Source organism: Halorubrum persicum (assembly GCF_002727125.1).
Taxonomy (GTDB): Archaea; Halobacteriota; Halobacteria; order Halobacteriales; family Haloferacaceae; genus Halorubrum; species Halorubrum persicum.
This window is the reverse complement of the sequence record NZ_NHOA01000147.1, coordinates 1-56,734: the sequence shown is the minus strand read 5'-3', so window position 1 is coordinate 56,734 and position 56,734 is coordinate 1. Positions and strand designations below refer to the sequence as shown.

Annotated in this window: 53 protein-coding genes, 2 tRNA genes and 1 pseudogene (1 of these 56 cut by a window edge); 20 read left to right on the top strand and 36 right to left on the bottom strand. The window is 62.6% G+C overall.

Features of this window, described 5'->3' with window-relative positions:
* The 4 genes from DJ69_RS15955 to DJ69_RS15940 form a co-directional block, all read right to left on the bottom strand.
* On the bottom strand, positions 1-1,533 hold the 5' portion of the coding sequence (locus DJ69_RS15955; protein ID WP_099256513.1) for an ABC1 kinase family protein. The gene continues 141 nt to the left of window position 1, outside the view; the window shows 1,533 of its 1,674 coding nt (coding positions 1-1,533); the start codon lies at positions 1,531-1,533; the stop codon falls past the left edge of the window.
* 3 nt (positions 1,534-1,536) lie between these two features.
* On the bottom strand, positions 1,537-1,917 hold the full coding sequence (locus tag DJ69_RS15950; protein WP_099256512.1) for an Hsp20/alpha crystallin family protein: 381 nt from the start codon (positions 1,915-1,917) through the stop codon (positions 1,537-1,539).
* A gap of 67 nt (positions 1,918-1,984) precedes the next feature.
* Positions 1,985-2,731 (bottom strand): DUF2391 domain-containing protein, encoded by a 747-nt coding sequence (locus DJ69_RS15945; RefSeq protein ID WP_099256511.1) that lies wholly within the window; start codon positions 2,729-2,731, stop codon positions 1,985-1,987.
* A gap of 281 nt (positions 2,732-3,012) precedes the next feature.
* Complete coding sequence (locus tag DJ69_RS15940; RefSeq protein WP_099256510.1) at positions 3,013-3,795, bottom strand: alpha/beta fold hydrolase; 783 nt, start codon at positions 3,793-3,795, stop codon at positions 3,013-3,015.
* A 151-nt stretch (positions 3,796-3,946) separates the two neighbouring features.
* On the opposite strand from DJ69_RS15940, the gene DJ69_RS15935 reads away from it, so the two are divergent.
* Positions 3,947-4,198, top strand: a complete 252-nt coding sequence (locus DJ69_RS15935; RefSeq protein WP_099256509.1) for a DUF7127 family protein — start codon at positions 3,947-3,949, stop codon at positions 4,196-4,198.
* The gene (locus DJ69_RS15930) at positions 4,195-6,462 is read left to right on the top strand and encodes a CDC48 family AAA ATPase (RefSeq protein WP_099256508.1); all 2,268 of its coding nucleotides are present in this window, start codon (positions 4,195-4,197) and stop codon (positions 6,460-6,462) included. The genes DJ69_RS15935 and DJ69_RS15930 overlap by 4 nt, the downstream gene beginning before the upstream one ends.
* Before the next feature lie 61 nt (positions 6,463-6,523).
* Here DJ69_RS15930 and DJ69_RS15925 read toward each other — a convergent pair whose 3' ends face one another.
* On the bottom strand, positions 6,524-6,763 hold the full coding sequence (locus DJ69_RS15925) for a hypothetical protein (RefSeq protein WP_099256507.1): 240 nt from the start codon (positions 6,761-6,763) through the stop codon (positions 6,524-6,526).
* Positions 6,764-7,190: 427 nt separating this feature from the next.
* Between DJ69_RS15925 and DJ69_RS15920 the strand changes: the two genes are divergently transcribed.
* The gene (locus tag DJ69_RS15920) at positions 7,191-10,337 is read left to right on the top strand and encodes an adenosylcobalamin-dependent ribonucleoside-diphosphate reductase (protein WP_099256506.1); all 3,147 of its coding nucleotides are present in this window, start codon (positions 7,191-7,193) and stop codon (positions 10,335-10,337) included.
* A gap of 226 nt (positions 10,338-10,563) precedes the next feature.
* On the opposite strand, the gene glnA is transcribed toward DJ69_RS15920, so the two are convergent.
* Entirely contained in the window at positions 10,564-11,934 is a 1,371-nt protein-coding gene (gene glnA / locus DJ69_RS15915; protein WP_099256505.1) for a type I glutamate--ammonia ligase, read from the bottom strand.
* 126 nt (positions 11,935-12,060) lie between these two features.
* On the opposite strand from glnA, the gene lrp reads away from it, so the two are divergent.
* The gene (lrp, locus tag DJ69_RS15910; protein WP_004047126.1) at positions 12,061-12,522 is read left to right on the top strand and encodes an HTH-type transcriptional regulator Lrp; all 462 of its coding nucleotides are present in this window, start codon (positions 12,061-12,063) and stop codon (positions 12,520-12,522) included.
* 82 nt (positions 12,523-12,604) lie between these two features.
* Here the strand turns inward: lrp and DJ69_RS15905 are convergent, their stop codons facing one another.
* Positions 12,605-13,828, bottom strand: a complete 1,224-nt coding sequence (locus DJ69_RS15905; RefSeq protein ID WP_099256504.1) for a phosphoglycerate kinase — start codon at positions 13,826-13,828, stop codon at positions 12,605-12,607.
* 100 nt (positions 13,829-13,928) lie between these two features.
* A complete protein-coding gene (gene gap, locus DJ69_RS15900; protein ID WP_099256503.1) occupies positions 13,929-14,981 on the bottom strand; it encodes a type I glyceraldehyde-3-phosphate dehydrogenase in 1,053 nt (350 codons plus the stop codon).
* A gap of 253 nt (positions 14,982-15,234) precedes the next feature.
* Between gap and DJ69_RS15895 the strand changes: the two genes are divergently transcribed.
* Positions 15,235-15,612, top strand: coding sequence for an Hsp20/alpha crystallin family protein (locus DJ69_RS15895; protein ID WP_099256502.1), 378 nt, complete (start codon positions 15,235-15,237; stop codon positions 15,610-15,612).
* Positions 15,613-15,666: 54 nt separating this feature from the next.
* Here DJ69_RS15895 and DJ69_RS15890 read toward each other — a convergent pair whose 3' ends face one another.
* A complete protein-coding gene (locus DJ69_RS15890; protein WP_099256501.1) occupies positions 15,667-16,569 on the bottom strand; it encodes an ATP-grasp domain-containing protein in 903 nt (300 codons plus the stop codon).
* 56 nt (positions 16,570-16,625) lie between these two features.
* A complete protein-coding gene (gene eif1A, locus DJ69_RS15885; RefSeq protein ID WP_008847545.1) occupies positions 16,626-16,916 on the bottom strand; it encodes a translation initiation factor eIF-1A in 291 nt (96 codons plus the stop codon).
* 91 nt (positions 16,917-17,007) lie between these two features.
* On the opposite strand from eif1A, the gene DJ69_RS15880 reads away from it, so the two are divergent.
* The gene (locus DJ69_RS15880) at positions 17,008-17,187 is read left to right on the top strand and encodes a DUF7470 family protein (RefSeq protein ID WP_099256500.1); all 180 of its coding nucleotides are present in this window, start codon (positions 17,008-17,010) and stop codon (positions 17,185-17,187) included.
* A 90-nt stretch (positions 17,188-17,277) separates the two neighbouring features.
* Positions 17,278-17,523 (top strand): hypothetical protein, encoded by a 246-nt coding sequence (locus DJ69_RS15875; RefSeq protein WP_099256499.1) that lies wholly within the window; start codon positions 17,278-17,280, stop codon positions 17,521-17,523.
* 30 nt (positions 17,524-17,553) lie between these two features.
* Here the strand turns inward: DJ69_RS15875 and DJ69_RS15870 are convergent, their stop codons facing one another.
* Complete coding sequence (locus DJ69_RS15870) at positions 17,554-19,242, bottom strand: cryptochrome/photolyase family protein (protein WP_099256498.1); 1,689 nt, start codon at positions 19,240-19,242, stop codon at positions 17,554-17,556.
* 196 nt (positions 19,243-19,438) lie between these two features.
* On the opposite strand from DJ69_RS15870, the gene DJ69_RS15865 reads away from it, so the two are divergent.
* The 4 genes from DJ69_RS15865 (at position 19,439) to DJ69_RS15855 (ending at position 21,507) form a co-directional block, all read left to right on the top strand.
* Positions 19,439-19,636, top strand: a complete 198-nt coding sequence (locus tag DJ69_RS15865; protein ID WP_099256497.1) for a hypothetical protein — start codon at positions 19,439-19,441, stop codon at positions 19,634-19,636.
* 65 nt (positions 19,637-19,701) lie between these two features.
* On the top strand, positions 19,702-20,676 hold the full coding sequence (locus tag DJ69_RS15860; RefSeq protein WP_099256496.1) for an aldo/keto reductase: 975 nt from the start codon (positions 19,702-19,704) through the stop codon (positions 20,674-20,676).
* A gap of 93 nt (positions 20,677-20,769) precedes the next feature.
* A complete protein-coding gene (locus DJ69_RS18560; RefSeq protein WP_180271846.1) occupies positions 20,770-20,925 on the top strand; it encodes a hypothetical protein in 156 nt (51 codons plus the stop codon).
* A gap of 129 nt (positions 20,926-21,054) precedes the next feature.
* Positions 21,055-21,507 (top strand): hypothetical protein, encoded by a 453-nt coding sequence (locus DJ69_RS15855; protein ID WP_099256495.1) that lies wholly within the window; start codon positions 21,055-21,057, stop codon positions 21,505-21,507.
* Positions 21,508-21,631: 124 nt separating this feature from the next.
* Here the strand turns inward: DJ69_RS15855 and DJ69_RS15850 are convergent, their stop codons facing one another.
* The 3 genes from DJ69_RS15850 to DJ69_RS15840 all read right to left on the bottom strand — a co-directional run bounded on the left by DJ69_RS15850 (position 21,632) and on the right by DJ69_RS15840 (position 25,120).
* On the bottom strand, positions 21,632-22,612 hold the full coding sequence (locus DJ69_RS15850) for a phosphatase PAP2 family protein (RefSeq protein ID WP_099256494.1): 981 nt from the start codon (positions 22,610-22,612) through the stop codon (positions 21,632-21,634).
* A 16-nt stretch (positions 22,613-22,628) separates the two neighbouring features.
* Positions 22,629-23,912 (bottom strand): YihY/virulence factor BrkB family protein, encoded by a 1,284-nt coding sequence (locus DJ69_RS15845; RefSeq protein ID WP_099256493.1) that lies wholly within the window; start codon positions 23,910-23,912, stop codon positions 22,629-22,631.
* 80 nt (positions 23,913-23,992) lie between these two features.
* Positions 23,993-25,120, bottom strand: a complete 1,128-nt coding sequence (locus DJ69_RS15840) for a tRNA (guanine(26)-N(2))-dimethyltransferase (protein WP_099256492.1) — start codon at positions 25,118-25,120, stop codon at positions 23,993-23,995.
* 206 nt (positions 25,121-25,326) lie between these two features.
* Here DJ69_RS15840 and DJ69_RS15835 point away from each other — a divergent pair.
* From DJ69_RS15835 to DJ69_RS19250, 5 genes and pseudogenes are all read left to right on the top strand, one after another.
* Positions 25,327-25,971: pseudogene (locus DJ69_RS15835) on the top strand (hypothetical protein); the annotation flags it as partial.
* Positions 25,972-26,357: 386 nt separating this feature from the next.
* Entirely contained in the window at positions 26,358-26,636 is a 279-nt protein-coding gene (locus tag DJ69_RS15830) for a hypothetical protein (protein ID WP_099256538.1), read from the top strand.
* The gene (locus DJ69_RS15825) at positions 26,633-26,911 is read left to right on the top strand and encodes a DUF7123 family protein (RefSeq protein ID WP_099256491.1); all 279 of its coding nucleotides are present in this window, start codon (positions 26,633-26,635) and stop codon (positions 26,909-26,911) included. The genes DJ69_RS15830 and DJ69_RS15825 overlap by 4 nt, the downstream gene beginning before the upstream one ends.
* 212 nt (positions 26,912-27,123) lie before the next feature.
* A complete protein-coding gene (locus tag DJ69_RS15820; RefSeq protein WP_099256490.1) occupies positions 27,124-27,975 on the top strand; it encodes an SDR family oxidoreductase in 852 nt (283 codons plus the stop codon).
* A gap of 591 nt (positions 27,976-28,566) precedes the next feature.
* Positions 28,567-29,523, top strand: a complete 957-nt coding sequence (locus DJ69_RS19250) for a tyrosine-type recombinase/integrase (RefSeq protein WP_099256489.1) — start codon at positions 28,567-28,569, stop codon at positions 29,521-29,523.
* A gap of 627 nt (positions 29,524-30,150) precedes the next feature.
* Here the strand turns inward: DJ69_RS19250 and DJ69_RS15810 are convergent.
* Both DJ69_RS15810 and DJ69_RS18045 read right to left on the bottom strand, forming a co-directional pair.
* The gene (locus tag DJ69_RS15810) at positions 30,151-30,867 is read right to left on the bottom strand and encodes a DUF6338 family protein (protein ID WP_099256488.1); all 717 of its coding nucleotides are present in this window, start codon (positions 30,865-30,867) and stop codon (positions 30,151-30,153) included.
* Between the two features lie 14 nt (positions 30,868-30,881).
* The gene (locus DJ69_RS18045; RefSeq protein WP_144050468.1) at positions 30,882-31,100 is read right to left on the bottom strand and encodes a hypothetical protein; all 219 of its coding nucleotides are present in this window, start codon (positions 31,098-31,100) and stop codon (positions 30,882-30,884) included.
* Between the two features lie 245 nt (positions 31,101-31,345).
* Between DJ69_RS18045 and DJ69_RS15805 the strand changes: the two genes are divergently transcribed.
* Entirely contained in the window at positions 31,346-31,675 is a 330-nt protein-coding gene (locus tag DJ69_RS15805; RefSeq protein WP_099256487.1) for a hypothetical protein, read from the top strand.
* 1,050 nt (positions 31,676-32,725) lie between these two features.
* On the opposite strand, the gene DJ69_RS15795 is transcribed toward DJ69_RS15805, so the two are convergent.
* From DJ69_RS15795 to phoU, 20 genes are all read right to left on the bottom strand, one after another.
* Positions 32,726-34,258, bottom strand: coding sequence for a hypothetical protein (locus DJ69_RS15795; RefSeq protein WP_099256485.1), 1,533 nt, complete (start codon positions 34,256-34,258; stop codon positions 32,726-32,728).
* 228 nt (positions 34,259-34,486) lie between these two features.
* Positions 34,487-36,319 (bottom strand): HNH endonuclease, encoded by a 1,833-nt coding sequence (locus DJ69_RS15790; protein WP_180271845.1) that lies wholly within the window; start codon positions 36,317-36,319, stop codon positions 34,487-34,489.
* A 152-nt stretch (positions 36,320-36,471) separates the two neighbouring features.
* Entirely contained in the window at positions 36,472-36,972 is a 501-nt protein-coding gene (locus tag DJ69_RS18040) for a hypothetical protein (RefSeq protein WP_144050467.1), read from the bottom strand.
* A 368-nt stretch (positions 36,973-37,340) separates the two neighbouring features.
* On the bottom strand, positions 37,341-38,078 hold the full coding sequence (locus DJ69_RS15785) for a recombinase family protein (RefSeq protein WP_099256483.1): 738 nt from the start codon (positions 38,076-38,078) through the stop codon (positions 37,341-37,343).
* 134 nt (positions 38,079-38,212) lie between these two features.
* Entirely contained in the window at positions 38,213-39,244 is a 1,032-nt protein-coding gene (locus DJ69_RS18035; protein WP_144050466.1) for a phospholipase D family protein, read from the bottom strand.
* Between the two features lie 337 nt (positions 39,245-39,581).
* The gene (locus tag DJ69_RS15780) at positions 39,582-42,623 is read right to left on the bottom strand and encodes an Eco57I restriction-modification methylase domain-containing protein (RefSeq protein ID WP_099256482.1); all 3,042 of its coding nucleotides are present in this window, start codon (positions 42,621-42,623) and stop codon (positions 39,582-39,584) included.
* Between the two features lie 325 nt (positions 42,624-42,948).
* On the bottom strand, positions 42,949-43,209 hold the full coding sequence (locus tag DJ69_RS15775; protein WP_099256481.1) for a hypothetical protein: 261 nt from the start codon (positions 43,207-43,209) through the stop codon (positions 42,949-42,951).
* Positions 43,210-43,339: 130 nt separating this feature from the next.
* Positions 43,340-43,879: a hypothetical protein gene (locus DJ69_RS18030; protein ID WP_144050465.1), complete on the bottom strand. Its 540-nt coding sequence runs from the start codon at positions 43,877-43,879 to the stop codon at positions 43,340-43,342.
* 212 nt (positions 43,880-44,091) lie between these two features.
* Complete coding sequence (locus tag DJ69_RS15765) at positions 44,092-44,388, bottom strand: hypothetical protein (protein ID WP_099256479.1); 297 nt, start codon at positions 44,386-44,388, stop codon at positions 44,092-44,094.
* Positions 44,389-44,494: 106 nt separating this feature from the next.
* Positions 44,495-45,091, bottom strand: a complete 597-nt coding sequence (locus DJ69_RS15760; RefSeq protein ID WP_099256478.1) for a hypothetical protein — start codon at positions 45,089-45,091, stop codon at positions 44,495-44,497.
* 17 nt (positions 45,092-45,108) lie between these two features.
* The gene (locus DJ69_RS15755) at positions 45,109-48,219 is read right to left on the bottom strand and encodes a DUF5906 domain-containing protein (protein WP_099256477.1); all 3,111 of its coding nucleotides are present in this window, start codon (positions 48,217-48,219) and stop codon (positions 45,109-45,111) included.
* A gap of 672 nt (positions 48,220-48,891) precedes the next feature.
* Positions 48,892-49,575, bottom strand: a complete 684-nt coding sequence (locus DJ69_RS15750) for a hypothetical protein (protein WP_099256476.1) — start codon at positions 49,573-49,575, stop codon at positions 48,892-48,894.
* A 246-nt stretch (positions 49,576-49,821) separates the two neighbouring features.
* The gene (locus DJ69_RS15745) at positions 49,822-50,148 is read right to left on the bottom strand and encodes a hypothetical protein (protein WP_099256475.1); all 327 of its coding nucleotides are present in this window, start codon (positions 50,146-50,148) and stop codon (positions 49,822-49,824) included.
* Between the two features lie 503 nt (positions 50,149-50,651).
* A tRNA-Val gene (locus DJ69_RS15740) sits at positions 50,652-50,726 on the bottom strand.
* 180 nt (positions 50,727-50,906) lie between these two features.
* Positions 50,907-51,028 (bottom strand) — tRNA-Val (locus tag DJ69_RS15735).
* A 169-nt stretch (positions 51,029-51,197) separates the two neighbouring features.
* Positions 51,198-51,479 (bottom strand): DUF7553 family protein, encoded by a 282-nt coding sequence (locus tag DJ69_RS15730; RefSeq protein WP_099256474.1) that lies wholly within the window; start codon positions 51,477-51,479, stop codon positions 51,198-51,200.
* A gap of 136 nt (positions 51,480-51,615) precedes the next feature.
* A complete protein-coding gene (locus DJ69_RS15725) occupies positions 51,616-52,149 on the bottom strand; it encodes a cob(I)yrinic acid a,c-diamide adenosyltransferase (protein WP_099256473.1) in 534 nt (177 codons plus the stop codon).
* A complete protein-coding gene (locus tag DJ69_RS15720) occupies positions 52,146-52,385 on the bottom strand; it encodes a glutaredoxin family protein (RefSeq protein WP_099256472.1) in 240 nt (79 codons plus the stop codon). The genes DJ69_RS15725 and DJ69_RS15720 overlap by 4 nt, the downstream gene beginning before the upstream one ends.
* Positions 52,386-52,510: 125 nt before the next feature.
* Complete coding sequence (locus DJ69_RS15715; RefSeq protein WP_099256471.1) at positions 52,511-52,909, bottom strand: acyl-CoA thioesterase; 399 nt, start codon at positions 52,907-52,909, stop codon at positions 52,511-52,513.
* Between the two features lie 5 nt (positions 52,910-52,914).
* Complete coding sequence (gene phoU, locus DJ69_RS15710; RefSeq protein ID WP_099256470.1) at positions 52,915-53,589, bottom strand: phosphate signaling complex protein PhoU; 675 nt, start codon at positions 53,587-53,589, stop codon at positions 52,915-52,917.
* Between the two features lie 104 nt (positions 53,590-53,693).
* Here phoU and DJ69_RS15705 point away from each other — a divergent pair, with 104 nt between their 5' ends.
* The 3 genes from DJ69_RS15705 to DJ69_RS15695 form a co-directional block, all read left to right on the top strand.
* Positions 53,694-54,797, top strand: a complete 1,104-nt coding sequence (locus DJ69_RS15705) for a sensor histidine kinase (protein WP_245851741.1) — start codon at positions 53,694-53,696, stop codon at positions 54,795-54,797.
* 248 nt (positions 54,798-55,045) lie between these two features.
* Positions 55,046-55,864, top strand: a complete 819-nt coding sequence (locus DJ69_RS15700) for a hypothetical protein (RefSeq protein ID WP_099256469.1) — start codon at positions 55,046-55,048, stop codon at positions 55,862-55,864.
* Positions 55,861-56,734, top strand: an 874-nt coding sequence (locus DJ69_RS15695) for a hypothetical protein (RefSeq protein WP_099256468.1), incomplete at its 3' end; no start/stop codon positions are given. The genes DJ69_RS15700 and DJ69_RS15695, both read left to right, overlap by 4 nt.

Genomic DNA, 56,734 nt, shown 5'->3' with positions numbered 1-56,734 from the left:
CTGGGCGAACGAGTAGAGGATCGTCGCCGAGAGCACGCCGACGGCGAGCAGCACCGAGTAGGCGATCCGCATCGCGAGCTTGTCGAGGACGTTCGAGCCGTCGTCGATCGTGACGTCGACGTGGAGGTCGCCGCGGTTCGCCCGGTCGAGGAAGTCGTCGGCCTTCGGGGGAACCGTGAACAGCGCTTCCGCCGTCTTCTGGGCCTGCTGTCCGGCGTCCTCCGCGAGGTTGCGGGCGGTCTGCTCGTAGTACCCCTCCTCCTTGAGGTACTCCGTCGCGGTCGAGATGAAGTCGAACTCGGGGTCGAGCGTGACGCAGACCCCTTCGACGACGGTCGCGACGCGCAACACGAGCGCGAGGTTCGGCGGGAGCCGCAGCGGGAACTCGTAGATCGTCGACTCCACCTGTTCGATGATCTGGTTCACCTGGTACTGTTCGATGTCCTCCCCGCTGGCGTCCGCGATGGCCAGCTCCATGACGTTCCCCATCACGTCCCGGTCGGCCTCCGGCGAGAGTGTCCCCATCGCGATCAGCGTATCGAGGATGCCGTCGATGTCCTGCCGGGCGACCGCGACGTAGAAGTCGACGATCTTCTCTTGGATGAACGGGTCCACGCGTCCGGCCATCCCGAAGTCGTAGAAGATCACGGCGCCGCGCTCGTCGACCGCGAGGTTCCCGGGGTGGGGGTCGGCGTGGAACACGCCGTCCTCGATGATCATCTGGAGGTACACCTCTTGAAGCGTCTCTGCGATGGCGTTCCGGTCGATCCCCGCGTCGTCGAGGGCGCCGGTGTCGCTGATCTTGGTCCCCGGAATGTACTCCATCGTGAGCACGCGCGGGCCGGAGACCGCCTCGAAGGCGGTGGGGATCCGGATCCGATCCTCGTCCGCGAAGTTGGCGCGGATCTCCTCGAGCATCTCCCGCTCGCGGTCGTAGTCCATCTCCTCGCGGATCGTCTTCGCGAACTCGTCCGCGAGGTTCTCCAAGGAGAAGGCCCGCCCGCTGCCGATGAACCGCCGGACCAGCGGGATCGACCACCGGATCGTCCGGAGGTCGGCCTCGACGAGCGACTCGATCCCCGGTCGCCGGACCTTGACGGCCACGTCGGTCCCCTCGTAGCGCGCGGTGTACACCTGCCCGAGGCTCGCGCCGCTTATCGGCTCCCGGTCGAAGTCGTCGAACGTCTCGTCGACCGGACCGAGCTCGTCTTCGAGGACGGTCTTCGACTCCGCCCACGGGGCCGGCGGCACGTCGTCTTGGAGCCCCTCCAACACCTCGATGTACGCCGGCGGGAGGATGTCCGGCCGCGTCGAGAGGATCTGTCCGAGCTTGATGAACGTGGGCCCGAGCGTGAGCAGGATGTCGAGGAGGATGGCGGCGCGTTCGCGCTGCGTCTCGGGGTCGACCTCGCGGCCGCCGCCGAACAGGAAGTACCGCTTCCGGTCTCGCCAGTAGGCGACGATCAGCGGCGAGAACTGCCGCATGACCACGAAGAACCGCCAGTATGCGCGGAGGTTAACCAGCGTAACCACCCATCAGGCGCCGTCGGCCTCGTCGTCCCCGGCTTCGTCGACCGGGATGGTGCGGGAGGTGCCGCCGGTCCGCTTGGGGATCGTCACTTCGAGCACCTCCCGGTCCATCTCGGCGTCGGCGCCGCTACCGTCCGCGTCGCCGGGGAGGGGGAGCTCCACGTCGAGGAACAGCGGTCGGTCTTCACGCACGTAGCGGAACCCCTCGGGGACCGACTTCTCGCGCCGTCCTTCGATGGCGATCCGGCCGTCCTCCGCGAGGACCTCGGTGGTCTCGGCGGCGGCGCCGGGGAGGTCGACGACGAGCACGTACCCCTCGTCGGATTCAAGCAGGTCCGCAAACACCGCGTCCGGGAGGTCCCGGAGCGCGTCGCGTAACGCTGACATGTACAGTAGTACGGTCGCCGCGGCGAAAAAGGTGTGGAAAGGGGGGGACGCTCCCGCCGGGGACCGGTTAGCCGCTGAAGTCGAGATCGAGCTCGCTGATGTCCTCTCCCTGCGACTCCCCCGGAAGAATGTCACCGAGTCCGGCGCCGAACGCCGCGGCGGCCCAGACGACGGCCACGCGTGAGATCCGTTCGAGCCCGGTGGGATCCCCCTCGTGAAGCCGGCCCCAGAGGGCCAGCATGAACGCCGAGGTAAACAGGGAGACGAGCAAGATGCCGGCGTAGCGCCGCGGGACGAAGCCGAGTATCGGGTGGCTGATCGCTATCTGTCGGAAGTCGGCGAAGTACAGCAGGCCGGCGGTCATGACCAGGACGAACCCCACGTGGGCGAGCAGGAGGACGGGCACGCCGACCGGCGTCACCGCGGCGAACCACGCCGCGATCTCGAAGACGCCCCCCTCAACGAGCAGGGGGAGCGCGAAGAGGACCGACCCCACGAACGCCTCGGCCATGTCGCGGGACGTGTACTTGGTGATGCGCGTGGTGAACGCGGCGCTCCCGGGCATCCGCTCGACGAGCGAGATGGTCTGGCGAACCTCCTCGCGCTCGTGCCCCTCGTCGACCGTGTCGCGCAGGGCGTCGAGCTTCGCGAGCAGGTCGTTAATGTCCGGGTCTGCGGGACCCTGTGTGGCGTCCCGCTCGCGTGCGGCGTCTGATCTGGGGCCGCTCTCGGGAGCGTCGCCGCTCCCCGGGGAGCCGGCCCCTCCGCGAGACTCGGAGTGATCGGCGTCACCCTCGGAGCGGGAGCCGTCCATTGGGGGTCGATCGAGACCGTGGTTTAAAAAGCGTGCCGGCGCCCTCGCGACCGGCGGCGGCGAACGAGTTAAGTAATGGGGTGTGCTATCGTGGCACACGAGGTGAGTACGGAAGATATCGAGGACCGGGCCCAACAGCGACCGACGATCAGGTGGTATCGAACAGAGGTCTGTCCAGACGGCTTCCGGACGCGGGTCGCGTCCCCGTTCCGGGGCGCGCCCCCGGCGACCGCTTCGCTCGCCGCGGCTTTTTGAGGACGTGCGCGGACGACGAGCCGACGCTACGCCGCCGGGTCAATCCGCGAGCAGAACGCCGTGAGCGCCGCGCTGAACGCTTCCGGCCGTTCGAGCATCGCGAGGTGCGCGGCGCCCTCGATCGTCGCGCGCTCGCAGTCCTCGATTCGCTCCGCGAGGTAGTCGTGGTAGTCGACGGGCGTGAGCGCGTCGTGTTCGCCGACGACCGCGAGCGACGGGACCGCGACCTCGTCGAGGCGGTCGCGGACGTCGAAGGCGTGGCAGGTGCGGAAGTCGCGTTCGGTGACAGTGCGCCCGCACGCCCGCATCCCGGCGCGCGACAGCTCCGCGTACTCCGGCGGCGCGTCGTGGAACAGCCGGTCGGGCTCGTGGAGCAGTTCGATCGCCCGATCGAAGTCGGTCGCGAGCGCGGTGCGGAGGGGTTCGGCGACGGTGAGCTTCGCGCCCGTGCCGGCGAGCACGAGCCCGTCGAGCGACAGGTCGCGCTCCATCGCCACCCGCAGCGCGACGGCTCCCCCCAGCGAGTTGCCACAGAGGACGGTCGCGCCCGTCGCCTCCGCGACGGCGACCACGTCGTTCGCGTACTCCGCGAGCGCGTCGCGCCCGGCCGGCGCGTCCACGTCGTCGCTGTCGCCGTGGCCCGAGAGGTCGAGCGCAACGACGGGGAATCGGTCGCTCACGCGCGCCTGCGCCTTCCAGATGTCTTTGCTCCCTCCGCTTCCATGGACGAAACAGACCGTCGGTCCGTCGCCGCCGCGGTCGGAGATTCGGTAGGCGGTGTCGCGCCCGTGGTGTGTGACCCGCTCCATGGAGATTGGTCCCGCGCGCCGCCTCATAAAGGTCGCCGCCGCGCCCGGATCGACCCCCGAACCGCAACACTACCGATACGCCGTCGATATCTCACGTCATGCGATTTTAGGCGATATATTTATATACTCTCGCGCCTAACTTGTAGTTAGCATGAATCACCAACAGACCCGATCGACCGGCGACGGCGCGTTGCTCCGCCGGTACGAGTACGAGGACGGGTGGGTCGTCGCCGCCGATCTGGGCGCCGACGCCGTGAACGTCTCCGTCGACACCGTCGGCGAGACAGCGATCGTCGTGATCGAGGGAGACGGCGAGCCCGTCGAGTCGGAGTTCGAGCTCCCGGGCGAGGCCGATTCGGTCGTCGTCGAGAACGGCGTGATCACCGTGGAGGGACAGCGATGAAGCTCACCGTCAGACCGCTGAAACAGAAGGACGCCGGACGCCGCCTCGCGGCGATCGACCGCGTCGCCGCCGAGGAGCTCGGGCTCTCCGGCGGAGACATCGTTCGCGTCGAGGGACCGGACGGGGCCGCGATCGCCCGCGTCTGGCCCGGCTACCCCGAAGACGACGGAACCGGCGTCGTGCGTATCGACGGCCGACTTCGCCAGGAGGCGAACGTCGGGATCGACGACCGCGTGACGGTCGAGGACGTCGACGTCTCGCGGGCGGAGTCGGTGACGATCGCGTTCCCGAGCCAGCTCCGCGTCCGCGGGCAGATCGCCCCGTTCATCCGCGACAAGCTCTCCGGGCAGCCGGTGACCGAGGGCCAGACGATCCGCACGTCGATGGGGTTCGGGCTGATGGGCGGCCAGTCGCAGGCGGTGCCGATGAAAGTCGCCTCGACGACCCCCTCCGGCACCGTCGTCATCACCGACGACACCGAGATCGAGATCTCCGAGGTCCCCGCCGAGGAGCTGGCCGAGCCGAGCGGCGACGGCGACGCCGCGAGCGAGGGTCCCGACGTGACCTACGAGGACATCGGCGGGCTCGACAGCGAGCTCGAACAGGTCCGGGAGATGATCGAGCTGCCGATGCGGCACCCGGAGCTATTCAAGCGGCTCGGGATCGACCCGCCGAAGGGCGTGCTCCTGCACGGCCCGCCGGGCACCGGGAAGACGCTGATCGCGAAGGCCGTCGCCAACGAGATCGACGCGAACTTCCACACGATCTCCGGCCCGGAGATCATGTCGAAGTACTACGGCGAGTCGGAGGAGAAGCTCCGCGAGGTGTTCGAGGAGGCGTCCGAGGAGTCGCCCGCGATCATCTTCATGGACGAGCTCGACTCCATCGCGCCGAAGCGCGAGGAGGCCGGCGGCGACGTGGAGCGCCGCGTCGTGGCCCAGCTGCTCTCGCTGATGGACGGGCTCGAAGAGCGCGGTGAGGTCGTCGTCATCGGGGCGACGAACCGCGTCGACGCCATCGACCCCGCGCTCCGGCGCGGGGGCCGGTTCGACCGCGAGATCGAGGTCGGGGTCCCGGACCGCGACGGACGGAAGGAGATCCTGCAGGTCCACACGCGGAACATGCCGCTGGTCGACGAGATCGACTTGGACGAGTACGCCGAGAACACGCACGGCTTCGTCGGGGCCGACCTCGAATCGCTGGCGAAGGAGTCGGCGATGCACGCGCTGCGGCGCATCCGCCCCGAGATCGACCTCGAAAGCGACGAGATCGACGCCGACGTGCTGAACTCCATCCAGGTCACGGAGTCCGACTTCAAGGAGGCGATGAAGGGGATCGAACCCTCCGCGCTCCGCGAGGTGTTCGTCGAAGTCCCGGACGTGAGCTGGGAGCAGGTCGGCGGGTTGGAGGGCACCAAAGAGCGGCTCCGCGAGACGATCCAGTGGCCGCTCGAGTACCCCGAAGTGTTCGAGGAGCTCGACATGCAGGCCGCCAAGGGCGTGCTGATGTACGGGCCGCCGGGCACGGGGAAGACCCTGCTCGCGAAGGCCGTCGCCAACGAGAGCGAGTCGAACTTCATCTCGATCAAGGGGCCCGAGCTGCTGAACAAGTACGTGGGCGAGTCCGAGAAGGGCGTCCGCGAGGTGTTCAGCAAGGCCCGCGAGAACGCGCCGACGATCGTGTTCTTCGACGAGATCGACTCGATCGCGACCGAGCGCGGCAAGAACTCCGGTGACTCCGGCGTCGGCGAACGCGTCGTCTCCCAGCTGCTGACGGAGCTCGACGGGCTCGAGTCGCTGGAGGACGTGGTCGTCATCGCGACGACGAACCGCCCGGACCTCATCGACTCGGCGCTGCTCCGCCCCGGCCGGCTGGACCGCCACGTGCACGTCCCCGTGCCGGACGAGGACGCGCGCCGGAAGATTCTGGAGGTCCACACCCGGAACAAGCCGCTGGCCGACGACGTCGACCTCGACGCGATCGCTCGGAAGACCGAGGGGTACGTCGGCGCCGACATCGAGGCGGTGGCCCGCGAGGCGTCGATGAACGCCTCCCGGGAGTTCATCGGCAGCGTCACGCGCGAGGAAGTCGGCGAGTCCGTCGGCAACGTCCGCGTCACGATGCAGCACTTCGAGGACGCCCTGGACGAGGTGAACCCGAGCGTCACCCCCGAGACGCGCGAGCGTTACGAGGAGATCGAACAGCAGTTCCGCCGGTCGGAGGTCGAATCTGCGGAGACCGAGCCCGGCACGGCGTTCCAGTAGTCGGCCCGGCTTCGGTCAGCGTCGGTCCGCGGCGGCGATTTTTCCAACGGTACCCGACGGCTCACACGACGCCCAGCGTCGACAGCAGGTAGAGCACGGCGACGACGACGATCCCGATCGTGACGAGCCGCCACGCGAGCTTCAACACGAACTTCCCGAGGATGATCACGACTGCCACGGCGACGAGCGCGACGAGTAGCTGTCCGGTCTGGCTGCCGAGGATGCCGGCCTGAAGCGGTATCGAGGCCGCGAGCGCGGCGAGCGAAGTGGTCATGTCCGCGTCCACGGCGAGGTCCGGCATAAGTTTGTGGGAGGGCGCTCGAGCGGCCAGTTGTCGAACTCTGACAGGTTTGCGGCAAGAACTTCGTCAAACGACGACAAATGATCACCGGTCCGTCGGCCGTGAGCGCGGGACCGCGCCGCACCCTTCGGCGCATCGCCGTCTCGAAACCCCCCTTTTGTTCCGGTGGGGAGACGGCTCATTACCCCGGTTTTCTCGGTGGCCGATCAGTTTCACCCCGGTCTGGCTACGCTTATGTGTCCGGAGTCCGTTCGTTGCCGACGTACCGAAATCCAACGTCAGACGCGCGGAACGGACGTTGCATAACGAATCGTACATATCGCGACTGTCGGGTCCGAACATCCGAACGTACAAGGGCCCGCCTCGCCAGTACATCAACACTACAGATGATCCATATCCCACGCCAACCGAGCGGGGTGGCCGTCGAATGAGCAGCGACGGCGTCGCCGCCGACGAACTCGAACTGCCGATCAAACGCACCACGGGCGAGACGATGGAGGAGCGTCTCACGGCCAACGCCTATCACAACATCCTGCCCGCGCGCTACCTCCGGAAGAACGCGGACGGGGAGGCGATCGAAGACCCCGAGGAGCTGTTCGACCGCGTCGCGCGCAACGTCGCGCTTGCGGAGGCCGTCTTCGAGGCCGAGAAACAGGGCGTCGAGGTCACGGTCACGCCCGACCAGCTGAAGCCCGACCACCCGCGGCGCGACGAGCTTGCCGCCGAGGTCTTCGGCACGGGCACGACCGCGAACGACGAGGTCGAGACGGCGCTCACCGCGCACAACGTCAACAAGTTCGCGTACGACACGGTCGTCCCCGAGCTGCCCGAGAGCGTGCGCGACCACGTCGAAGCGACCGCGGACCGGTTCCGCGACGGGATGGAACAGCTCTCCTTCATGCCGAACTCGCCGACGCTGATGAACGCGGGCGACGAGCTCCAGCAGCTCTCCGCCTGCTTCGTCGACTCCCCCGACGACGACATCACCGACATTCACCAGACCGCCAAGGAGGCGGCCGAGGTGTTCCAGTCCGGCGGCGGCATGGGGTACGCGTTCTGGAAGCTCCGCCCCTACGGCGACTCCGTCGGCTCGACGGGCGGCATCGCCTCCGGGCCGATCACGTTCATGCGGACGTTCGACCAGATGTGCGAGACGATCGCGCAGGGCGGCGCGCGACGCGGCGCGCAGATGGGCGTCATGCGCGTCTCCCATCCCGACGTCATCCAGTTCATCCACTCGAAGAACAAGGACGTCTCGCTGGCGCACTCGCTCCGGCTGAACGACCCCGACGACTTCACCCACAACTCCTTCGCGGACGCCTTGGAAGAGGCCCGCGACCTCATCGACGACGACGGGAAGGTCCCCGAACACCTCCGCAACGCGGTCGAGGGCCACCTGTCGAACTTCAACATCAGCGTCGGCGTCACGGACGACTTCATGGAGGCGCTGTACAACGACGAGGAGTTCACCTTCACGAACCCGCGCACCGAGGAGCCGCACATCGCGACGCCGGAGACGAAGGAGATCTACGACATGTTCGGCCTCGGCGAGCACGTCGAGGTCGGCGAGGAGCTCTCGATCCCCGCCCAAGAGCTGTGGGACGACATGATCGAGGGCGCTCACGAGAACGGGGAGCCGGGCGTCATCTACCTCGAACGCGTGAACAAGGAGCACTCGTTCGACGTCGAGGAGCACCCCGATCACCGGATCCTCGCGACAAACCCCTGCGGCGAGCAGCCGCTCGAGGAGTACGAGGCGTGTAACCTCGGCCACATCAACCTCTCGACGCTCGCGGCGCAGGACGCGCCGGACTGGCGCGTCTGGTCCGAGGCGCACGCCGACGAGTACGACTCGCAGGCGGCGGCGATCGACGCCTTCCTCGAGGAGGCGATCGACTTCGAGGAGTTCGACGAGCGGATCGACTACGGGACCCGCTTCCTGGAAAACGTGGTCACGATGTCGGACTTCCCGGTCGAGAAGATCGAACAGAAGGTCCGCGACATGCGGAAGATCGGGCTCGGCATCATGGGGCTCGCACAGCTGTACATCCAGCTCGGGATCCAGTACGGCACCGAGCCGGGCAACGAGGTCGCCCGCCAGCTGATGACCCACATCAACCACGCGTCGAAGCAGACCTCCCACAAGCTCGCCGAGGAGCGCGGAACGTTCAACGACTGGGAGGAGTCGAAGTACGCGAACCCCACCGAGTACCGCGAGTGGTTCGAGCACTACACCGGCCTCGACGCCGACGAGTGGGAAGATGGCTTCCCGGTGCGCAACCACAACACGACGACGATCGCGCCCACGGGTACGACGTCGATGATCGGCAACACCACCGGCGGCTGTGAGCCCATCTACAACGTCGCCTACTACAAGAACGTCTCCGACGACGTGCAGGGCGACGAGATGCTCGTCGAGTTCGACGACTACTTCCTCCGCACCTTAGAGGAGAACGACGTCGACGTCGACGCCGTCAAACAGGAGGCCCAAGAGCAGATGGCGACGAACGAGTTCGACGGCGTTGACGGCCTGGAGACGGTGCCGGACGCCATCGGCGAACTGTTCGTCGTCACCGGCGACCTCTCCGGCAAGCAGCACGCGGCGGTCCAGTGCGCGTGTCAGGAGGGCGTCGACTCCGCCATCTCGAAGACGTGTAACTTCCCGAACGACGCCACCGCCGAGGAGATGGAAGAGGTGTACCGCTACATCTACGACCACGGCGGCAAGGGCGTCACCGTCTACCGCGACGGCACCCGCTCGAAGCAGGTGCTCACGACGCGCGCGAAGAACACGGAGTTCGCCGACGAGAGCGAGGCGGCCGAGGCGATCGTCGAGCAGATCGGCGAGGTGTTCGGCGGCATCGAGTCGTTCCTCGACAACGAGGATGTCCAGCGGGCAATCGACGCGGAGATCTCGGACCTGCTCGAGGCCAGCGAGCAGCCCCGGATCGACTACAGCGAACGCAGTCCGCGCCCGGACTCCCTGAACGGCGTCACGCAGCGGGTCGAGACGGGGTACGGAAAGCTGTACGTCACCATCAACGAGGACGAGAAGGGGCTGCCGTTCGAGCTGTTCGCGAACATCGGCCACTCCGGCGGCTACACCAACTCCTTCACCGAGGCGCTCGCGAAGGTCATCTCGACGGCGCTCCGCTCGGGCGTCGACCCCGAGGAGATCGTCGACGAGCTGCAGGGCACCCGGAGCCCGAAGGTCGCGTGGGACAAAGGCGAGCAGATCCAGTCTATCCCGGACGCGATCGGCACCGCGCTCCGCCGCTACCTCGACGACGAGATCGACAAGGGGATCCCCCAACAGCAGAGCCTCGACGACGTGGAGGGCGTCGCCGAACCCCCGAGCCAGACCGACGGCGGCGCGGTCAGCGCGTCGTCCGCGACCGACGTTTCGGGCGCCGACGCTCCCGAGACCGCGGACGACGCGGCCGGCGCCGACGACGCGATGCAGGAACTGATCGCGGCGGGCGAGTCGCCCGAGTGTCCCGAGTGCGGCGGGATGAATCTCTACTACTCCGAGGGCTGCAAGACGTGCGAGTCGTGCGGCTGGTCGGAGTGCTAGGCGGGAGCGGCCGTCGGTAACGGACGCTCGACGACGCGATTTTCGCTTCTTGCCGTGGTGTACTGCGCACCGCTATCGACCGCGTTCGGGCTACGCGCACGTCACGGAACGCAGGTCGGTACCGACACAGCGGCGGAACGAAACGGACGGCAGGAGAGAGCCGCAAGAGACCGAGAGAGTTGAAAGACACCGGGAGAGACCGCCGGCGTCGAACCGCGTCGTCGCCTCAGAACGTCTCCAGGTAGCGGTCCTCCTCCCACTCGGACACCTGGGTGAGATACTCGCTGAACTCCTGGGACTTCGCCTCGGCGAACTTCTCGGAGGTGTGCGGACCGAGCGCCTCCTGCATCACTTCGTCCGCCTCCAACTCCTCGACCGCGGCGCCGAGGTTCGGCGGCAGCGTCTCGATGCCGTACTCCTGACGCTTCTCGTCGTCGAACTCGTAGATGTCCTCGCGGACCGGGTCGCCGGGGTCGGCCTCCGTCTTGATCCCGTCGAGGCCGGCGGCGATGAGCGACGCCATCCCGAGGTAGGGGTTACAGGACGGGTCGGGGCTGCGGACCTCGAACCGCGCGGAGACGCCGGCCGCGTCGGGGACGCGGACGAGCGCCGAGCGGTTCGTGTCGGACCACGCGACGTAGATGGGCGCCTCGTAGCCGGGCACGAGGCGCTTGTAGGAGTTCACGGTCGGGTTGGTGACGGCCGTGAACGCGGGCGCGTGGTTCAGGATACCGCCCATGAACTGGTAGGCGGTCTCGCTCAGGTTGAACTCGTCCGAGTCGTCGGCGAACGCGTTGCCGTCCTCGTCGAACAGCGAGATGTGGCTGTGCATCCCCGAGCCGTTGATGTCGGCGATCGGCTTGGGCATGAACGTCGCGTGCAGGTCGTGCTGCTCGGCGACCGCGCGGACGACGGCGCGGAACGTCGCGATGTTGTCCGCGGTGGTGAGCGCGTCGTCGTACTTGAAGTTGATCTCGTGTTGCCCCTCGGCGACCTCGTGGTGCGAGGCCTCGATCTCGAAGCCCATCTTCTCCAAGGTGAAGATGATCTCCTTGCGCACGTCGGACGCGAGGTCCTTCGGCGCCAGATCGAAGTACCCGCCGTTGTCGTGGGGGATCGTCGTCGCGTTGCCGTCGTCGTCCTTCTCGAACAGGAAGAACTCCGGCTCCGGCCCGATCGAGACGGAGTAACCCATCTCCTCGGCCTCCTCGAGGACGCGCTTGAGCACCTGACGCGGACCGCCGACGAACGGTTCGCCCTCCGTGGTCACGATGTCACAGATGAGCCGCGCGGCCCCGCTGTCGCCGTTGCCGTCGCTCCGCCACGGGAGCACCGCGAACGTCTCGGGGTCGGGGACGAGACGCATGTCCGACTCCTGAATCCGTACGAACCCCTCGATGGAGGAGCCGTCGAAGTAGATCCCCTCGGTGAACGCCTTCTCCGCCTGGTGGGCGGGGACGGAGACGTTCTTCACGACGCCGAGAATGTCGGTGAACTGGAGCCGCAGGAAATCGACGTTTTTCTCTTCGATCTCGTCGAGTACTGCCTGTTCTTCGGCCGTGAGGCCGCCGTCCGGTTTCGCGTGTTCGTCCGTCATGTTCTGGACGTTTCATTCGTTATCTGCCAGTATAAAGGCCTTATCGCTTGGCGCATGAACCGCCAGTCGCGCAAAAATGCTGGACGTTCGTAAAATTATAAACCCCTGACGACGTGGATAGGTGTGATGACGTACGAAAACCTCGATGCGAAACTCGTCAACTCCCTTCTCAGCAACGGGCGGGCGAGTCTCAGAAGCCTCGGCGACGAGCTCGACGTATCGGTGACGACGGTGTCGAACCACCTCCGCGATCTCGAGGACGAGGGGGTGATTCGGGGGTACACCCCGATCGTCGACTACGACAAGCTCGGCTACGACGTGACGGCGGTGCTCCAGCTCAAAGTCGAGGGGAGCGCGCTCCCCGACGTGACCGAGAAGCTCCGGCAGGAGAAGCAGATGGTGAGCGTCTACGAGGTCACGGGAGATTACGACGTGATCGCCATCGGGAAGTTCACCGACACGGACGGGATGAACGAGCAGATCAAGTCGATCCTCACCGACGCGGACATCCGCGAATCGAACACCAGCGTCGTGCTCAACCCCGTCACCGAAAACGAACAGTTCGACCTCGACCTCAACGAGGAGTAGTCGCCGCCGAGCGCACGAGGACGAGTCGTCAGTCCTCCGCTCTCCCCTTTCCGTATCCGACTCCCGGTCGCGCTGGTCCCGCCTACTGCTCCGCGGCCGCCGCCTCCAGGACCTCCACGGCCGGCAGCGGCTCGCCCGTCAGCGCCCGGATGTACGCCCCGCCGGCGATCGAGACGTGCGAGAACGCCGACTCGTCGAGCCCGTACATCTCGATCGCCCGCGAGGTGTCGCCGCCGCCGACCACCGAGAAGCAGTCGGTCTCGGCGATCGCTTCGAGCACGCCCACGGTGCCGTCCGCGAAGCGCTCGTCCTCGAAGACGCCGAGCGCGCCCTTCACGAACACCGCGTCGGACTCGCGGATCGGCGGCTCGTAGGCCGCCACCGTCTCCGACCCGACGTCGAGGTACCCCTCCGTCTTCTCGTCGATGTCGTCGACGGCGACCTCCGCGCGGTCGCCGTCGGGCCCCTCGTACGCGAGGTCGGTCGCGAGCCGGATCTCGTCGCCGCGCTCGTCGAGCACCGACTCGATCAGCTCGCGGTTCTCGTCCCACTGCTCGTCGAACAGGTCCATCTCTCCTACATCGTGGCCGACCGGGTGCCCCGCGGCGCGCAAGAAGAGCTCGCCGGCGACGCCCCCGAGCAGGAAGCGGTCGACCCGGTCGTCTAAGGCGTCCATCACGCCGATCACGTCGGTCGCCTTCGTCCCGCCGACGACCATCGTCACCGGGCCGTCGAACTCGCGGGTCGCGATGGCGGTGTTGGCCTCGTACTCCGTCTCCATCACGCGGCCCGCGTACGAGGGGAGCGCGAGCGGGAAGCCGACAAGCGAGGCGTGCTTCCGGTGGGCTGCCGAGTAGGCGTCGTTGACGTACGCGTCGAACCGCGGGGCGAGCGTCGTCACGAACTCCGTCTCGGCCTTCGCCTCGGGCGACTCCTCTGGGAGCTCGTCGTCGCACATCCGGGCGTTCTCCAACAGGAGCACCTCGCCCGCGCCGAGCGCGTCGATCGCCGCCAGCGCCTCGTCGCCGTAGGTGTCCGCGACGAAGGCGACCTCGCGGCCGACGTGGTCCGCGAGGATGTCGGCGTGCCCGGCGAGCGACGTGAAGTCGTCCCGGCCCGGGCGGCCCTGATGGGCCAGCAGGACGACGCGGTGGCCGGCGTCGGCGAGCTCGCGGACCGTCTCGGCGTGGCGCTCGAACCGGCGGTTGTCCTGCGGTTCTCCGTCCTCGATGGGGGAGTTGAGGTCGAGTCGAACGAGGACGCGCGAGTCTGCCGGGAGGCTGTCGATGGTGTCGAACGTGGACATGAGTGAACAGTCGTCGATGAAATATTTAAGCGGTGGTTCTCCGGGGGAACGTTGCCGCCGGGGTGCCGGGGCGTTCGCTCGTCCGGCCGCGATCAGCCGCTCACGCCTCGTCGTGGACGTACGCGGCCATGTCGAGCATCCGGTTCGAGAAGCCGTACTCGTTGTCGTACCAGGTGAGGATCTTCAGGAGCTTCCCGCCAGCGATGACGTTCGTCGACTGCAGGTCGACGTAGCTGGAGAAGGGGAGCCCGACGATGTCGCTGGAGACGACCTCGTCGTCGGTGTAGCCGAGCACGCCCGCGAGCGGGCCGGAGTCGGCGGCCTCGCGGAAGGCGGCGTTCACGTCCTCCTCGGTGACGGTCTCGTCGAGGCTGACGACGAACTCGGTGAGCGAGCCGGACGGGACCGGCACGCGCATCGCCATCCCGTCGATCTTCCCCTCCAGCTGCGGGAGGACCTGCTGTGCGGCGCCCGCGGCGCCCGTCGAGGTCGGCACGATGTTCTCGGCGGCCGCGCGGCCGCGGCGGGTCTTCGCCTTCGGCCCGTCGATCAGGCTCTGGGAGCCGGTGTACGCGTGGACGGTGGTGAGCGTGCCGGCGTCGATACCGAACTCGTTGTCGAGCACCTTCGCGACCGGCGTGATGGAGTTGGTCGTACAGGAGGCGTTCGAGATCACGTCGTCGCCGTCGTACTCGTCGTGGTTGACACCGTAGACGAGCTGTTTGACCTCCTTCTCTCCCTTCGGGGGCGCCGAGATGATCACGGTGTCGGCGCCGCCGTCGATGTGCGCGCTCGCGTCCTCGCGGGTGCGGAAGACGCCCGTACACTCCAACGCGACCTCCACGTCGAGCTCGTCCCACGGGAGGTCGGCGGGGTCCTGCACGTTGTACAGGTCGACCGAGGTGCCGCCGATCGTCAGCGCGTCGCCGTCGCGCTCGACGCCGTCGAGCCGGCCCATGACGGTGTCGTACTTCGCGAGGTACGCCATGTCGTCGAAGTCCATCACGTCGTTAATCCCGACGAGCTCGATCCGCGGCGATTCGAGCACCGCCCGGAACACGTTCCGCCCGATCCGACCGAAGCCGTTGAGGCCCACCCGGACGACTTCGTCGTCGCTCACGTCGTCGGCCGCGGCGAGATATGATTTACTCATGTTCGAAAAAGGTAAGCCCAGATACTTAAAACCGACCGAGTCGGCGCGTGACGGTCACTATCGTTCGATTTTGTTACGGACGGTCGGTTCTCTTCCGGGGCTCGCCGCTCGCGGGGTTCGACGGGCCGACCGGGAGACCGAGCCGGCGAGAAGTGAGCGCTGAACACACCGCGTACCGCCCGCACGACCCCGAGCGCCGGCGAAGACGGTCGTGGACAGAAGGCTTATCGGGATCACCGCCGTCACGTGAGACATGGACAGAGACGACCGTGACGATCCGTTCGGCGACTTCTTCGAGGAGATCGAACGGATGATGAACGAGATGGCCAACGGGAACCCCGGAGACGAGGACGCCGGCTTCGGCTCGGCGACGCACGTGGACGCGTACACGACCGAAGACGGCGTGCGACTCGTCGCCGACCTCCCGGCCGTCTCGAAAGAGGAGCTCTCCCTGCAGTGCGACGGGGAGGCGCTCACCATCTCCGCGGCGTCCGACCGGCGGGAGTACGACGAGACCGTCGACCTCCCCGCCCCGGTCGACGAGCACTCGGCGGACGCGACGTTCAACAACGGCGTGTTGGAGGTCGTGTTCGACCGCGACGACGACTCCGCCTCGATCGACCTAGAGTAGCCGGCAGTCGGCTTCCGACTTCGCGTTCGGTCCCCGGTTCACGCCCGGATTTTCTCACTCTCCTGCCGCCGCGGTCCGCTCGATCAACCCCGCGAGCCGGTCGTAGAACCCCGGCTCGTACTTCGTGGCCGCGTCGACGGTCGGCCGCGCGTTCGTCTCGTTGACGACCAGTCGCCCGTCGGTCTCCAAGAGGTCGACGCCGAGGTAGTCGATATCGAGCGTCTCGGCCGTCCGCTCGGCCAGATCGCGTGCGCGGTCGGAGAGCCCGACGCCGGTGGCCGCGGCGCCGCGGTGGACGTTGTGTTTCCACCGCCCCTCCTCGACCGCGTCGGCGGGGAGTCGCCGCTCGACCGCGCCGACGTACGCGCCGTCGACGACCATGGCTCGGTAGTCGCGCGCGTCCGGGAGGAACTCTTGGATCAGGTACGACTTGTCGCCGGTCGCGCGGTAGTCGTGGACGAGGTTCAGGTAGTCGACGACGCCCAGAAGCGAGTCGAGGTCGCTCGCGGTCGCGACGCCGACCCCGCGGGTCGCGGAGTTCGGCTTGACGACGACGGGGTAGGAGAACGGCTCGACCGCCTCGGTGACGACCGCCTCGTCGACGGGGTTCGACACCAGCGTCGTTCGCGGAGTCGGGAGCCCGGCGTCGTCGAGCGCGGCGAGCACGCCCGCCTTGTTCCGGGAGGTGAGGACCGCTTCGCGGCCGTTCACCCACGGGACCGACAGTCGCGTGTCGACCACGGCGCCCTCCATGAGCCGCGAGGGATAGACGAAGCCGGCGTCGAAGTCGGCGAACTCGCCGTCGCCGCCCGCCGCCTCCTCGCGATCGGCTCCCGCGGAGACGCGGAGCGACCGCTCTTTGGCCTGCACGTGGTCGACCGCGACGCCGCGGTCGGCGAGCGGCCCGCGCACGCGCTCGAACGTCTCGGCATCCGTCGTCATCGCGAGCCGGAGCATACGTTCGCTCGGGACCGTTCGGACTTAAAAATCGCGCGGGGCGAACCCCGCCCGGCTCACTGCAGGTGGCCTTCCTCGCGGAGCTGTTCGGCCTCGCTCTTCTCGTAGCGCCACGAGATGTCGCCCTTCTCGTCTTGCCAGTCCCACGGCTCGACGAGGACGATGTCGTCCTCCCGGATCCAGACGCGCTTTTGCATCCGACCGGGAATCCGCGCGGTCCGCTCTTTCCCGTCCGCACAGCGCACCCTGACCCGGTTCGCGCCGAGCATCTCGACGACCTCCGCGAACACCTCGTCGTCGTCGGGCATCCGGAGGTCGTTTCGACCGCCGCCGTCTCCGTTGCTCATGCGTACGCGGTGATACGCGCTCCCGGAAATAAAAGGGCCGCTCTCCGCGCGGAAGCGCCCTTTTTAATTCTCGACGCGGCGACCGGAGCGTATGCGCGACACACTCGGATCCGAAGGCATCGCCGGCGTCGTGATCGTCCTCGTCGCGGTCGGCGTCTTGACCGTCCACGATCCGGTCGTCGGGGCGGGCGTCACGATCCTGCTGGCCGGACTCGCGCTGATCGCGAAGGGGATCGCCGACTCGACGATGCGGGCCTTCGGGCTCAAGTAGCCGCTCGGGGCCTCACGGCGGCGGATTCTCGCGGACTCACGCGCGGCACGCGCCCGAAAGAGTGATATTTCGTCACCGTCGCATACCGGTATGGTCGACGTACCCGCGTTCGCCGTCGAACTGATCGAACTCCTCGCCGTCGTCATCGGCGCCGGCGCCGCCTCGGTGATCGGGGTCCTCTTGGAGCGCTTCGGGCTCAGCGCCGTCACCGCCGGCGACCTCGCGCTCGGCGCGTGGGCGGTGGGGATGGGGCTGCTGGCGCTGTACGTCGGCGTCGTCGCGCTCGGCTACGAGCAGGCGATCCCCCGGCTGCGGCGGCTCGCCGCCGGCGCCTGAGTTCGGCACGGACGCCGAAGGCGGAGGGGATCACAGCTTCCCGTCTGCCGCCAGTTCTCTGACCGCGCTCGCCCGCTCACGGATCGCGTCCAGTTCGGCTCCCGCCTTCTCGTCGAGATGTGAGTACATGAGTCCCATCCGACCGGTTCCCCGCAGCGTCTCCTCGTTTTCCGCCAGAAAGTCCCAGTAGAGCGCGTTGAGCGGGCACGCGCCCTCGCCCGTGGTCCGCGAGACGGCGTACGGGCAGGACGCGCAGTAGTCGCTCATGCGGTTCACGTAGCTCCCGGAGGCGGCGTACGGCTTCGAGGAGAGCACGTCCGTGCCGAACGACCCCATCGCGACGACGTTCGGCGTGGTGACCCAGTGGTAGGCGTCGACGAAGCCGAGATGGAACCACTCGTTCAGCGCCGCCGGGTCGGTCCCGTAGAGGAGCGCGACGTTCGAGAGCACCATCAGGCGCTCGATGTGGTGGGCGTAGCCGTACTCACGGACGTGGCCGACCGCCTCGGAGAGACACCGCATGTCCGTGTCGCCGTCCCAGTAGGCGGGCGGGAGCCCTCGGGACTGCCCCAGCCGGTCGGCCGTCGCCAGCTCCGGCATCGCCTCGCGGTAGACGTGGCGGGTGAACTCCCGCCACCCGATCACCTGTCTGACGAACCCCTCCGCCGCGTTGAGGGGGACCGGCGGGAGATCGGCGTCTCCGGCGTCGGCGGGCTCGTCTTCTCGATCTCCCCCGCCGAACGCGTCCAGCGTCGTCGCCGACCCGCCGGCGGCGGAGCCCTCGTCGGAGTCGTACGCGCCCGGCTCGACGCCGCGCTCCTCGTAGGCGGCCTCGACCGCCCGGACGGGCTCTCGCGGGTTCAGGAGCCCGAGGTTGATCGCGGGCGAGAGCAGCGAGTGCGAGAGGAACGGCTCCCCCTCGACCATCGCGTCCTCGTACCGCCCGAACGACGGGAGCCGGTCGCGGACGAACGCGTCGAGCGCCTCCCGCGCCTCCTCGCGGGTGACCGGCCACGCGAACGCGTCGAGCGACTCCGCCCCCCACGTATCGAACCGCTCGCGGACCCACTCGTGGGTCTCGCGGGTGAGCTCGTCGGGGTCGAACCGCGGTCGTTCGGGGGGCTCCCAGTCGTCCGGCGGCGTCTCCTGATTCAGGTCGTCGTAGTTCCACTCGCCGCCGACCGGCTCGTCGCCGTCCATCAGCACTCCCGTCTCGCGGCGGACGTGGCGGTACCACCCCTCCTGTCGGTAGCGGCTGTCGGCGCTCCCGTCCTCTCCGACGACCGGTCGGGTCGCCTCCTCGCCCGGCTCGCCGGTCCACTCGCGCCAGTCGGCCGGCGTCGTCCAGAACAGCTCGTTGTCCACCAGCTCCAGCGACCCGCCGCGCTCGGCGACGAGCTCGCGCAGGCGGTCGCCCGCGCCGTGGCTCGCGGGGCGCATGAGCCGGAGGTGAGCGTCGGGTCGGTCGGCGAGGAAGCCGTCTACCCCCTCGCCGAACGACTCGGCATTCACGTAGCTCACGTCGTGACCGCGGTCGCGGAGCGCGTCGCGGAAGTGCCGCATGGCCGAGAACACGAGCGTCAGCTTGTGGGCGTGGTACGGCTTCCGGTCGGCGAAGCCGTGCGCCTCGATCAGCAGCACCTCGTCGGCGTCGGCGAGCGCGTCGAGGTCGGGGTTGAGCTGATCGCCCAGCAGCCAGAGGACGGCGTCGTCGCTCATGCGACTCCGTATGGGCGCTGACAACGTAGGTGTACGGGCGCAGGTGACGGAGGAGCGCTAGTGACGGAGACGAACGAGCGCTGGCGACGGGGTAGACGGTCGCTGGCGACGTGTGTACGAGCCGGGCGGCGGCCGCGATTCCCTCTCGGTCGTGACATCCCCCGCCTTTTTACTCAGCCTCGGTGAGGGGAGAGGTATGGACGAGATCCTCACGAACTGGCTCCTCGGTCTGATCGCCGCCCTCCTCGCCGTGCTCGTGCTCGACTCGACCGGGCAGTCGTTCCTCGAACCGCTCGCCCCGGTCGCGAACGTGCTCGCGCTCGTGACGTTCCTCGCGTTCGTGCTCCTGACGGGGGCGTTCTTCGTGTACACCGCGTCGTTCCGAGACAGATAGGCGCGTCTCGCGGCGATCTCTCCCGGCGCGGGTAGCTTTTTACCTCCGCTCCGTCTGCTCGCGGTATGGAGTACACGACGCTCGGGAACACCGGGACGACGGTCTCGAAGATCTGTCTCGGCTGCATGAGCTTCGGCGACCCGGACTGGCGCGAGTGGGTCCTCGACGAGGAGGAGGGGAAGGCGATCATCGAGCGCGCGCTCGAGCTCGGGGTGAACTTCTTCGACACCGCCAACATGTACTCGAACGGCGAGTCGGAGCGCGTCCTCGGCGAGGCGCTGGCGGGCCACCGCGAGGAGAGCGTCGTCGCCACGAAGGCGTATTTCCAGATGGACGAGTCGAACCCGAACTCGGGCGGGCTCTCGCGGAAGGCGATCGAACAGGAGCTATCGCACAGCCTCGACCGGCTCGGGATGGAGACGATCGACCTGTATCAGATCCACCGGTGGGATTACGACACGCCGATCGAGGAGACGCTGGCCGCGCTCGACGACGCCGTGCGGCGCGGCCAGGTGCGTCATATCGGCGCCTCGTCGATGTGGGCCCACCAGTTCGCCGAGGCGCTCCACACGAGCGACCGCGAGGGGTACGAGCGGTTCGCCACCATGCAGAACCACTACAACCTCGCGTACCGCGAGGAGGAGCGCGAGATGCTCCCGTTCTGCGAGACGGAGGGGATCGGCGTGATGCCGTGGAGTCCCCTCGCGCGCGGCTACCTCGCGCGCCCGGACGAGGACGTGGACGCAACGCTCCGCGGCGAGACCGAAGAGCACCTCTACGAACACCCGTACCGCGAGGGCGGCGGGCCGGCGGTCAACGAGCGCGTCGCCGAACTCGCCGACGAGAAGGGCGTGAAGATGGCCCAGATCGCGCTGGCGTGGCTGTTCCACAAGGAGTGGGTCGACACGCCCATCGTCGGCACCTCCAGCGTCGAACACCTCGAAGACGCCGTCGAAGCGCTCGACATCGACCTCTCCGAATCCGACATCGACTGGCTCGAAGCGCCGTACGAGCCGGTCCGCGTCTCCGGCCACGAGTAGTCGCGGGAGCCCGATCCGACCCTACTACCCCCTAAATCGTGTTTTAGGAATATGTCGAGAAGCTATTTGTGTGACATTAGTTACCAATAGTGTATGTCCGACGACACCGATCGATCCGCCGTCCGATCGCGCACCGAATACGCGCTCACTCGGCTGCGGTGCCCCAACTGCGGCGACCGCGTTCCGGTGGCCGGGCGAGACGGGAAGACGGCGGAGTGTCCGAACTGCCACCGGCTGGTTCGCGCGTGACGCCGGTTCGGGGCCGCTCGCGCGGCGACGCCGGACGCGGCGACGCTCCCCGCCTCGTCACCTGCATATAAACGCACCGTCGCGGGCAGCACGACAACCCTTTTCGGCGGGGATACCGAACCGGGGCCCATGGCAGACGACGACGCCACCGACGCCGATACCGGCGAGGAACAGGCCGACAGCGCCGCCGAGGGAGAGGACGGCGAGGAGAAATCCTTCCGCGAGCGCGTCGAGGAGATCCGCGAGCGACGCGAGCAGGAGCGCGAGGAGGGCGACCGCCCCGATCCCGAGGAGATGATGGGCGGCGGCGGCCCGCCGGGGATGGGCGGTGGCGGCGGCGGCAACCCCTTCGCACAGATGATGTCCGGCATGATGGGCGGCGGCGGTCCGGGCGGCGCGGGCGGCCCGCCGGGGATGGGCGGCGGTCCGGGCGGTCCGGGCGGCGCCGGCGGTCGCGGCGAGGAACGCGGCGATCAGGCCGGTAACGAGGAGCTCGTCCGCGAGGTGCGCCAGCTCCGCGACGAGGTCCGCGACGCCACCCGCCAGCTCCAGCGCATCGCGCAGGCCATCGAAGACGACTGACTCGGCGCGGCCCTCTGCGACCGCGGTTTTTCTCGGTGCTCCGTCGATCGGAAGCGTCCCGCTCGTCGGGTGAGCTCACAAGAGGCTATGGGCGGAGCGGAGCCGGTCGCACCGGGCGACCCCGTCAGCTTCGGCTCGCCGACAGCCGATCGATCCGCTCCGGCAGCGCCGGGAGCGCGACGACGGCGACGACGGCGGCGGTCGTCGCGGCCAGCGTGACCCCGAGCGTCCCGGCGAGCGCGTACGCGCCCACCCAGAGTCCGCCGGTGACGGCGAGCGCGGGGATCGCGATCCGGACCGGGACTGCGGGCTCGTCGCCGTCGACGAACCGCCAGCCGATCGCGCCGCCGACGCCGGTAGCGATCCCGATCCCCGCCTCGACCACCTCGCCGGTGTGCCCGTCAGCGACGGCGACGGTCAGTGCGCCGAGGGAGACGACCGCCGCCAGCAGGAATGGCACCGTGGGATCGAGCGCGGGACTGGCGCCGCGGCCGGCGGCATCGTCCCGTCGCACTCGCGAGTCGCCCGCGAGCCACAACGCGGCGAGCACGACGCCCACGCCGACGGCCAACCCCGCGAGCACGTCGACGAGGTAGTGCACCTCGAGGACGACCCGCGAGGCCGCGACGGCGACGGCGACGGCGGCGGCCGCGAAGAGGCGCTTCCGCGCGGTCCACGCCCGGTCGTACGCGAGCGCCAGCGCGAGGTACGCCGCCGCGCCGCCGGTGGCGTGTCCGCTCGGGAAGCCGAAGCCGTCGGAGAGCACCTGCGCCTCGTACCACGCCGACAGCAGCCCCGGGAGCCACGTCGGCACGTCCGCGGGGCCGACGGCGCCGGGCGGACGGGCGACCGCGAACCACGCCTTGCCGAGCGCCGTGGCGGCGTACGCGCAGGTGACGGCCGCGATCGCGGTCGCACCGGCGCGGCGCGGTGCGGCCGCGAACCGGTCGCTCGCGAACCAGTAGCCGACCGCCAACAGTCCGAAGAGGAACCACGGGTCCGCGAGGTGGGTGACGGCCGCGAAGACGACGACGACGAACTCCGGGAGCGCGTCGACCAGGACGATTTCGCCGATGCCGCGCTCCGCGCTGACGAGTCCGGTCATGCGCCGACCACCCGAATTAGTCGCCGCCCCGATCGCGGGCGTAATCGAGCGCTTTCCCCGGCGTTTCGAGCAGGTTGAGGCCGATCCCCACGATGATGAAGAGGGTGTACAGCCCGAGCGTCGACAGCCCGAGAATGAGCATCGCGGCGATGGCGTACGCCCCGTCGAGGAACGAGAACGCGCCGAGTATCAGCACCGTACCGTACAACAGCACGAGGTACGGCCCCCAGCCGCGGGCGTGGCCGCGGCGCATCCGCGAGCGGACGTACCGCTTCAGCTCCGACTCGACGGCCGGCTTGTCGACGGTGCGTCGCTCGACGTCGTCCTCGAACGCGTCGAACTCCGCCCGCAGTCGGCTCACCTCCTCCTGTAGCGCCGCCACGTCTGGCGCCCCCGCCGGGCGTTCCTCGTCGCCGGCGTCGCCCGCGCCGTCCGACTCACCGTTCATACCCGTGGGTCGGTCGCGGTCGTGTTGTAACTGCCGGTCCGCGCCGTCGTCGCGCGCGGCGATCCTGTCGCCCCGCCCCGCGAGGACGACGTTGACGACGCCGCCGATCACGACGACGACGGCGGCGAGGTACAGCCACGTGACCAAAAGCAGGATCCCGCCGATCACGCCGTACACCTGGTACTGCCCGGCGCTCGCGGCGTACACCTGAAAGCCGGCCTGCAGCAGCGTCCAGCCGACGGCGGCGAAGACGGCTCCCGGGAGCGCCTCTCGGATCCCGATCGCGGGTTGGGGGAGGAGGTAGTACATCGGGAGGAAGACGACGGCGAGGAAGGCGGGCAGCGCGAGGACGCTCGCGGTCTCGACGATCGGGACCGTGTCGGCGGCCGCGACGAACGCGCCGACGGCGACCATCACGGCGATCCCGACGCCGACGCCGAAGACGACGGAGGCGGCGTCGGTGACCTGCTTGAGGAAGTCCGGAGAGCCCTCGACGCCGTACAGCGTCACGAAGGCCGTGTCGAGCCCGCGGAACACCTTCAGCGTCGACCAGAGCAACACCGCCACCCCGAGAACGCTCGCGCCCGTCCGGCCCCCGGCGGAGGAGACAGCGGCGCCGACCGCCTCCTCGCCGGCCGGCGTGAGGAACTCGCCGGTTACGGCGACGAGCTCGGCGGCGATCGCCTCCCCGAACACCGCGCTGGCGACGACGACGAGCAGGAGCAGCGCGGGGATCAGCGAGACGAACGCGTAGTAGGCGATGGCGGCGGCGAGGAACGTTACCTGGCGGTCGAGCGCGGTGTCGACGACGCTGCGGGCAGTTCCGAGCGCGGTGGTCGAGTGACGGGACACGCTCTCGGATTCGGTCGACGGCGACAAAAGCGGGGCGGATACGAGCGGATCCGGTTCAGCGAGTGGCCGAAGCCGGGGTGTCAGGCCCCGTCGTCGCCGAGGACCGCCTCCCGCATCTCGGGGATCGAGGCCGTGCTCTTGACCGCCGTGCCGCGGTAGTGCGCGCGGCTCGCCTCGTGGCCGGCCCCGCGCAGGCGCTCGACGAACTCGTCCATCCCGATGGCGGCCTCGCCCCACTCCTTGTACAGGCGGTGCTGGTCGTAGTGCGTGGGCGTGTCGATCTCGCGCGCGACGGTCCCGAGCAGCTTCCGGGCGCGCTTCGCCTCGCCCATGTCGTCGGTGACGCGCTCGCGCACCGCGCGGGCGAAGTCGGCGTCCGCGACGGGCCCGAGCCAGAGCGGTCCGGCGGTGAGCACGCGGTCGCTCCCGCAGACGGGGCAGGCGTCGACGGGGTCCGCGATCAGCCCGCGGGTCGGCTCGCGCCAGAGGCAGTCCTCGCAGTGGTCAACGAACCCGAGTTCGTCGATGCAGGCGTCGGCCGCCTGCGCGCCCGACTCGAGTTCGAGGTAGGTCCGCGCGTAGTGGCGTGAGACGTGTGAAACGATCGGACGGGCCGCCTTGTCGTATCGCGCGGCGGTCCGGACCAGCGCGGAGATCAGCGTTCGGAGCCCCATCTCGGGGTGGTAGTCGGTGTTCCGCGGGACCGCGCCGTACTTGCGGATCCCGCTGTTGAGGTGGGCGCCGCAGAGGGGGGCCGTGTCGGTCGCGGTGACGCAGACGAGATTGCGCGCGTTCGCCAGCGCGGCGTCGGCGAAGGGGATCGGCGTCCCGTAGGGGTCCAGATCCACCACGTCGAAGACGTTCTCGTACAGGAGGGCGTTGACGTCGCGGTGAACGGTCTCCCCGTCCAGACCGTTCGCGGCGAGGTTGTCGCCCGCCAGCTCGACCGCGTCCGGGTCGACGTCGGCGCAGGTGACATCGTACCCCTCGGCGGCGGCGCGGACGCCTCGAACCCCGGAGGCCGCCATCGCGTCGAGGTACGACGCCGCGCGCGGCTCTCGATCGCGATACGCGCGCAACACCGCGACGGTGATGTCGCGGTTCAGCTCCTGCGTGGGGTTGAAGAAGACCCCGCCGCCGGTGCCCTCGCTGGCCCCGTCGCGGGCCTCCGGAACGGAGACGGTGAGACCGCCCTCCTCGATGTCCATACCCGCCGTTCGGCCATCCGCCACAAAAGGGGCCCGCTCCGCGCGCAGCGCGACCCGCTCACGCGCCCACCGCCGTCGAGAAGCGGGAGTTTTAGCCCGCCAGCGAGGATAGAGGAGGTACGAATGATTCCCACGTGGAGCCGACGAGCGGACATCGGTGGCGGAGCGACTCGCGGACGCGTCGCGGTCCCGGAGGCGGATCGGCGATGGTGAGCCCCGCCCGCGTCGACGCGATCACCGACATCGCCTACGGCGCGCTGATCGCGTTGGCGATCGTCCTCATCGCGACGCTCAACGTGAACGACATCGGGGTGGCGTTCGGGATCGGTGTGTTCGCCTCCTACGTCGTCCACGTCGTCTGGAAGATGGCCCGCTTCGACCCCGACTGGATGACCCGCGAGGTCGCCGATCAGGTGGGCAAAGAGGTCGAGAAGAGCGTGGGCGAGACCGTCAACAAGGAAGTGGAGAAGAGCGTGGGCGAGACCGTCAACAAAGAGGTGGAGAAGACGGTCGGCGACACGGTCAGCAAGGAGGTCGAGAAGAGCGTGGGCGAGACCGTCAGCAAAGAGGTGGAGAAGACGGTCGGCGAGACCGTCAACAAGGAGGTCAGCCAAGTCGCCGACGAGGTCACCGACACCGTCAGCGAGGAAGTGACCGGCAAAGTCGAGGAGACGGTTGGCGAGAAGGTCGAGGAGACGGTCGAGGAGACAGTGGAGAAGACCGTCGAGGAGACGGTTGGCGAGAAGGTCGAAGAGACGGTCGAGGAGACGGTGGGCGAAACGGTCGAGGAGACCGTCGACAAGAAGGTCGAAGAGACGGTGGACGAGAAGGTCGAAGAGAAGACCTCGGACGACTCGTAGTCGAGCAGCGCGTCCGACCCGCCTTCGAGACGATCGCGGCGTCCGACCGATCCCGCCCGACAGACGGGAACCTGATCCGAACGCGCGCCGTGACGCCCGCGACGAACGAGGCCCGTACCGCGACGAACGAGCCTCCAAAAGCCGCTAGTGACAGCCCATCCCTCGGCAGGTGGCGCTTTTTGCCTCGATTAGAGAAACGTCCTCAGAAGACGTTATAAATATTCTAACGCTCTTTGAACTGTTTTTAAACAGTCAGAGAAACCGATGAACGGTCCGAAAATCACCGCAGCGATCCTTAATCCGGCTGAAGACGCGACAACGCTCTGGCGCTTATATCCCCCCGGCGCTCCATGCGTCGAGCGAAGACGGTGTTCCCCATGTCAAGCCAAACGTCCCCCTCATCGATTCGGGCGCCGATTCGGATCGGGTCCAGCCTGTCGACCGCCTGCCGGACCAAAGCGATCGCGGGCGTTCGCGCCGCGGCGTTCTGGGCGGCGATCATCCTCCCCCTCGCGTACGTCCCCGCGGCGTACGGCGTGATGGGCTTCGAGGGCGCGTGGAGCGCGCTCGCACTCATCGCCGTCCACATGGCCTGCGTCGTGGTCGGCCACGAGCACAACACCCCCTCCGACGACGCTTCCTCCACCCACCCATGAGCACTATTCAATCTTCCGCGCAGACGACCGAGCAGTCCGCCGATCGAGCCGCCGAATCGACCGCCTCGAAGGCCGATCGCCTCGCGTCCTTCCTACGCGAGGAGGCGGCCGACGGCGAGACGTACTTCAAGGCGAAGTTCATCAGCGACGATGTCGGGCTCTCCCCCAAGGAGATCGGCGCGCTGATCGTCCAGCTGCAGGACTCGGTGCAGGACCTCGAGATCGAGAAGTGGTCGTACACCGGCGCGACGACGTGGCGCGTCTCGACGGCGTAGCGCTCGCACACGCATCCGACAGCGATCCGAGGAGCGCACCGACATGGGTCGCGCCCGCGGGCGGGCTGTTTCTCCGGGTTTCGACGCGGCGCAAACACGGTCCGATCGACCGCCACGACACGGGGCGCCTGTGGTAGTTGCTGACGACCTCGACGACGCCGACCCGCGCGCCAGACACCGAGAGTTATGCCGCGGTCGGCCGAACGAGGGGTATGACACTCGCGGATCCCGACCTCACGGGGTCGACGGCATTCATCACCGGAACGACCCGCGGCATCGGCAAACAGCTCGCGCTCGCGCTCGCCGACCGCGGCTGTAACATCGTTTCCACCGGGAAGACGACCGACGACGACGACGCCGAGCTCGCCGGCTCGATCGAGCAGACGGCTCGAGAGGTGCGCGACCGCGGGGTCGAGGCGCTCGCGCTCGAGCTCGACCTCCGCGACGAGGACCGCGTCGAGGCGGCCGTCGAGGAGGCGATCGATCGGTTCGGCGCGGTCGACATCGTCATCAACAACGCGAGCGCCATCCAGCTCGCGAACGTCGCCGATCTGCCGGCCGATCGGTTCGACCTCCTGACCGAGGTGAACGTCCGCGGGACCCATCTCGTCGCGCACGCGTTCGCCGAGCATCTCTCGGGGCTCGACGAGGCGTGGCTGCTGTCGAACTCGCCGCCGGTCGTGACCGACCGCTCGCCGGGGAAGGCGCCGTACGCGTGGTCGAAGCTCGGCATGTCGTTCATCACCCTCTCGCTCGCCGAGGAGCTGGCCGGCGACGGCGTCGGCTGTAACACGTTCTGGCCGGTGACGACGATCGACACCCGCGCGACTCGCTACTTCGGGCTCGGGACCGAAGACGACTGGCGCACCCCGGAGGTCGTCTCCGACGCGGTGCTCGAGATCCTGGCGCGCGATCCGGCGGCGTGTACGGGCAACAGCTTCTACGACGAGGACCTCCTCCGCGAGGCGGGCGTCACCGACTTCTCGGCGTACAACCTCACCGAGGGCGACCCGGCGCCGATGTCGGCGCGGCTGTTCGATCCCGAGTTCGAACGCGACGCGTGATCGGTCCGGGCACGTCGCGGTTGCAGCCCCACCGTCTACCACCTACTCAGCGGTCTGGGAGGGAACACGAGAGCGCAGGCCGACCGCGACCCCTCATTCCCCAACGTTTGGGAGGTGGATGCCACGGAGAAAACGGCGAGACGGACCCCGTCGGTCACTTGATGCCGCCACCGGCCCGCGGGAGCGGAAACGTCGGTGCGTTAAACGTCGAGCCGACCCACCACGGCGGTTACCAGATCGAGTCCTGAGACAGCGGACGGCTGTCACTCAGGACCAGTAAGGAACTGAGTGGGTTGGGGCGGATTCGAACCGCGTGCGAGACGGTCCCGCTCGGGCCCATCGGGCCCGTCGCGGGCTTTCGTCTCGCTGCGTTCGACTCGCTCACTGACGTTCGCTCGTCGAACCGCCGACATACTCCGTGTGAAGGCCAACGCTCCGGTCGGTTTCGCGGTTCGGTGCTCGCCGGCTACGCCGGCTGCGCTCCGCTTCCACCCCCGGTTCCTGCCGGGCGGCCACTGGCCGCCGGGCGGGCGTTCCGGCGATGAGACCACCGACGAGTTATCCAGCATTCCCCAGGCCGGAGAGTCACTTATGCCAACGATTGATGATGCCGTTGAGGCGTACTTTGCGGAACGTAGTATAGAGCTGTCAGATAGTTCGCTGCGCAATCACCACTATCAGTTGAAACAGTTTAGACAATGGGCTGGGGGTGCGGGCGGTCTTGACGATCTCGACGACATCGCCCCAATCGACTTATCGCGCTTCCGCCGGTATCGCTCCGAAGATCTCAACTCGAATACGATGTACAACCAGTTGTGCGTGCTGCGGTTATTCCTTCGGTTCTGTCACCGAATGGGGTGGTGTGATGAGGCTTTGCCTGAGTCAATCGTGCTCCCGACTCGCGCCGGTCGGTCACGGGACACATCAATCGACCCGGACCGTGTGGGTGCTATTCTCGACGACTTAGAACGATATGAGTATGCCTCGCTGGACCATGTGCTCCTGTCGTTGCTGTGGACGTGTTCGCTTCGCATCGGTGGGGTGCGGGCAATCGACATCAAGGACTTGCACTTGGATGACCGGTGGGTCAAATTGGTGCACCGTCCGTCTGAAGGGACTCCGTTGAAGAACAAAGACGGATCTGAGCGGGAAGTGAACCTACACGGGTGGGTGTGTGACGTGCTTCGTGCGTGGATCGACGACCGGCGTCCGGACTGTACCGACGACTACAGTCGTACACCGTTGCTGACCGCCGGTGAAGGTCGTCTCTCCCGTACATCCGTTCGTCGCCACGTGTATAGTCTGACCGCGTGTGGCGGTCTCTCAGAGCCGTGTGAGTGTTCTGCGGACCGGTACTCTCAGTGTAGCGACTCGGTCGCACCACACGACATCCGCCGGTCGTCAATCTCGGCATGGTTAGATCGGGGGACTGAGCCGGCCTTACTGTCTGGTCGAGTTGACACTTCCACAGATACGATGGAGAAGCACTACGACGTACGGTCAGAGACGCAAAAGCGCGAATTAAGGCGCGACGCGTTCGATATGTAGGGTTGACAATCAAGACCGCGTCGATCACTTGTCCGTGAATATCTCAACTGCGGTCTCGAAGGCACACGTGCTGCATAGACCGCTGCCGCAACCGCTATCGGACGGGGGGCCGGGCGGCGCGTCGAAGGATGGTCATCCAGAGAAACCTGCCGAATTCACAGCCTGCAACGAATAGATGCTATTCGCTCTTGTGGATCGGATCGTTGATAAAACGCAATGAACCTGAATTAGATTGCTAACCCCGGCGCTCCGTTCGAATCGCATTTCGAAGAACGTTCTCAACTTGGAACGAAGCAGGGCACCGATTTTCGTGATGGAAACCGCGAGTTCCCAGTCAAGCAAGTCATTAAGCAGATGATCATCGAGGACTTCCATTTTCCTGCACTACATCGCCAGTGCAGGTTCCCACCCCGATCCTCGTCTCCCCACGGAACCGATCCGTGCGCGTGCCCGTTCGGATCACCGCTTACCTGGCAGGAATGGTGCGACGGGCTTCTAACGCTACACAACGACGCTATCGGCATCATCCGGAGTGTCATATCCCTCAGTGGGGGGTCTTTGTTTCCGGTGACGCTTACCTCATCGTAGGTGAGATACCGGGTTAGTACAGGGCCGTCGGTTCCGATCTTACTCCTCGTCCCTACACTCAACAGCCTCTGAACCGCCGTTATCGTCTCCTTCTCCCTGATCCGATTCTGCTGCCATTTTTTCAGCCCCGTCTTCAGTCATTAGTATCGAAACCTGCTTGATCTCACCATCAAAAAACATCTCTTTCACCGCTTTAGACTCTGGATTCTGGGGATTATCCTGATTATCCTTGAACCAAGCAACATCTCGAAGTACAAGTTGCCGATCTCTACCAGCTCGACTATACTCAGCTAATTCCCCCGCTACAAGCTCATCGTCCCGTGTAATGACTTGCACCAAGTGAGCATCCTGCATTGCCCCTTCCCACGGCTGCCACGGATTCCTTTTCCTGTCCGTTCCCGTCCAAATCAATCCCCGCACCCACACGTGGAAGTTCCGAGATAGCACTACTGCGTAAATGAGTCCCAGCGTAACCGAGAGTGCTAGGAGAATTAGAATTCGTGTGATTTGGAACTCTGGTGTGAAAAACACGTAAACGACTGCTTCTGGTGATGTGACTGAGTCACCAAAGGATTGAGCGATTCCAAGAAACCCGGAGAGGACAATTAAGCTGGAGACGAGGCTTACGATCACCCATTTCGCATTCGAGATTCGTTGCTCGACGACTCCGAGAGTCACTCCGATGAATGCTGCGATGAACCCGGGAACGATAAGTATGAGCGCAAGCAGAAGGTATTCCGGGTCGAAAACCACCATTTAGAAGCCCCGTGTTAGTCTTCGTTGGCGTCACTTGTTTTCGAAGCTTGTTCTTGAACTTTCGTTGGAATGTGTCCGAAACCTACCTCTTCGATTGATGGTTTATCTCCGCCGTCGCGGGATTCAGATTTTTTGATTCGTTCTGCGTTCCCTGTTATTTCTCCGCTAAGCGCTTCCCGTGATTCGGAGAGTTCCCGCCCGTCACCGTTGGAGTCGTTCGAATCATCACTCATAGAGGACATATCTCATTCACGGTTTTTAATGGTTCCGCGAGCTGGGTGAAAGTGAATTATTTGATGTTGAGGATCGAAGACCGGCAATACCGTACTTATCGGTTTTATCACTGATACCACGAACCAAGCACGGTAGCACGGTAGCAAATACGATCTTGGTGTCAGTGCTGGTCAAGTGCCTCTGTTATCCTTCCGTGTTCTCATTCTCACCAAGCGTTAACTACTCTCCATAGCAACTATGACATATGGATTACGTCAACGGTGATGACGTTACGAACAATGAGCATCTGGCAGAGGCGATCGACATGACGCGAGAGGGGAGTGCTCAACCCGGATCTGCTGGCTATGATGAACCGGACAGTGCGGGACCCGGAATGACGCTTCGTGATTCGTGCTTCCTCGTAGCGATTGAGGAACTTGAAGAGATCCAGTCAGCGCCCCAGGAGAGTCAAGACGAGATCGACCAGGTGTTGCGGATGCTTCGAGAGGAGCGAAACGCGAACAACGAACGCCGTGCTCGTGTTATGGCGGAAGCTCACGAGATTTTACAGGATGTCTGGGTGCCGCCGACGTAGAATTAGTTGAGCCTCTTCGCACGCACCCTGTACCTGCACGTCTCCACCGTTTTAGAGCATCAACGCGTAGCCTGTGATAGTGAACAATACAAAGAATAACAGCATCCACGGTACGGAATGACGTGCCCACGTTGTGAATACTTCCTGTGGGGCGGTATTCGGTGACTGCATATATGCAAAAACCCGATGAGTGTTATTAAATAACCAGGGTGGGGGTGGTTGCCGGGTTAGCCTATCCATTTTTCGCAATTCATATGAAAAATGATTTCTCCTGGCGACGGGAAGGACGCGAAGTAACAAGGATCAGTATGAGTGGTTTGGTTGATGAGTTCGGATTCCAATTATTGCAATTCATCGGGTTGAGTCTCCCCGCTGTAGCTCTCTATATGACCGTATTGACTGAAGTGTTTATGCGACCGTTTGTTAAGCAAATCCCGAATCTGGAGAGAGAAGGATCCGGAGTGAAGATGACGCCGGAAAACACGGAGCACCAAACGGTTACCATTACAAATGCGCAATCGACGTACGAATTCATCGCTGCGGAACTCGCGCTTGGACTCTTGACATTTTCCGGGATTCTGGTAATTGGATCTGTCGTCCTCACTTCGAACTTAGTCTTCCAGGCCGGTCTAGTTATTGCTGCTATTGGATACATCATATTCGGGGTTTCACCCTTACTCCTTGCTTTCAAAACAATTCGAGAAGTCTCACAGAAGACGAACAGAGATACATAGATCGGCTCTTTGTCTCAAGACTGAGCGTTCCAGCATCGGCGTCTTGACAAACAAGTAATGACGGTCTCTACACGTCACACGTGCCTTTCTCCTCTCAATCTACTTCACCAGCTACGTATTGTTCACATAGGGTTCCGGTGTTCCGTGTGATTATACGTTCACCGTGAATCTGAGTACGTATGCCGGGCCGCCGAAGTACTCGGATGAGGAATTACTGGAAGCGCTGATGTGATTGATGAGATGCTTCACCCGTAACACGGCCTGTATTGGCCTATCCAATTCGGTGAACACCTGCAACCCGGTGTATGCGTGGAGATTACTTGTGATCGGATTCGAAACAGTGTACCGGGTAAAACACATCTCGATCATTATCTATCCACTGACGGAGTTCTAAGTCTGTAATGAACCGCACATCCCGTTTTTCGATGTAGGATGGCGTGAAGTTTGAGATAACCAGCATTTGCGTCTCGTATTCACTCCACTCGCTTGGGATCTCCGTGTATGGTTCTTGTCCGGTGTGATAGAATCTATCCCCCGGTTCTAACGACCGCCAATCACTGACTTTCTCAGGGTACGGTATCCCATCGTCTGATCCCACGTTGAAAATTTTCTCATCGTATTCCTCGTCGACATTTTGAATCCCATCCTGTGACCGGAGTTCGAGTTCAGGAAGTAGGAATTTCACTTCACCGTAGTATACTATTTCATCTCGGACAAACAGCACATCAATTTCCCGATCATTCGGACCGGGGAGCGTACAACTATGATATGATTCGATGTCATTGTCATCTAGATATTCGTGGACTTGCCGTTCGAATTCCGGAGCCCTTTCCTCACCGTTAATCCGATCAATTAACCGTTTCCCACGGTCTGGTGACTGGTTGTGTAGTAGTGGGAATAACTGGAATTGCAGGATGAATACGAGCTGGTCAGGGTAGAGAATCCGAGTGACAGTTTGTTCGCGTTTTGGGCGGCCGGGCTGGAACTGCATTTCCTGTGTTCCAGTAATTTTGAAGAATAAGGGGTGTGCATCCGTGTTTTCTGAGCTCATCAGGATTTTGTCCTTGACGATCGCCCACTCATCACCGAACACATCTTCGCCGCACTCGTCGAACGTGTGTTCTCGTATCGCTGCAGGTCGTAGATCGTGTTGTCCGCCGGCTCGTAGTTGTCGCTGGACGCGTGGCTCCTCTTCGATACGGTCGAAAAGTGCACGCATATCGAAGATTGTGACAGTCCCGGGAAAGTTCGTCGAGAAGATGCTCTGTGCATCCGGGTCAAGTGAGGTTGCGAAGCCGAGACTCGTGATCAAGTCGAACCAAACGTTCCCGAAGTCGTACGGAGTTTCGATGTCATCTCGGTCAGGGCGGTCGAATTTCCGCATTGATTCCCTAGTTTCGAGGAAGTCCTCACGGATGTTTTCCCATCCGCCGATTGTGCTCTGCATACACCTCTGCATACAGAACCAGTACTCGGATTTGAGGAACGCGTGGTTACCGAAGAAAGAACTCCAATCACCGTGTCCAGGTGTGATCTCAATCGGGATGCGGAATTCTTGATGTACCTCTTCTAACGTGGCAGTGAGAGAGACACCTTTGTTCAACACGTCAGTAACGCGGTCTGCGAGTTCGTCGCGTCCGCCGGGTTCGTGCGAGATTTCGTCAGTAAATAAGTCGTTTTCTCGGTAGACACGTTGAATCAGTAAAGCGGGGTAGACGAAGGCGGTGTAGTCGAGCCGGTTTTCTTGCGTGAAGTTGAATGCTGCGTGGTTTGCTTGCCGAACGAGTTCCCCGATAATTTGCGGGGCGCTGAATTCTTCGAGTAGGACGAGGATGTTCGTTGCGTTCAATACGTTATCTTGGATGTCCTCGACTATTTTATGTATCTCGTCTCGGTTTGCGACAGGGAGTCCACAGCCCCTTGGACAGTAGAGATACTGATCTTCGTGGTCGTATACAAGCGGGTGGCTACATTTAGAACAAGGCATTCAGTAATGTGTACGATTGACTGCGACCGATGTGGAGAGTGTCTTCATTTCTAATCTATCGGTGTTGCGTTGTGATTAGTAATTTTGAATCTACCCTTCGAACCCGTGTGCTTCCCGATGATACTCGAAGAATTCTTGCTCCGGGTGAAGGCCGTCGTCGCTCGGCAAGACAAGATCGGTGCCTTCCAATTCGGAGAACCCGTCGTACCCATTGACGTGCGGGGCATCCCGGACGATGATTGAGTAGTTGTCATTGACGGCAATCCACCCGTTATCGAATGCCCAGTGGTGGAGTTTGCAGAGCGCGATCCCGTTTTTGATTTTGTCTGGACCGTCGTCGCCGGCCGGTTGGATGTGTGCTGCTTCGACTTCCGGTCGTCCGTCTGGAGTTCGTCGCTGTGAGCCGCATATTGCACACGTCCCGTTGTAGACTTGGATGACTCTGTCTCGGAATTGCTGATCACGTTGTTTCCGCCGGACTTCCGTGTATTCCCGTTCAACGTCTTTTAAGGATGCGTCGTCTCGTTCGTCGTCAGGGATTGGTACTTCAGATTGGTCCGTGTCGGTTGCTTCTTTCTTCTCTTCAAGGTATTCCTTGGTTTCATTGACATCGTCAAGCCCTTCGATTTGAATTGTCGGGTGTTCATTTATTATCTCTGTCAATGACTCAATGTTGTCACGTGCTGTTTCCAAATCACCGTCGTGTTGGAATTGTTTTTTGATCGCAGTGGCTTCCTGATTCGCTGTGAAGATGAACTCCCCGCCTAGGTTCGGATATTCTGCTGATTCACGTACTGCGTTCCGGAAGGATTCACGTACAGTAGTGTGGTCTTCCTCTTCTATTGCTTGGAATGCAGTGTTGATTTGTGATTGCGTTGTTGCTCTTGCTGCTTGCTCATCAGCGCCTATCGCGTCATATATCTCGGCTGCGTGCTCGTAGAGGGATGCAACAAGCGCATTTTCTTTCTTGGTTTCTTCTGCATGCTGGATGAGCGTGTCTGCAAGGTGTTCCGGAAATTCACTCCGCTCTATATCGTGGAGCTGGTCAGGGTCTTGCCGGTGAAGTACTGCTTCGACCCCGTCTGGTCCACGCTCAACGTAGTACGCGGCTAATAGTAGACTCAACTCGGTTTCAGTCAGTAGTTTCGACCAGTCGTGGTTAAGGTTTAGTCGCGTAGAGATCTCATCAAGTGAGTCTATCGTTATGTTCTCTTTATTACTACTCTGGGATAGTACGTCATAGATGTGTTCCACAACAACATCCTTGGTAGAGATGTCTCCGAGGTGCGGTTGTGAGCTGTAGAGCTCGATCTTGGTTTCGAGATCGTTGATTGACTCGGCCGTATACGGGCCGTGTGGTCGCAGCACTCGCTTCATCACCGTCCGAGCATCGTCTGCATACCGATTTGATTCAGCTCCATAAATGAAATCGAGAAGCTGGACGTACTCGTTGAATGATGTGAAATGTTCGATCTCGCCACGGAACCCGGTTGACCTGGAAACCGACGTGAAGTGCTGTTCAATCAATTCTATGATCCCGTCTGTTTCCTCACCGTTCAGGATCTTACTTGCTAGGTGAACCGCTTCACTGTGACTGAGATGGAACGTTGCTGTTTCGGATACGTCGCCACTGTCAGTAATGCTGAGGGTGATTGTTGGGCGGTCATTGCTTGACGAAATCTCGAACGAGTACCGGACCGGGAGATCGTCGGGTGATGCGATGAGTTCCTCAGCGTCATCAAGTGTAGTGAAGTTAATCTCAGTTATCCTGATTGATGCAGGGTAGTCTATTGCGTTCCTGTCTCCGACATCTACTTCTAAGTCACACTGGACCGGGTCGGTAACGGACGCATCGTCACTTGGTTCCTCAATCGAGATCGTCCACGTCAGCGTATCAGATACGTGAGTTTGATTGAAAGTCATATCTGGAATACATAGTACTCTTACAAGAGTTTTTCCTGGGTACTTCATAATCGGCTGCCGAGTCCGGCTCCTCGTTCAGTTGCGAATGACCGGTTCTGTTGAAATCCTCAGCAAGTGATAGATTCTATCCCGGTGCGGTCAGTACAGTGTATTCATACGTCAATGTCGAAACTGACAGCAACAGATTCGTCTCCGGTCAAGCCCCAGAATACGAATCGATACCGACCCGAAACGAGATCAGGACACACTTCCAAGGGAATTGTATCATTACTTGCGGAGCTGATTCCCTCTTCAGTCAATTCGAGCTCCCATGTGAAGCCACCATTGACAAGTTCATCAGTATAGCCAATCTTACTGTCGCCTACTACTCCCCGTACATCGCGCCACCCGTTCTCGGTATATATCTCGAAGTTAAATGAGTCGCTGGTACCTCGTTCGTTGGCATGTAGGCTAATCTCAGCAGTTTCCCCATAATTGAACGAGAGTCCATCTACACGGAGTGACTCTTCGTCTGTGTCGCCCCACTTGAGATTGTCTGAATCATACGGCTTAGGATGTCTATTGAACTCGCTGTTTTCACAGACGAACTCATTAGGAGCGTCGGTAGGGTTCCCTTCAGGACGAATATTCCCACTTTCATTTCCACCTTGCATTCCGAGACACCCGGATAAACCTACAATCCCTGTAGATCCGAGTAAGAATGAGCGTCTTTTCACTAATTCAGGACACAGTGGTTGAGAATAAGTACTTTCGGGAGAAATAGAATTCCAAAACGAACAGGTACTCTGTGACCGGATTCAATAAGCATCTTTCATCGACCAGCTGTTTCAGTCGATAATGTATCTAAAGAAGAGGATTTCAACAGAGCCTGCGGTCCAGGTCCGGCGATCGATGTACACGAAATCCACCCAATCTCTGCGGTCGAGCGCATTGGATCTCATCTTTCACCCTCATAGCTGTAAGTTGAGTTGTAACCCAGTGAAAACAGGTATGGGTGATTGAAATTCCGACCGCGCCAGTATTAGTGTTGTACCTCTGCTAACGCTTCCTCAACCCGTTTATCTTCGGCCGTTGCATCGAGATACCACTGCCGTCTGTCCTCGTCTTGGTGGATACGTGAGAGTGTCTGCCGGGTGGTGTTGAGACCCATCGCGGCTTGCCTGTAGGACTCATCGTCTTCGATGGCTTCGAGGGCATTCCGGATCTCTAAGTAGGAGTCCTCATCCGGGTCTGCATCGATGAGGGGTCGTAAGTATCCCTCACTGTTCCGCTCGAACCCAACTGGCACTTCACCCAGCCATTTACCTTCGCGCCGGGCACGTTTGATTCCCGAGTTCACACGACTGATGAGCTTCCGTCGTTCCTCTTCAGCGACAGCAGCACTGATGTCTGCAATGAGTTTACCCGTGCCGTCCGGGCGAACCGTGTCGGTCCACCCGTTGGTGATGTTGACTATCGTTTGATTGTCGGCTGCGGTCTCGAAGAATTCTTGATAGATGCTTCCAAGTCGTGCCAAACGAGAGATTTCCCAAACGACAACACGATCGTATTCGCCTGCTGCGACGGCGTCGGTCAACTCGCGGAATTGATCTCGTCCGGGGTCGCTCCCGGATTGTGCTAAGTCGACGTACCAATCGATGCTGCTGGTGTTGATGTCGTTCTGACCGCACCAATAGGTGATGTCGTCGCGTTGGTGTTGTGATCCTTGTTTGTCGGTGCTTGCACGAACGTACGCGGCAACATTCTCGGTGTTTCTCATACACGGTCGACTAACAGTAGTATACTAATAAAACAGGAAATTCGCTTACAGGCTGTACACGACTACCTGGCTGCGTACAGGCGGTCGATGATACAATAAATGGTACTAATTTCAACGTCGTTCCGCAGCTAGTGTCAGTAGTATCCGTATTCTCGTCCCCCACCGGTTTCATCTCTAATACCTTGTGTTTTGGCTCTCATACGCCACTGATTAACAATATCGTCGCCTGGATCAGCTACTGTAAGCTCATATCTTGGCTCGTTATTGGTATCGAACGGAAGTTTTTCCAAATGAATACAACTGTCTGTGTAATCGTATCCTGTTGGCAGGTACACTGGAGTGATATTCATGCCGAACGGTGGGTCTGTCACTCGCGGTGAAACAGAACAACCGGTGTGAGTCGTTCCATTATATACGATCGTTATTTCACCGTATCTATCCTCAATAAATGGGCTCAATTCTTCACTCAATTCTATTTGATTCCTTGACCCACCAGTCATAGCTCTTGTTTCTATGTATAGACATGTAGCTTCACTCGCGTGATTAACCGATTCTGATGATTCAAACTCCTGAATTTCTGGATTATCCTCAAACCAATCATCTCTTACTTCCTCGTAATCTCTGAGGAACTCGTCAGTCACTACCTGACTTCGGTTCCATGCGTACTCCCACCACTCGTTGAATTTCTGTATATCGGCGTTAGTAAGCCCTGTTTCGGTTGACTGTATTGTCCCTACTTCATAGTTTGTCGGAGTGTCTTCTAACGCTGAAGCAGTCATATTTGCTGAGGAATTGATAAGGTAAGCACCCCCACTCGTCTCTGATTGTATAAACACAACCTTCGCATGGAACCGAGGGCGAGTATATAACGCTCTCCGATTAATTTCCCCACCAGGAACTAAAACACGTACATCAGCATGTCTGTGGTTGGCTAGTTCTCGGAGTGCGTCTGGTTCAGTAATTCCTTGATCAATCCCAACAATCCACTCGGATTGACTCTCATCACGCCAGTCAACCCCTTGTTCATCTTCGCAGAGACTGGCAATCCCAGATTCTGTTGCGTAAGCGAATCCAGCACGTACCTTTGGAGATACAACAGTACCAATTGCTTCGTGGATCCGTTCGCTCAGTTCAATCGGCCTTCCCGGGCCACCCGTAATGAGCATACAACAAATGATAGCAATAATATATTAGTTGTTGTGGTGAAACAACTATTTGATAAGATTGACACTGTAGTCATTAGAACCTGGAATGAACGGAAATGAACGATCCACATCAACCATCAAATTCACCGTATTCACCGGGAGATACGGTGAAAACACGACTTGATCCGCGGGATCCCGATTCAGAGTTTCACGGGATAAAAGGGCGGATAGTTGATGTTCACATCAACAGGGAAGAGAGTGAAACTGAACTAAACGCCTACTCATACTCTATTGAAGATCTTCTTACAGGAAAGCAGCTTCCTGTACACTTCCGTCACTCAGACTTAGTCCCGATCGATTAATCCTCGTCACCGGGGAATAACTCTCGAACCACCTGTAGCCGTTGTAGCTCCTTTAATTCATTCGTAATCCGGTTGCGTTTATTCTCAGGAATCCCATAGAACTCATACGCTAACCGTTCAATCTCCCAATCATCCTGAGAATCAATCTTCCCGGTTCCCTGGCACGCATTCCGGACTAACTCACAGAACCGTTCGTACTGCTCTACCTGTTCCTCATCGTCAAAATCTACCTCTGGGAACGGTAACCCCATCACAAGGCCTTGCGTCTTGTATGGGTACGACTGCCATTCAATCTCGGACCGTTCCTTCGTGTAGTAATACAGCATCACGCGGGAGTTCAGCAACCCTAAGAAGTACTCTATATCATACTGGTCGAACGGCTTGTCACGATCGTCTTTCAGTCTGAACACGAATACCACTTGCAAGCACCGCGCATCCGAGTAGTCGATGAACGCGTTGAACCCGAATCCGGTCTTCCTAAGCAGTATCTTCGGGGGCTCATACAACGATTCGTCTTCAAAATCAATCCCACTAATCGAATCGTCGATATACGCGCGGCCCGTCTCCCGGTACCTGGTGACGTGCTCACCGAAATACAGTTTCTTCCATTCGTCGTTCGGCTGGTTGTCCTTGATGATCTCTCTCGTCTCAGCTGCATCTTCGAACTCGTACTCGTGGTCACAGTGCGTGCACGTCTTCGGGTAATACCCACCGCCCTTCGAGGCTGCACGCGATCGCGGGTACGTATCCCACTCGAAGCAATTCGGGCACCGCATCACTTCACCGGATTTCCCTATCTCATCACCGCGGGAATCATCAAGGACATCATACGTATCGACGGTTCCGGTTTCCATGATACCCATAATCTCGTAGTCGTCCTCGTTAGCAAACGGTCGGAAGTTGTAATCCGGCTCGTCAAGAATTCGTTGCTGCGGTTTCGTGTTCCGTCGCTCATCGATGAGCGTTGACAATGCCGACCCGCCCGTTCCGGACATTCGCTCACGGTCCTCTTTACGTAGCACTGAACACTCGACCGTGTTCGACCCATCCGACTTCGTCGTCGTGTACTGAACGATGGCTGTCCCGCTCCACACGTCGTCGAAGATACCTTCTCCGAGCTTGTGCGCCTGGTCGATGGTGTGCTGCTCGGCCAGCCATTCTCGGAGTTCCTCGTGTTCCTCACGGAAGATTGAATCCGGGATAATGAATCCGAGCGTCCCGTCGTCAGTCAGAATGTCTTCACCGGCTTCCATCAGTAACTCGTACGAATCGTACTGCCCGGTTGCTAAGTCGAACCCGTGTTCGTCGTGCTCAACCCACGTTCTAATGCCTTCAATATCGGCTCCCCACGGTGGATTTCCGGCGATAACGTCGAAGCCACCATTCGATTCGAATACGTCGTCGAATTCGTCTTCCCACGGGAACGCGCCGAGTTCACGCGCTTCAGCTTCAGTAATCCCGAGTACATCAGCAACGGTTTCCGGGTCACCGTTCAGCAGGCTGTTCCCTCGCCGCACGTTGTCTTCGAGGATCGCCGGGAGTTTCTCACCCTTCCGTAGGGCTTTCAGCAACAGGTTCACCGTGGCGATTTCCGTTGCCTGGTAGTCCAGGTCGACACCGAACAGGTTGTTTCTCAGTATGCGTTGCTCGTAGTCGTTCGGGAGTGTCTGCGCTTCTGAGTACGATGTCACACCCCCGGAACCGTTCGCATCCTGCACCAACTGCTTGTACTCCTCGTAGCAGTCTAAGATGAGGTCGTATGCTTTAATCAGGAATGACCCGGACCCGCACGTCACGTCAAGGAATTTGATAGTCTCAATCCGGTCGAATTCCTCGCGTGCAGCTTCAAAATCCGGGTCATCGCCGTCTAACTCGGCCGAAACGTCACTCATGATCCGGTCTAACCGGTCTCCGAGCGTTGATTCAACGATGTATTCGACGACCGGAACTGGTGTGTAATAAATCCCGCCTTCTCGCCGCTCATCGGCTTGCGTGACAAGTTCGAGGGCTTCCTCGCCTTCCTTGTCCTCGATTGCGTGCCCGAGGTAATCCTCGTAGATTGACCCGAGAACGTCCGCGTCGATGTACGCGAAATTGTAGTCGTACAGTTCCTCGATGATCTCTTCGAGGACATCGTTGCTGATTTCGTAGTCCTCGCAGTCGTGCTCAGCGAAGAGTTCCGAGTTGTAGACTGAGTCAAAATCCCGGAACGCGTTTTTCAGGTCTTTCACGAGCGTCCGGACTTCCGGGTTAATCGTCGTGTCAGACCATGACTCCATCATATTCAACAGTGAATCCCGCGGGATAACGGACCGGTCTTCAGCGACGCGCATCACGACTAACCGGTCAAGAATCCGCTGCACACCGTCCCTGAGCTCATCCATATCGAGGTCAGGGTGCGATCCGTGCACGTCCTGTGTGAGTTGTACACGGGCTTTCGACAGGACATTCAGAATCTCGTCAGTAACGGTTTCGCGTTCACGGTTCCGTTCAAGCGCTTCAAGCGACCTGTTCTGGACCGCTGGTTTCGAGATCTGCGCGAGTTCTTCTAACCCGTCGTCAGACGCGTACTCGTCTACTGAGAGTTCGAATACGAGACCGTCCTCGATGCGGTCTTTCGGAATGTGAGTGAAGTATAACCGGAATTCCTCGAAGTTAGTGAGTACCGCCCAATCGCATCCCTGGTGCCACGCATAATCGATTGCCTGCACTGCGAATGACTGTTCTTCACCGCGGACTCGCCGTGTTCCGTCAAGGTTTCTGCCGGGGGCTTTTGCTTCGATGAAAAACTGTTCGCGGCCGTTCAGGCTTAGTGCGTAGTCGGCGTCGCCGGCCAGTGTGCGTTGTTCTGGGAGTACCTGGTCTGATGTGGTGTCCCATCCAAGGGCCCGTAGAAGCGGGTTGATGTACTGCTGCCTGACCGTGGCTTCGTTCATCTGGTCCCGATCGTAGTCTGTGAGATTTCCGAATTCGTTTGCGAGAGACTCTATTTCGCTTACGTCGATGTCTTCAAGAAGTTGGTCGACCGTGACACTCATTGAAATACCCGTCTCGTTAATGGGATACAAAGTTTCCGACACTCAATCGTACTTGCCGTTGAATGCGTCCTCGAAGCGTCTCCGGAGAGTAAGAGGGTCGTGTAACGGGATTCGTCGAACCCGGCACATCAGATAGTCTGTGGTGACACGCCACTCGAATTCTCTGGGTTGGTCCCACTGTAGTGACTGCTCGGTTTGCTCTTCGATCCATCTCTTGGCGCGCGCTGCGCTGCTAAATCCTCGCGCATCTGCTCGCCTCTTGCTCCGGTATTCGGCTACGAATACGGCCGCAGCGTCGTGATTCGGCGGGATCCGTCCCATCCATTCACGGCTCCTCGACGACCATACCGACCGCGTCGTGTACCGGGACTAACTCTACAATTCCGGAGTCAATCCCATCGCTCGGCTGGAAAACGTATTTATGCCCATATTCGTGCCATTCCCCGTCGTCATCGAGGCGTCTCTCAACCCACGCCTGCGCAAGCTCACGATCAGCTCTCGCACCGAGCTCAGACTTTGTGCCTTGTAGCTTGCATACCCAGATACACACGGTGTCGTCGTCTTCCGCGGCGATGTCGCGTCTCATCATCGTCGACAGGCTCACCGATTCAAAAGTAAGCTCGCAAATCAATGTAACTCAACTACTCTATCCACGCGTGCTGCTCCCGCTGATGAGGGTATTGCACCTGAGTCGTCATATCCTCTGGATATGTCGGTTACTCGGTGGGAATTGGCTGTAGCTCCTCGAACGGGACGATGTAGTTCAGCTGAGACCCCGGTTCACGCTTTGGTTCACAGTCGGTGATCGTGCAGTGGTCAGCCCAACCGACCAAGCGTATCTTCCGACCGGCGATTCGATGCGCCAAGATATACAAATCGGCGCTCAGCTTCCGATCTGTCGGGACAATCAGATCCGGTTGCTGAATGTGTGTAGCGGTAGTCTTAACGTCAGTAGTGTATTCAGCGACGAGGAGATCATGTCCGGGATCACCACGCACATAGATCTTGTCATCCATCTCGCTCCTCGCGGCTTTTGCGACTGCCATCTCACCTAACACACCTGTCAAATGAGCTTGGAATTGGTCCTGGGATCCAAACGGATCGTCGCTCACACCCTCGTATGAGATCGTCCTTGCAGCGGCGATATGCCAGCCGATTTTGTACTCCTGCTCGGAGAGTTCAATAACCGGGCAGTCCTCGATTGATCGGTGCGATACTCTTTCATGTCGGCGTTGTGTAGGACTCATTGCTGTCATGCTTGGCAGCACGGTGCACCCGGCGCAGCCACGCCGGGGGCCTTCTGAGGCACTTCCGCGCTTAGTTACCACTATGGTATGTATTTAAATATAGATTCGGAAAATTGATCGTCAATCTCCGACGTTCTTGGCTACTGGCAGGCGATGAGCCTGATTTGACGGTGCTCGTGAGAACGTACGCAGCGACATTTCCCGTAACTAGCACACACCCATCACGCGTTATGTTCGGTGGGACTAGTCCCACCGTCCTCAACAACGATACCGACGGCGTCCTCAACGACGCTGAACTCAACGATCCCGGTATCCGGCTCCGAGTCAAGCTCATACACGTCCCGCCAGTCGCCGTGTCGCCATTGACCGTCGGATCCGAGCCGAGCACGTACCCACGTCCTGGCGCGTTCTCTGTCGCAGAACACCGTGGTCTTATGCGTTGATCCTTTGATCTGGCAGATCCATACATGCACCGTCTCGGGAGTCTCACCGAGTTGCTTGCGGTTTCGGTCCGTCATATCGTCGACGGACTCACAGACCCATTAGTAGGCTCGTAAAACGACTGAGTCTAGTCTACCTACGTATCGTACCACTCGAATGATCTTAGAGATTGCCTGGTAATTATTACGCGAGCGACGGCGACCCGATAACATCCCCGTCCGGCGCTGCGAGCCGCCCCGGAGCTACCGCGTCGCCGTCCGCGGCGAACGCGTCAAGTCCGAGCTGCCGATCATCGTCTTCGGCCCGCATCGACTTCGGCGGGCCCTTCTCCGCTCCAGCTCGGCGAGCTTCCTCAACCACCGCGAGCTCTTCCCGTCGTCGAACCGCCTCGAATTCAGCCGTTGCATCTGACCCGTTTAGATCGAGCTGCACCGACTCGAACCCAGGATTTCTTATCGATTGACCCCGGGATTTCCGGCCGTGTGACTGGTCGGAACACCGGTCGCCGTCCGGAACCGGGAGCCGCGACTGACCGTGATCTGCGAGCTCGACATCAGGAAACCAATCGCTGACCCATTCCGCGAATCGACGTGTTGTCGACCAGTACCCTGGCCGGTCCTCAATCGGCTCGATATATCCGGCATCCTTGAGCCGGTGCGCCAGGCCCCAGGACACGCCGGCGTCCGGATCGACGACCGCGTCCCACTTCCACTCGTACTCCGGGCGCGGGAGCGCAGCGAGCTCGTCCGTTCGCCATTGTAAATCGTTGTAACTCCCCATAACTGTAACACCTCACGTTAGGCATTGCCCCAATTAACCGCAGTCGAATCGACGACACGGAACCTATGCGATCCTGTCTGCTCAATCCTACCGTGCTCAATAAGTTCACTGATGACCGCCTCGACGGCTTCCCGAGACTCACATCTCGGTACCGTAGCCATAACCGTACTGACCGTGCTTTCGATCGGATAGTGCGGGTCGAACTCGATACTCCGTAACACGCAGTCAGCTATCTCTCGGGGCGTATCGACGCGCACCGCATCACCTGACCCTAACTCTCCGCCAGTGTCGTCACACCCGCCGACGTTACTATCCTCATCACCGCTGCCATCGTCGCCGCCCAAGCCGTCATCCTCGTCACCGTCACTCTCGTAACTGCTGTCGCCGCTGTCGCCGTTGTCATCCCTGTCCCTATCAGCCTCAACCGGGTCCGTTAATCTCACCTCACCGTCCTCGACGTACACCGCACCCTCTTCGAGCCTAAGCGCATCAAGCTCATCCTTAGGCTCGTCGATACCGGCGACGGCGAGCGCATCGAGGACCGCCGACCGGGGACCGGCGGACCGGCCGTGCTCCGACCCGGCCGCGCGGACCCGGAGCATATCAAGCGCATCACCGACCGCCACGCCCGACCCGTCCGCATCGCTACTACTGTCGGTATCGAGCCCGTCCTGCTCGGTCGTCTCAATAGTGCCGATGGACACGTACTCCCTGTACAGCCCGGCATCCCAATGCGCATCCTCTTCCAAGAAGAACTTCACGGCGTCCTCGGTAAACGTGATACCCTGATAGATAACGTCGCGGGATTCGCCGGGCGTGTACGTCCGTGTTCGCTGCTTTCGCATCGGTATATCGAGCTTCTGCAGCTGCTCGACGAGAGTCCGCTTCGTCTTGCCTTCGTGCCCGTTGAGTTTGGCGAACCGGTCGTACGCGGCCGATAGGTCATTTGTATGGATACCTGGTGCGTCCGGTGCCTTCTTCAGACACGACCGTCGAAAGTCGGCGATCGGGTCCGCGTACGAATTGTATAGCCCGATGCGTTCTTCCCATTCAAGATCCGTCGTCGGGTTCCCCTCTTCCATGAGCCGCACGAGCCCTTGCACCGCGCGAACAAGCGCGGCTTTCTGCCGCGCCTCATCTTCCTGCAGTTCCGACTCGACGAGGTGCTTCGGTCGTGCCTGTAACTCGTACGGGTTCTCCGGGTCCGGGTTCTCACAGTATTCCATCGGGAATTCAACCGGGTACAGTCTCCGTCCGAGTGCCCTGTTCGACTGTCCGAATGCGGGCGGATTGTCCGATGCGAATATCATCGTCGTCGTGTTCGTCTGCTCGGACCCGTCGTCGCCCTTCGAATCCTCGACGAACGTCGGCTCGTTCGCCGTCATTGATTTAAGCGGTCCGATACCCGCCTGTTTCGTGCCGGAGAGTTCCGTGTTGATGTTCGCCACGCTACTAAGCGCGCCGTTCACCTTCCCGAACCTTGACTGCAGGTCTTTGATGGACCGAGCGGTCGTGTTGTGTTCACCGACCATTTTCCGATTGAGACCGAGGAATTGCGACTTACCCGACCCACCGTCCCCGATAAGCACTAAGAATCCGTCAGTCGGGTACTCCGGGTGTAACGCGTGTCCTATCCACTCCCACAGCATTCGACGGTCGTCGTCACGGTGGTCGTGCGTGATCTCTTTGACCCATTCATCGAGCCCGTCCAGGTCCGCCGAGTCGGGGTCGTACTCAGTGTCGATACGGTATTGCCACATACGCGACTTATCCGGTTCTAAGAGTTCGACCGAGTCCAGGTCCACCGAGTGCGTCCCCGTATCGTACTCGGCGTCGCTCAGGTCCAGCGTCCCGTTCGCCACCGGGACTAACAGCCGGTCGTCGTCGCCAGCGTTCACGTCGTCTTCTGACACGCGGTTCCGCGACGCGAGCTCCAGAATGATGTGCGCGGCTTCCGTGTCGGTGATAGTGGACCCGAGCCGGTCCTTCGACTCGTCCAGTACGTAGGTGTAGATGTTATCGGTTGTCCACGCACCGGAACCGCTCTCGTCCGGGTCGTACCGTGCAAGGTGCGTGTTCCCTTCCTGGCACCGTTCACGGATGCTGAGCCAGTCGTCTTGGGCTTCGAGCGCCGTGACGACCGCATCCCGCGCGTCCGGCTTCCGAATATCGCTCGATGACATCGATGCCGCCTGGTACCGCCACTCGGCCTCACCCCACAGCTCGGGTACGTCCTGCTCGGCTTTGTTCTTCTCTCGTGAGCGTTGCGATAGGGTCTCCGACTCGTCGTCGCCGGGGAGTGACTCGCCGGTGTCCGGGTCCGTCGTGTCCGGTCCAAAGTCACCGTTCATCAGCTTCTCGCGTTCCTCGTCGTCGACACCACTGTGCTGCGACCCGTAATGGGTCTTGAGTCCGTGCTCCGACTCGAATGCCTTTCCGCACGCGCCGCATTCGTACGGGTCGATCATACTGTCGGTCTTCTCACCGATGACGGTGCCGTCGGCGAGCGTCACGTCCTCACCGCCGGCAAGGTCTTCGAGCGTGTCGGCGTCGATACCGTCACCGGCCCGGTCCTCGCCACCAGTCTCCGTCTCCGGCGGGTCGACGGCGACGATGTCACCGTCGTCAGTGACACCGAGTACCTCATCCGTGTTACTCCCGAGAGTATCGGGCTCCAGGGACCGGTGCACGTCGTGTAGATTCGACGGGTCATCGTCGATAATAACCTTGACCGTTGATATACCCGCGTCTTGCGACCCGTGCGGAAGTCCGTCGACCACTTGCCGCACGACCGTAACCGGCACGCCGCTCTCCACACCTACCACCACGTCACAGTGACGTGAGTACATGTGTTCCGCGCGTCGGAGTACGACTCCGTTCGCGTCCGGGATACCGCCAGTTCCGCCGGGTATATCGCTCACGGTACCGTCGCGCCACGAGTCCGGGATGCCGTGCTCGTTCCGCTCGCTGGTGTCGTCGATGTACCGGGATACGATTGCATCGATGGCTTCGTCTCCCGTCCCGGTGGGTGCGGGGGAGTCGCTACCGGTCGTGTTGGTTCGCTGGTTCTTCGCCGCGTCTGTGTCGGGGCCCCCGGATTTATCAGGGGCGCGTACATCTTCCGTCATGTGGGTCACCTTGATAGGTGGTCCACGCGAGCCGGCCGGGCTCCGCCCGGTCGCTCGGCACTTGATTCCGGACTACAACTACGCAGCGGCGAGTCCGTGTCTCGGAGCGGGGCGAGAGGTGTGACCGGTCGCGCTTACAATATACTTTTTACTTCTAACTTATAAAACCTTCACAGAATTGAATATCTTTAACTGCCGGTAAAGGGTTTCTACACGGCGAAAAATAGTTATGCGTAACTCTCAGAAGCTGTGTAAAAAGTATATAAAGAACCTGTATCAGTACGACTGTATCGTAATCGGAGATACTACCGAACCGAAAATAGTGTCGAGTGATAATCCGCCACGCAGCGAACACCTCGGATCGAGTGTCCACCGTACCCCTTGACACCGGTGGACGGATTTTCAAGAAGTACACGTCCGCTATCACCGTTTCACAGGGGGCGTCCACGGTGTCCACCGTGTCCAGTCTATTCGAGAGGTCAGTAAAGGGTACCCTTGCATTACCCTTAGGTTAGCATCCAAAGGGTATCCTTGAGAGGTGTAAAGTCAGGGTAGTAACCGCTTTGTTTCCGCGGACAGCGTGGACAATCGCCGCTACCGTATAATATCGGTGCGCAGAAGAGCTGTAACCTGTCCACCGTTTCTAAGAGGACGATGGACACCTCACCGGTATCAATCGAGTCCATATAGCTCGCCGCGTCGGAGTGCCGCGTCAATTGTCGATCGGGTACAGTTGAGTCGCTCGGCAGCTTCGGACTTGTCTAGGTAGTCGTCGTCTTCGACGCGCTGCAGTACTTTGCAGACTTTGCGATAGTTCTCGCCAGGCTTCAGCTCACCGTGCCGGCTCGTCGTCCCAAGGGGCGGACGGCCCCCGCGCCACGGGTACCCATCGAGAAGGTCGGCCGAGTCGATGTCGGTACTTGTGAGCGCGTTGAGCGCGGCGTGAGCGGCGTCTGTGAGCCCGGCGTCCGTCGCGTGGAGTGTAACTCGATCCTTGCACGCGTGGATCGACACGCCATTCTCACCGATTTCCCCAAGCGCATCAAGTGCGAGGTCGTCTAACCGGGCAACGACGAGCGCGTTACACGTGTCGTATTCGGCGAGTGCTGCAGCGCTCTCTCCCGGGTCAGCGGCGGCGCGCAGGTTCACAACACCGACGGACACGGCGTCGGGGTCGGCGCGAGGGTATAGCATCGATGCTTGGCTTCCGTTGTCGATGTGGCTGTGGATGATCTCGACGTGTCGGTCTTCGATCCATTCGATGCCTACGTTTCGGAGTGCTCGTATTACTGTCGCGGCTTCGGTGCGGTTCGGTGTCACAGCGGCGGCGACGGGGTCTGGGATTGTTTCCGACATTGTGTTTATTTTTTACACGCCCACCTGCATCTTTCACCGCCCCCCGGGGTTTCGTTTGGAGCTTGTACCGCGGCGAAATACATTTTCGAGGGTTTTCAGGCTTTTTCGCCAGTATTTCGGCGTCGAAATACCCGGTCGTGTTTTCCGTTAATGGGGCCGGTAATAGATGGTATTCAACCTTATGAACTGCAGCCGGATGGCAACTACAGCGAAAATCAGGGGGCGAGGCTCAGTCGCCGCACGGCTTCACGAGAGGGTCTTTTGCATTTCATCGGCGGCGATTTCTTGTACGGTGTACTCTTCGGCGTCGGCGAGCCACTCGACGCGTGCGAGGATGATCTGATCGTTCGTTGGTACGTCGTCGCGGTACTTGTCGGCGAGCTCGTCTAGAATTTTGCTGAAAGAGGTTGAATTCCACGTAGCGATCGTTCCGTCGTCCGGATGGAACTCGACCCGCTTTCGCCGGTTGGGTCCGTACCCGACGAGTTTGCCGGTCGCGCGGAGCTGTGTTTCGATTGCTCGGTCTTCTGGTTCGACCCAGAATTCTCCCGGGTGGATGGGTTCTAGAACCATTACATCTATATTTAATCCTGATATACGTAAAAACCCTTGTAGTCAACCGATATTCTTAGTCAAGTACCAATTTGAAAATGTTTCTCGCTGGAATTCGAACCGGGTTAGATTCGGTCGAGGTAGCGACCTCGTCGCTGTTGCTATTTGGTTCGCCTGAAGCGCTGGTCGTAGTGTTTAGGATTGTATTAGCTACCGACGACGGTGTCGGGCTTGTTGGACTCTATCCGGTGAGTTATCGCTCCTCTCCTGACGCGTGGCCCGCGACTTGACGTGTACTCGTACGCTGATTGCCGGTCTTTCGTCGCTGTACACGTCGCTGTGTCTCTCCCTTGCGGACTCGAAACTCGGACCCGACGGCACACGGACGTGTAACGCTTTAGGCGTCGGCTTGGATGGAAATGAGCAAAAGGAAGGCTATAGCGGATCTGGGAACGTCCTCGCGGTCGACCTCTTTGTGCATAGAGGAGCGTACCGATCGCTACTGATTGTAGAAATTGTAAAAGTGGGCTGCCCAAGATTTGAACTTGGGACCTGCTCCGTGTGAAGGAGCCGTCATAACCGGACTAGACCAGCAGCCCTGTGCTTCCGGATTATGTGTGGGTTCTCTTAATCCGTTCGGATTGCGGATCGACCCGTAGTTTTATGATTCCTTCAGTTGATTCGGGGGACGTGCCTGGGGTGCTGGACAGGATCGCCCGGTTCACGCACGGATTCAAACGGCGGGTGAGCGCTGCGAATACCAGTTCGGGGTGCGTGCCAGGGTTACGCGCCGATTTCGTGTCCTTCAGGATCGGCGGATTGCGCACCGCTAGGGGCGGATTCGAACCGCCGACCTGCTCCGTGTGAAGGAGCCGTCATAACCTGGCTAGACCACCAACCCGCGCGATTTGACGTATCCGACCTCCGGACTTAAGAGTTACCTTACGGCGAAGGCGCTTCGCCGGGCGGCCCAACCGCGCGACGATCGACGCGTACGCACACCGGGGCTTCGTGGACCCGTCGTCCGCTCCGGTACTCCCGCGGGATCGACGGACGACCGTGGCCGGCGCCTACTCCGTCTTCGCGGCGTCGTGGCCCCGGTACTCGGCGACGCGTTCGCGCGCCGACGCCACCGCCTCGCGGGCCTCGCCCTCCGCGCGCTCCTCCAGCTGCTTCAGGTCGGCCTGCAGCCGGTCGAGCCGCGAGGGCTCCGGCGCCTCCTCCTCCGCTTCGATGCCAACGAGACTCTTCACTCGTTCCTCGACCGGCTCTAACTCCTCTTTCACGCCCGCTTTCGCGTGCTCAGCCGCTCGACCGAGGTAGTACCGTGCGTCTTCGAAGTGTTTGCTCATATCTGTCCTTTGGTATGCGACGGATATATTCTTTGTGGCTATCTGCCGGGGACAGATTGGGGGTAATCTCGCCGCCGCTGTCGGGTCGAAGCCGTCGGCTCCGCACGGCAACAGCGACGAAAACCGGTAAGGAGCGTCAGTACGAGGGTGCCTCTTCGGGCTCTCCGTCCCGCGCGTTCGCGACGCGGCCGAGCGTGAACAGCAGGTCCGAGAGCCGGTTGAGGTAGGTGACGACCGCCTCGTTGATCGGCTCCGACCGCGCCAGTTCGACGACCCGTCGCTCCGCCCGCCGGGTCACCGTCCGGACGTGGTGCAGCCGGGCACCCGCCTCGCCGCCGCCGGGGAGGATGAACGAGCGCAGCGGCTCCAACTCCTCGTCGAGCGCGTCGATGTGTTCCTCCAGCGTCTCGACGTGTCCCGGTTCGACCGCGGGGTCGTCGGGGTCCGGATCCGGGTTCGCCAGATCCGCCTGCACGACGTGGAGGTGGTTCTGGACGGTTTCGAGGAGGTCGTCGAGGTCGTCGTGGCCGGTCGGACGGACGGTCCCGATCAGCGCGTTCGCCTCGTCGACCGTTCCGTACGCCTCGATCCGGGGGCTGGCCTTCGACACCCGGCTCATGTCCCGGAGGTCGGTGTCGCCTTCGTCGCCGCGTCCGGTGTAGATGGTCATGCGAGGCTCTTCTCGACGTACTCCACGATGTTCGCGCTCTCCGCCATCGTCACCCCGCGTTCCTCGTCGACGAGGACGGGAACGCCGCGCTGACCGCTGACTCGCTTCACCCCGTTGCGGTCGGAGTGGAGCGCGTCGACCCACTCGGTCTCGTACGCGACGCCGGCGTCGTCTAACGCCTCGGCGGCCTTCTCACACCACGGACACCCGTCGAGAGCGTACAGTCGAACGGACATACCCGATCGATCGGCGCGCGACGGCAAGAAGGTAGGTGGCTCCGGTGTGCGTCCGCCGAGCGAGGGGGCGCGGGGGAACGACGCCGGGCGGGAGGACGCCGGACGCGCAGACAGCTGTCCGCCCGTCAGACCCCGTGGTACGACTCGATCGCCGACCGGTGCTCGTCGGGGATCGGCGCGGGCTTCCCGGAGTCCGGATCGAGGCTCACGAGCGTCGCCTCCGCCTCGGCGACGACTTCGCCGCCGGTACGGATGTCGTGGGCCATCGTTACGCTGGAGGTGCCGAGCTCGTCGATCGCGATCTCGACGGCGACGGTCCCGTCGGTCAGTTCGACCGGGCGCCGGAAGTCGATCGACAGCGACGCCAACACCGTCGCAATCGACGAAAGGTCGGCGTCGAGCACGTCGCGGAAGTAGGTGGTCCGCGCCTGCTCGAGGTACGTCGCGTACACGGCGTTGTTGACGTGGCCCATCGCGTCGATGTCGCGGAAGCGAACGTCGATCTCCGTGGTGTAGGTGGTCACGCCGGTCAGTACAGCAGTTCGTCGTCGTTCTCGATCATGTACAGCGAGCGCGCCGCGATGTTGACCGCGTGATCGCCGACGCGTTCGAGGTCGCGGATCGTGAGGAGGAGCCGCGAGACGTTCTGCATCGTCCCCTCCACGTCTTCCTCGTCGCGGAGCTCGTCGCGCTCGATCAGGTCGCGCACGACGAGTTCGCTCGCGGCCTCGCAGGCGGCGTCGACCTCGTTGTCGGCCTCGGCGACCGCGAAGCACCGCTCGGGGTCCGAGTCGGCGTAGGCGGCCATCGCGTCGTCGAGCATCGCCAGCGTGTCGTCGCCGATACGCTGCACGTCGACGTCGGGGAACACCTCCCGGTCGGCCTCTTTGGCGTACTCCCCGAGGTTCGTCGCGAGGTCGGCGATCCGTTCGAGGTCGGTGATGATCTTGAACGAGGCGGCGATGAAACGCAGATCGCCCGCCACCGGCTGCTGGAGCGCGATGAGGTCCGTACACTTCCCTTCCAGTTCGAGGTAGTGGTCGTTGATCTCCGCGTCGCCGGTGATGACTTTCTCGCCCAGTTCGGCGTCCTGCCGCTCCAGGGCGTCGAGACCCATCCGGAGCCGCTCGGCGACGAGTTCGCTCATGTAGAGCACGTCGTCGCGGAGCCCCTCCAGTTTCGTTTGGTACTGTTCGCGTGGCATCGTGTTGCCGTATCACCCTCACCGGACGTATAAAAACACGTCGCCAGTCGACCGATTACGGGCCCAACAACAAAGGGGGTACCCGTGGGATCGTACGCATATCGATGTCGTTCTCCACCGAAACGCTCCGGCCGCGACACGGCTTCTACGTGCTCGGCTGGATCTGTTTCGGGATCGGAATCGCCCACTCTCGACTGGAAGCGGGGGGGTTGGAAACCGCCCTCGAGGTTCTCATGATCGTGGGGCTGGCAACCATCGTCTTGTACACGGGGAACGAGCTCCCGGAACGGCCGGTCTCCATCGAGGGGCGGTGGAGAGCGCTCCTGTTGACGATCCTCCTGTCGGTCGCGTTCGCGGCGCTCGCGTTTCTGGTCTGGTTGACGTGGTCGATCGACGGGGTGAACCGGGAGTTATCTTTTCTCCTCGCCTTCGCCGCTTCGCTCGGGGCAGCGGTCGGGGCCCGGGGAAGCCTCTACGCGGTGGAATCCAACGAGCGACTCACCGAGACGCAAGAACTTACCAAGCTCCTCAAGATCAACCAGCGCGTCCTGCGGCACAACCTCCGAAACGAGCTCTCGATCGCGCTCGGACACCTCGAAAACGTCGAGCGCACGGTCGACGGGGAAACCGTCGACGACGATCTCAGGGTGATCCGCGACCACTTGGAGGCGCTCCTCGACACCACGGACCGGACCAGAAAGATCGTGTCGATATGGGACACCAGCGACGAGACCGAACACGATCTGGCGTCGATCGTCGACGACCAGCTCCGCCGGCTGCGCCAGGAGTACCCGAGCGCGACGTTCAGTTCGACGCTCCCGGAGGAGTGTCGGGTAATCGCGCACACCGCGCTCCCGCTCGCGATTCAGGAGGCGCTGGTGAACGCCGTCGAGCACAACCCCGCCGACGTGTCGGTCGACATCACGGTCGAGGCACTCCCCGATGAGACGGTGGAACTGGAAATCAGCGACACGGGGACGGGGATACCCGCGCCGGACCGAGAGGCCATCGCGCTCCCCGAGGAGACGGCTCTCGCACACACGCGGGGTCTCGGACTGTGGATTCTCTACTGGACTATCAGGGGGTCCGACGGAACGATCGAGTTCGACGAGAACGATCCGGAGGGGACGGTCGTGCGGATCGTCCTGCCGGCACGGTCTGAGCCGGACTCGGCGTCGTCGTCGCGGTCGCGCTCCCGGCGCGGATGATGCCGGTGCTGGGCTGCCCCACCCGCTCGGGGTCGACGATGCTCCCGCGGATGTGGTCGCAGTGGTCGTCGGCGAGCGCTAGCGTTTCGCGACGCCCCGGTTCGATATCGATCTGAGCGGTCCCCGCCCGACGGCGTACCCACCGACGGCGTACCCACCGACAGCGTACCCACCGACAGCGTCCGCGATCGACAACGGTTCCGGGGTGGACGCTGTAGCCCGGACCAACCAACTGTCGCCCCCGATCAATGGAAGGAACGCGCACACGCGACGACGGGATCCCGGACCGGCTGACGCTTCACGTCGGCGACGAAGGGAAGCTGCTCGATCGCGCCCGCGCTCGCCCGCGACCGACCGAACTCGTCGTCTCCCCGGTCGAACTCCACCAGCGGAACGTCCAGCGTCGGCTTCGCGAGGCGCGGCTGCCCAAGGACGCGTTTCGCTTCGAGGATCCGGTCGGGATCTGTCTCCGCGTGTTGGAGAGGGCGGAGCGGCCGACCGCCGCCGTCGACCGCGTGGACCGCCTCTCGCTGATCCGGTCGATCAACGACCCCCCGGCGGGTGACGGCTCGACCGACCGCTCGCTGCCGACGGGCGTGCAGTCCCACGACCCGCGACGCCTCGAGCAGATCCGCACCGCGGTCGAAGCGACCACTAACTTTCACCCGGAGCGGATCGCGGCGTGGACGGAGACGGCCGGCGAACTCGCCGGGCCGATCGACGACGAGTCGACGGCGCTCCTCGACGCCGGGGTCGGCATCGAACGCGAGCTCCGAGAGCTGACCGCGAAGGCGGTCTCGGAGACGGCGCTCCTGCGCCGCGCGACGCGGACGATCACGGCGACGAACGGGTCGGCGTGGGAAGAGGCGTTTCCGAACGTCGACCGGCTCACGCTCCTCGGGCTCAGCAGTCTGTCGGCGCCCCACACGGACCTCGTCCACGGGCTGCTGGCCGCCACGTCCGTCGAGGTCGACGTCCACTTTCGCGAGGGGACCGGGGAGTACCTCCGGCGGCGGGTTCCCGACCTCCTCGCCGTCGCCGACCCCGGAACGGAGGCGTTCGAATGACGGGCGCCGACCGGCTCGCGCTCTCGGCGCCGATCCGCCCGCCCGACGTTCCGGCGGTCGAACTCGCGTCCCCGACGCGCCGAGACGAGGCGCGCAGCGCGATGGCGGTGGCGGCCGCACTCCGAGATCGGGGCGTTCCGATCCGAGACGTCGCCGTCGCGGTCCGCGACCTCGACCCGTACGAGGCGCCCCTGTTCCGGGCGGCGCTCCAGTACGGGATCGCCCCAGTGTTCTGGACGCAGCTTCGCGTGACGCGAACCCGCCCGTACGCCCTCGTCGAGTCGGTGTGCGAGGCGCTGGCCGGAGACGCCGTGGACCGTGAGACGTTCCTGCGTCCGCTCGAACTCCGGTGGTCGCCGGCGGGGGCGGGCGAGTCGACGCCCGCCGCGGCATCGGACCGCTCGCCGCCCCCGGACCCGGCATGGCCGATCGAACCCGAGGCGGTACACCGGGCTCGGGAGGCCCTCCCGGACGGTTCGCGACCGATCGCGGAGTGGATCGAGCGGGTCGACGCGGCGGACGGCGTCGACGACCGGTTCCGGCGGTTCGCCGAGTGGATCGACGGAGCCCCGGCACCGGATCCGGCGTCGGTCGCCTCGCTCCTCGGCGAGGTGATCGAGGCGTACGCCGACTGCGGCCTCCCGGAGACGAAGGCCGCGGACGAACCGGCGCTGCTCGACACCGAGACCGACGCGCGGGCGGTGGTGCGGGTTCGCACCCTCGTTCGCCAGCTGCGACACAAGTTCGCCGACCGCCTGGAGGACGGGACGCTGGAGCGCTCGTGGGGCGACGTGGCCGACCTCGCCGGCGTGATCGCCACGCAGCGCCCCGGTCGCCGGGAGCACTCGAACGCCCGCGCGCTCGACGTCT

What these genes read in the sequence shown, in the direction of transcription:
- DJ69_RS15950 (WP_099256512.1), bottom strand. Translation starts at nt 1,917, where the DNA reads ATGTCAGCGTTACGCGACGCGCTCCGGGACCTCCCGGACGCGGTGTTT.
- DJ69_RS15945 (WP_099256511.1), bottom strand. Translation starts at nt 2,731, where the DNA reads ATGGACGGCTCCCGCTCCGAGGGTGACGCCGATCACTCCGAGTCTCGC.
- DJ69_RS15940 (WP_099256510.1), bottom strand. Translation starts at nt 3,795, where the DNA reads ATGGAGCGGGTCACACACCACGGGCGCGACACCGCCTACCGAATCTCC.
- DJ69_RS15935 (WP_099256509.1), top strand. Translation starts at nt 3,947, where the DNA reads ATGAATCACCAACAGACCCGATCGACCGGCGACGGCGCGTTGCTCCGC.
- DJ69_RS15930 (WP_099256508.1), top strand. Translation starts at nt 4,195, where the DNA reads ATGAAGCTCACCGTCAGACCGCTGAAACAGAAGGACGCCGGACGCCGC.
- DJ69_RS15925 (WP_099256507.1), bottom strand. Translation starts at nt 6,763, where the DNA reads ATGCCGGACCTCGCCGTGGACGCGGACATGACCACTTCGCTCGCCGCG.
- DJ69_RS15920 (WP_099256506.1), top strand. Translation starts at nt 7,191, where the DNA reads ATGAGCAGCGACGGCGTCGCCGCCGACGAACTCGAACTGCCGATCAAA.
- glnA (WP_099256505.1), bottom strand. Translation starts at nt 11,934, where the DNA reads ATGACGGACGAACACGCGAAACCGGACGGCGGCCTCACGGCCGAAGAA.
- lrp (WP_004047126.1), top strand. Translation starts at nt 12,061, where the DNA reads ATGACGTACGAAAACCTCGATGCGAAACTCGTCAACTCCCTTCTCAGC.
- DJ69_RS15905 (WP_099256504.1), bottom strand. Translation starts at nt 13,828, where the DNA reads ATGTCCACGTTCGACACCATCGACAGCCTCCCGGCAGACTCGCGCGTC.
- gap (WP_099256503.1), bottom strand. Translation starts at nt 14,981, where the DNA reads ATGAGTAAATCATATCTCGCCGCGGCCGACGACGTGAGCGACGACGAA.
- DJ69_RS15895 (WP_099256502.1), top strand. Translation starts at nt 15,235, where the DNA reads ATGGACAGAGACGACCGTGACGATCCGTTCGGCGACTTCTTCGAGGAG.
- DJ69_RS15890 (WP_099256501.1), bottom strand. Translation starts at nt 16,569, where the DNA reads ATGCTCCGGCTCGCGATGACGACGGATGCCGAGACGTTCGAGCGCGTG.
- eif1A (WP_008847545.1), bottom strand. Translation starts at nt 16,916, where the DNA reads ATGAGCAACGGAGACGGCGGCGGTCGAAACGACCTCCGGATGCCCGAC.
- DJ69_RS15880 (WP_099256500.1), top strand. Translation starts at nt 17,008, where the DNA reads ATGCGCGACACACTCGGATCCGAAGGCATCGCCGGCGTCGTGATCGTC.
- DJ69_RS15875 (WP_099256499.1), top strand. Translation starts at nt 17,278, where the DNA reads ATGGTCGACGTACCCGCGTTCGCCGTCGAACTGATCGAACTCCTCGCC.
- DJ69_RS15870 (WP_099256498.1), bottom strand. Translation starts at nt 19,242, where the DNA reads ATGAGCGACGACGCCGTCCTCTGGCTGCTGGGCGATCAGCTCAACCCC.
- DJ69_RS15865 (WP_099256497.1), top strand. Translation starts at nt 19,439, where the DNA reads ATGGACGAGATCCTCACGAACTGGCTCCTCGGTCTGATCGCCGCCCTC.
- DJ69_RS15860 (WP_099256496.1), top strand. Translation starts at nt 19,702, where the DNA reads ATGGAGTACACGACGCTCGGGAACACCGGGACGACGGTCTCGAAGATC.
- DJ69_RS18560 (WP_180271846.1), top strand. Translation starts at nt 20,770, where the DNA reads ATGTCCGACGACACCGATCGATCCGCCGTCCGATCGCGCACCGAATAC.
- DJ69_RS15855 (WP_099256495.1), top strand. Translation starts at nt 21,055, where the DNA reads ATGGCAGACGACGACGCCACCGACGCCGATACCGGCGAGGAACAGGCC.
- DJ69_RS15850 (WP_099256494.1), bottom strand. Translation starts at nt 22,612, where the DNA reads ATGACCGGACTCGTCAGCGCGGAGCGCGGCATCGGCGAAATCGTCCTG.
- DJ69_RS15840 (WP_099256492.1), bottom strand. Translation starts at nt 25,120, where the DNA reads ATGGACATCGAGGAGGGCGGTCTCACCGTCTCCGTTCCGGAGGCCCGC.
- DJ69_RS15830 (WP_099256538.1), top strand. Translation starts at nt 26,358, where the DNA reads ATGTCAAGCCAAACGTCCCCCTCATCGATTCGGGCGCCGATTCGGATC.
- DJ69_RS15825 (WP_099256491.1), top strand. Translation starts at nt 26,633, where the DNA reads ATGAGCACTATTCAATCTTCCGCGCAGACGACCGAGCAGTCCGCCGAT.
- DJ69_RS15820 (WP_099256490.1), top strand. Translation starts at nt 27,124, where the DNA reads ATGACACTCGCGGATCCCGACCTCACGGGGTCGACGGCATTCATCACC.
- DJ69_RS19250 (WP_099256489.1), top strand. Translation starts at nt 28,567, where the DNA reads ATGCCAACGATTGATGATGCCGTTGAGGCGTACTTTGCGGAACGTAGT.
- DJ69_RS15810 (WP_099256488.1), bottom strand. Translation starts at nt 30,867, where the DNA reads ATGGTGGTTTTCGACCCGGAATACCTTCTGCTTGCGCTCATACTTATC.
- DJ69_RS18045 (WP_144050468.1), bottom strand. Translation starts at nt 31,100, where the DNA reads ATGAGTGATGATTCGAACGACTCCAACGGTGACGGGCGGGAACTCTCC.
- DJ69_RS15805 (WP_099256487.1), top strand. Translation starts at nt 31,346, where the DNA reads ATGGATTACGTCAACGGTGATGACGTTACGAACAATGAGCATCTGGCA.
- DJ69_RS15790 (WP_180271845.1), bottom strand. Translation starts at nt 36,319, where the DNA reads ATGACTTTCAATCAAACTCACGTATCTGATACGCTGACGTGGACGATC.
- DJ69_RS18040 (WP_144050467.1), bottom strand. Translation starts at nt 36,972, where the DNA reads ATGCAAGGTGGAAATGAAAGTGGGAATATTCGTCCTGAAGGGAACCCT.
- DJ69_RS15785 (WP_099256483.1), bottom strand. Translation starts at nt 38,078, where the DNA reads ATGAGAAACACCGAGAATGTTGCCGCGTACGTTCGTGCAAGCACCGAC.
- DJ69_RS18035 (WP_144050466.1), bottom strand. Translation starts at nt 39,244, where the DNA reads ATGCTCATTACGGGTGGCCCGGGAAGGCCGATTGAACTGAGCGAACGG.
- DJ69_RS15780 (WP_099256482.1), bottom strand. Translation starts at nt 42,623, where the DNA reads ATGAGTGTCACGGTCGACCAACTTCTTGAAGACATCGACGTAAGCGAA.
- DJ69_RS15775 (WP_099256481.1), bottom strand. Translation starts at nt 43,209, where the DNA reads ATGAGACGCGACATCGCCGCGGAAGACGACGACACCGTGTGTATCTGG.
- DJ69_RS18030 (WP_144050465.1), bottom strand. Translation starts at nt 43,879, where the DNA reads ATGACAGCAATGAGTCCTACACAACGCCGACATGAAAGAGTATCGCAC.
- DJ69_RS15765 (WP_099256479.1), bottom strand. Translation starts at nt 44,388, where the DNA reads ATGACGGACCGAAACCGCAAGCAACTCGGTGAGACTCCCGAGACGGTG.
- DJ69_RS15760 (WP_099256478.1), bottom strand. Translation starts at nt 45,091, where the DNA reads ATGGGGAGTTACAACGATTTACAATGGCGAACGGACGAGCTCGCTGCG.
- DJ69_RS15755 (WP_099256477.1), bottom strand. Translation starts at nt 48,219, where the DNA reads ATGACGGAAGATGTACGCGCCCCTGATAAATCCGGGGGCCCCGACACA.
- DJ69_RS15750 (WP_099256476.1), bottom strand. Translation starts at nt 49,575, where the DNA reads ATGTCGGAAACAATCCCAGACCCCGTCGCCGCCGCTGTGACACCGAAC.
- DJ69_RS15745 (WP_099256475.1), bottom strand. Translation starts at nt 50,148, where the DNA reads ATGGTTCTAGAACCCATCCACCCGGGAGAATTCTGGGTCGAACCAGAA.
- DJ69_RS15730 (WP_099256474.1), bottom strand. Translation starts at nt 51,479, where the DNA reads ATGAGCAAACACTTCGAAGACGCACGGTACTACCTCGGTCGAGCGGCT.
- DJ69_RS15725 (WP_099256473.1), bottom strand. Translation starts at nt 52,149, where the DNA reads ATGACCATCTACACCGGACGCGGCGACGAAGGCGACACCGACCTCCGG.
- DJ69_RS15720 (WP_099256472.1), bottom strand. Translation starts at nt 52,385, where the DNA reads ATGTCCGTTCGACTGTACGCTCTCGACGGGTGTCCGTGGTGTGAGAAG.
- phoU (WP_099256470.1), bottom strand. Translation starts at nt 53,589, where the DNA reads ATGCCACGCGAACAGTACCAAACGAAACTGGAGGGGCTCCGCGACGAC.
- DJ69_RS15705 (WP_245851741.1), top strand. Translation starts at nt 53,694, where the DNA reads ATGTCGTTCTCCACCGAAACGCTCCGGCCGCGACACGGCTTCTACGTG.
- DJ69_RS15700 (WP_099256469.1), top strand. Translation starts at nt 55,046, where the DNA reads ATGGAAGGAACGCGCACACGCGACGACGGGATCCCGGACCGGCTGACG.